General features: G+C 53.0%; 59 protein-coding genes (1 of these 59 running past the window's edge). 49 read left to right on the top strand and 10 right to left on the bottom strand.

Going from position 1 to position 57,671, the window contains the following annotated elements:
• The 13 genes from LBJ36_09710 to LBJ36_09650 form a co-directional block, all read left to right on the top strand.
• Window positions 1–281 carry the 3' end of a prepilin-type N-terminal cleavage/methylation domain-containing protein gene (locus LBJ36_09710; protein ID MDR1379308.1) on the top strand. It extends 313 nt beyond the left edge of the window, so 281 of the gene's 594 nt are visible here — the last part of the coding sequence; the start codon falls outside the window, past its left edge; its stop codon occupies window positions 279–281.
• Window positions 259–1,197: a general secretion pathway protein GspK gene (locus LBJ36_09705; GenBank protein ID MDR1379307.1), complete on the top strand. Its 939-nt coding sequence runs from the start codon at window positions 259–261 to the stop codon at window positions 1,195–1,197. Before LBJ36_09710 ends, LBJ36_09705 begins: the two co-directional genes overlap by 23 nt.
• Window positions 1,198–1,314: 117 nt before the next feature.
• The gene (locus LBJ36_09700; protein MDR1379306.1) at window positions 1,315–2,472 is read left to right on the top strand and encodes a hypothetical protein; all 1,158 of its coding nucleotides are present in this window, start codon (window positions 1,315–1,317) and stop codon (window positions 2,470–2,472) included.
• A gap of 13 nt (window positions 2,473–2,485) precedes the next feature.
• On the top strand, window positions 2,486–2,989 hold the full coding sequence (locus LBJ36_09695) for a type II secretion system protein M (protein MDR1379305.1): 504 nt from the start codon (window positions 2,486–2,488) through the stop codon (window positions 2,987–2,989).
• 31 nt (window positions 2,990–3,020) lie between these two features.
• Window positions 3,021–3,635 carry a hypothetical protein gene (locus tag LBJ36_09690; GenBank protein MDR1379304.1) on the top strand — a complete coding sequence of 205 codons (615 nt, stop codon included), beginning with the start codon at window positions 3,021–3,023 and terminating at the stop codon, window positions 3,633–3,635.
• A 72-nt stretch (window positions 3,636–3,707) separates the two neighbouring features.
• Window positions 3,708–4,703 carry a hypothetical protein gene (locus LBJ36_09685; protein MDR1379303.1) on the top strand — a complete coding sequence of 332 codons (996 nt, stop codon included), beginning with the start codon at window positions 3,708–3,710 and terminating at the stop codon, window positions 4,701–4,703.
• Window positions 4,690–5,037, top strand: a complete 348-nt coding sequence (locus tag LBJ36_09680) for a prepilin-type N-terminal cleavage/methylation domain-containing protein (protein MDR1379302.1) — start codon at window positions 4,690–4,692, stop codon at window positions 5,035–5,037. The genes LBJ36_09685 and LBJ36_09680 overlap by 14 nt, the downstream gene beginning before the upstream one ends.
• Before the next feature lie 97 nt (window positions 5,038–5,134).
• Window positions 5,135–7,153 (top strand): type II secretion system secretin GspD, encoded by a 2,019-nt coding sequence (gene gspD / locus LBJ36_09675; GenBank protein ID MDR1379301.1) that lies wholly within the window; start codon window positions 5,135–5,137, stop codon window positions 7,151–7,153.
• A gap of 2 nt (window positions 7,154–7,155) precedes the next feature.
• Window positions 7,156–8,772 carry a GspE/PulE family protein gene (locus LBJ36_09670; protein MDR1379300.1) on the top strand — a complete coding sequence of 539 codons (1,617 nt, stop codon included), beginning with the start codon at window positions 7,156–7,158 and terminating at the stop codon, window positions 8,770–8,772.
• Window positions 8,773–8,813: 41 nt separating this feature from the next.
• Entirely contained in the window at window positions 8,814–9,965 is a 1,152-nt protein-coding gene (locus LBJ36_09665; GenBank protein MDR1379299.1) for a type II secretion system F family protein, read from the top strand.
• Window positions 9,966–10,236: 271 nt separating this feature from the next.
• Window positions 10,237–10,707 (top strand): type II secretion system major pseudopilin GspG, encoded by a 471-nt coding sequence (gene gspG, locus LBJ36_09660; GenBank protein ID MDR1379298.1) that lies wholly within the window; start codon window positions 10,237–10,239, stop codon window positions 10,705–10,707.
• Window positions 10,676–11,197, top strand: a complete 522-nt coding sequence (locus tag LBJ36_09655) for a prepilin-type N-terminal cleavage/methylation domain-containing protein (protein MDR1379297.1) — start codon at window positions 10,676–10,678, stop codon at window positions 11,195–11,197. Before gspG ends, LBJ36_09655 begins: the two co-directional genes overlap by 32 nt.
• Before the next feature lie 244 nt (window positions 11,198–11,441).
• Window positions 11,442–11,633, top strand: coding sequence for a hypothetical protein (locus tag LBJ36_09650; protein ID MDR1379296.1), 192 nt, complete (start codon window positions 11,442–11,444; stop codon window positions 11,631–11,633).
• A gap of 1 nt (window position 11,634) precedes the next feature.
• On the opposite strand, the gene LBJ36_09645 is transcribed toward LBJ36_09650, so the two are convergent.
• Window positions 11,635–12,993: a radical SAM protein gene (locus LBJ36_09645; GenBank protein MDR1379295.1), complete on the bottom strand. Its 1,359-nt coding sequence runs from the start codon at window positions 12,991–12,993 to the stop codon at window positions 11,635–11,637.
• Window positions 12,994–13,064: 71 nt separating this feature from the next.
• On the opposite strand from LBJ36_09645, the gene LBJ36_09640 reads away from it, so the two are divergent.
• From LBJ36_09640 to lptB, 3 genes are all read left to right on the top strand, one after another.
• Window positions 13,065–14,159 (top strand): flippase-like domain-containing protein, encoded by a 1,095-nt coding sequence (locus LBJ36_09640; protein ID MDR1379294.1) that lies wholly within the window; start codon window positions 13,065–13,067, stop codon window positions 14,157–14,159.
• Between the two features lie 29 nt (window positions 14,160–14,188).
• Window positions 14,189–15,124 carry a hypothetical protein gene (locus LBJ36_09635; GenBank protein ID MDR1379293.1) on the top strand — a complete coding sequence of 312 codons (936 nt, stop codon included), beginning with the start codon at window positions 14,189–14,191 and terminating at the stop codon, window positions 15,122–15,124.
• Between the two features lie 340 nt (window positions 15,125–15,464).
• On the top strand, window positions 15,465–16,187 hold the full coding sequence (lptB, locus tag LBJ36_09630) for an LPS export ABC transporter ATP-binding protein (protein ID MDR1379292.1): 723 nt from the start codon (window positions 15,465–15,467) through the stop codon (window positions 16,185–16,187).
• Between the two features lie 32 nt (window positions 16,188–16,219).
• On the opposite strand, the gene tenA is transcribed toward lptB, so the two are convergent.
• The 8 genes from tenA to LBJ36_09590 form a co-directional block, all read right to left on the bottom strand.
• A complete protein-coding gene (gene tenA, locus LBJ36_09625) occupies window positions 16,220–16,888 on the bottom strand; it encodes a thiaminase II (GenBank protein ID MDR1379291.1) in 669 nt (222 codons plus the stop codon).
• 152 nt (window positions 16,889–17,040) lie between these two features.
• Window positions 17,041–18,444: an HD domain-containing protein gene (locus tag LBJ36_09620; GenBank protein MDR1379290.1), complete on the bottom strand. Its 1,404-nt coding sequence runs from the start codon at window positions 18,442–18,444 to the stop codon at window positions 17,041–17,043.
• A gap of 348 nt (window positions 18,445–18,792) precedes the next feature.
• Window positions 18,793–19,383, bottom strand: a complete 591-nt coding sequence (locus LBJ36_09615; protein MDR1379289.1) for a hypothetical protein — start codon at window positions 19,381–19,383, stop codon at window positions 18,793–18,795.
• A 238-nt stretch (window positions 19,384–19,621) separates the two neighbouring features.
• Window positions 19,622–20,314 carry a transglycosylase SLT domain-containing protein gene (locus tag LBJ36_09610; GenBank protein MDR1379288.1) on the bottom strand — a complete coding sequence of 231 codons (693 nt, stop codon included), beginning with the start codon at window positions 20,312–20,314 and terminating at the stop codon, window positions 19,622–19,624.
• 237 nt (window positions 20,315–20,551) lie between these two features.
• Window positions 20,552–21,904 (bottom strand): TolC family protein, encoded by a 1,353-nt coding sequence (locus tag LBJ36_09605; protein ID MDR1379287.1) that lies wholly within the window; start codon window positions 21,902–21,904, stop codon window positions 20,552–20,554.
• A 475-nt stretch (window positions 21,905–22,379) separates the two neighbouring features.
• Window positions 22,380–22,574, bottom strand: a complete 195-nt coding sequence (gene rpmF / locus LBJ36_09600; GenBank protein ID MDR1379286.1) for a 50S ribosomal protein L32 — start codon at window positions 22,572–22,574, stop codon at window positions 22,380–22,382.
• 64 nt (window positions 22,575–22,638) lie between these two features.
• Window positions 22,639–23,226: a DUF177 domain-containing protein gene (locus LBJ36_09595; GenBank protein ID MDR1379285.1), complete on the bottom strand. Its 588-nt coding sequence runs from the start codon at window positions 23,224–23,226 to the stop codon at window positions 22,639–22,641.
• Between the two features lie 81 nt (window positions 23,227–23,307).
• Window positions 23,308–24,504, bottom strand: coding sequence for an acetate kinase (locus LBJ36_09590; protein MDR1379284.1), 1,197 nt, complete (start codon window positions 24,502–24,504; stop codon window positions 23,308–23,310).
• An 89-nt stretch (window positions 24,505–24,593) separates the two neighbouring features.
• Here LBJ36_09590 and LBJ36_09585 point away from each other — a divergent pair, with 89 nt between their 5' ends.
• Window positions 24,594–25,916 (top strand): nucleotidyltransferase family protein, encoded by a 1,323-nt coding sequence (locus tag LBJ36_09585; GenBank protein MDR1379283.1) that lies wholly within the window; start codon window positions 24,594–24,596, stop codon window positions 25,914–25,916.
• Window positions 25,917–26,130: 214 nt separating this feature from the next.
• On the top strand, window positions 26,131–26,595 hold the full coding sequence (locus tag LBJ36_09580; protein ID MDR1379282.1) for a hypothetical protein: 465 nt from the start codon (window positions 26,131–26,133) through the stop codon (window positions 26,593–26,595).
• A gap of 449 nt (window positions 26,596–27,044) precedes the next feature.
• On the opposite strand, the gene LBJ36_09575 is transcribed toward LBJ36_09580, so the two are convergent.
• Window positions 27,045–27,197 carry a hypothetical protein gene (locus LBJ36_09575; GenBank protein ID MDR1379281.1) on the bottom strand — a complete coding sequence of 51 codons (153 nt, stop codon included), beginning with the start codon at window positions 27,195–27,197 and terminating at the stop codon, window positions 27,045–27,047.
• Window positions 27,198–27,658: 461 nt separating this feature from the next.
• Between LBJ36_09575 and LBJ36_09570 the strand changes: the two genes are divergently transcribed.
• The 31 genes from LBJ36_09570 to LBJ36_09420 form a co-directional block, all read left to right on the top strand.
• Window positions 27,659–28,600: a sugar ABC transporter substrate-binding protein gene (locus LBJ36_09570; GenBank protein MDR1379280.1), complete on the top strand. Its 942-nt coding sequence runs from the start codon at window positions 27,659–27,661 to the stop codon at window positions 28,598–28,600.
• 153 nt (window positions 28,601–28,753) lie between these two features.
• Window positions 28,754–30,277, top strand: coding sequence for a sugar ABC transporter ATP-binding protein (locus LBJ36_09565; GenBank protein MDR1379279.1), 1,524 nt, complete (start codon window positions 28,754–28,756; stop codon window positions 30,275–30,277).
• On the top strand, window positions 30,274–31,245 hold the full coding sequence (locus tag LBJ36_09560) for an ABC transporter permease (protein ID MDR1379278.1): 972 nt from the start codon (window positions 30,274–30,276) through the stop codon (window positions 31,243–31,245). The genes LBJ36_09565 and LBJ36_09560 overlap by 4 nt, the downstream gene beginning before the upstream one ends.
• Window positions 31,246–31,296: 51 nt before the next feature.
• Window positions 31,297–32,670 (top strand): nucleoside hydrolase, encoded by a 1,374-nt coding sequence (locus LBJ36_09555; GenBank protein ID MDR1379277.1) that lies wholly within the window; start codon window positions 31,297–31,299, stop codon window positions 32,668–32,670.
• Window positions 32,671–32,699: 29 nt separating this feature from the next.
• On the top strand, window positions 32,700–34,097 hold the full coding sequence (locus tag LBJ36_09550; GenBank protein MDR1379276.1) for a nucleoside hydrolase: 1,398 nt from the start codon (window positions 32,700–32,702) through the stop codon (window positions 34,095–34,097).
• 103 nt (window positions 34,098–34,200) lie between these two features.
• Window positions 34,201–35,118, top strand: coding sequence for a ribokinase (locus LBJ36_09545; protein MDR1379275.1), 918 nt, complete (start codon window positions 34,201–34,203; stop codon window positions 35,116–35,118).
• Window positions 35,119–35,540: 422 nt separating this feature from the next.
• On the top strand, window positions 35,541–36,707 hold the full coding sequence (locus LBJ36_09540) for a hypothetical protein (GenBank protein MDR1379274.1): 1,167 nt from the start codon (window positions 35,541–35,543) through the stop codon (window positions 36,705–36,707).
• A gap of 43 nt (window positions 36,708–36,750) precedes the next feature.
• Window positions 36,751–37,602, top strand: coding sequence for an electron transfer flavoprotein subunit beta/FixA family protein (locus LBJ36_09535; GenBank protein MDR1379273.1), 852 nt, complete (start codon window positions 36,751–36,753; stop codon window positions 37,600–37,602).
• Entirely contained in the window at window positions 37,599–38,609 is a 1,011-nt protein-coding gene (locus tag LBJ36_09530; GenBank protein ID MDR1379272.1) for an electron transfer flavoprotein subunit alpha/FixB family protein, read from the top strand. Before LBJ36_09535 ends, LBJ36_09530 begins: the two co-directional genes overlap by 4 nt.
• Complete coding sequence (locus LBJ36_09525; protein MDR1379271.1) at window positions 38,606–40,033, top strand: FAD-binding oxidoreductase; 1,428 nt, start codon at window positions 38,606–38,608, stop codon at window positions 40,031–40,033. The genes LBJ36_09530 and LBJ36_09525 overlap by 4 nt, the downstream gene beginning before the upstream one ends.
• 309 nt (window positions 40,034–40,342) lie before the next feature.
• On the top strand, window positions 40,343–41,584 hold the full coding sequence (locus LBJ36_09520; GenBank protein MDR1379270.1) for a GGDEF domain-containing protein: 1,242 nt from the start codon (window positions 40,343–40,345) through the stop codon (window positions 41,582–41,584).
• A 210-nt stretch (window positions 41,585–41,794) separates the two neighbouring features.
• Complete coding sequence (locus LBJ36_09515) at window positions 41,795–42,274, top strand: Na+/H+ antiporter subunit E (protein ID MDR1379269.1); 480 nt, start codon at window positions 41,795–41,797, stop codon at window positions 42,272–42,274.
• The gene (locus LBJ36_09510) at window positions 42,271–42,537 is read left to right on the top strand and encodes a cation:proton antiporter (GenBank protein MDR1379268.1); all 267 of its coding nucleotides are present in this window, start codon (window positions 42,271–42,273) and stop codon (window positions 42,535–42,537) included. Before LBJ36_09515 ends, LBJ36_09510 begins: the two co-directional genes overlap by 4 nt.
• Window positions 42,538–42,924 (top strand): monovalent cation/H(+) antiporter subunit G, encoded by a 387-nt coding sequence (gene mnhG / locus LBJ36_09505; protein MDR1379267.1) that lies wholly within the window; start codon window positions 42,538–42,540, stop codon window positions 42,922–42,924.
• A complete protein-coding gene (locus LBJ36_09500) occupies window positions 42,921–43,190 on the top strand; it encodes a DUF4040 domain-containing protein (protein MDR1379266.1) in 270 nt (89 codons plus the stop codon). The genes mnhG and LBJ36_09500 overlap by 4 nt, the downstream gene beginning before the upstream one ends.
• Window positions 43,187–43,459 (top strand): hypothetical protein, encoded by a 273-nt coding sequence (locus LBJ36_09495; protein MDR1379265.1) that lies wholly within the window; start codon window positions 43,187–43,189, stop codon window positions 43,457–43,459. The genes LBJ36_09500 and LBJ36_09495 overlap by 4 nt, the downstream gene beginning before the upstream one ends.
• Complete coding sequence (locus LBJ36_09490; GenBank protein MDR1379264.1) at window positions 43,456–43,944, top strand: sodium:proton antiporter; 489 nt, start codon at window positions 43,456–43,458, stop codon at window positions 43,942–43,944. The genes LBJ36_09495 and LBJ36_09490 overlap by 4 nt, the downstream gene beginning before the upstream one ends.
• Entirely contained in the window at window positions 43,925–44,302 is a 378-nt protein-coding gene (locus LBJ36_09485; protein ID MDR1379263.1) for a cation:proton antiporter subunit C, read from the top strand. The genes LBJ36_09490 and LBJ36_09485 overlap by 20 nt, the downstream gene beginning before the upstream one ends.
• Complete coding sequence (locus LBJ36_09480) at window positions 44,299–45,861, top strand: NADH:ubiquinone oxidoreductase (protein MDR1379262.1); 1,563 nt, start codon at window positions 44,299–44,301, stop codon at window positions 45,859–45,861. Before LBJ36_09485 ends, LBJ36_09480 begins: the two co-directional genes overlap by 4 nt.
• Before the next feature lie 2 nt (window positions 45,862–45,863).
• Window positions 45,864–46,202 carry a hydrogenase gene (locus tag LBJ36_09475; GenBank protein MDR1379261.1) on the top strand — a complete coding sequence of 113 codons (339 nt, stop codon included), beginning with the start codon at window positions 45,864–45,866 and terminating at the stop codon, window positions 46,200–46,202.
• Window positions 46,203–46,227: 25 nt separating this feature from the next.
• Window positions 46,228–46,719, top strand: a complete 492-nt coding sequence (locus tag LBJ36_09470; protein MDR1379260.1) for an NADH-quinone oxidoreductase subunit B family protein — start codon at window positions 46,228–46,230, stop codon at window positions 46,717–46,719.
• Window positions 46,716–47,267, top strand: a complete 552-nt coding sequence (locus tag LBJ36_09465) for an NADH-quinone oxidoreductase subunit C (protein ID MDR1379259.1) — start codon at window positions 46,716–46,718, stop codon at window positions 47,265–47,267. The genes LBJ36_09470 and LBJ36_09465 overlap by 4 nt, the downstream gene beginning before the upstream one ends.
• Window positions 47,268–47,285: 18 nt before the next feature.
• Entirely contained in the window at window positions 47,286–48,545 is a 1,260-nt protein-coding gene (locus LBJ36_09460; GenBank protein ID MDR1379258.1) for a nickel-dependent hydrogenase large subunit, read from the top strand.
• The gene (locus tag LBJ36_09455; protein ID MDR1379257.1) at window positions 48,542–49,546 is read left to right on the top strand and encodes an NADH-quinone oxidoreductase subunit H; all 1,005 of its coding nucleotides are present in this window, start codon (window positions 48,542–48,544) and stop codon (window positions 49,544–49,546) included. The genes LBJ36_09460 and LBJ36_09455 overlap by 4 nt, the downstream gene beginning before the upstream one ends.
• Window positions 49,547–49,556: 10 nt before the next feature.
• Window positions 49,557–49,970: a 4Fe-4S binding protein gene (locus tag LBJ36_09450; GenBank protein ID MDR1379256.1), complete on the top strand. Its 414-nt coding sequence runs from the start codon at window positions 49,557–49,559 to the stop codon at window positions 49,968–49,970.
• Between the two features lie 483 nt (window positions 49,971–50,453).
• A complete protein-coding gene (locus LBJ36_09445) occupies window positions 50,454–51,110 on the top strand; it encodes a DUF3793 family protein (GenBank protein ID MDR1379255.1) in 657 nt (218 codons plus the stop codon).
• Between the two features lie 67 nt (window positions 51,111–51,177).
• Complete coding sequence (locus tag LBJ36_09440) at window positions 51,178–51,606, top strand: flavodoxin (GenBank protein ID MDR1379254.1); 429 nt, start codon at window positions 51,178–51,180, stop codon at window positions 51,604–51,606.
• A gap of 323 nt (window positions 51,607–51,929) precedes the next feature.
• Window positions 51,930–53,306 carry a sodium-dependent transporter gene (locus LBJ36_09435; GenBank protein MDR1379253.1) on the top strand — a complete coding sequence of 459 codons (1,377 nt, stop codon included), beginning with the start codon at window positions 51,930–51,932 and terminating at the stop codon, window positions 53,304–53,306.
• Between the two features lie 497 nt (window positions 53,307–53,803).
• Window positions 53,804–53,956 carry a hypothetical protein gene (locus LBJ36_09430; protein MDR1379252.1) on the top strand — a complete coding sequence of 51 codons (153 nt, stop codon included), beginning with the start codon at window positions 53,804–53,806 and terminating at the stop codon, window positions 53,954–53,956.
• Window positions 53,957–54,055: 99 nt separating this feature from the next.
• Window positions 54,056–55,495: a 3' terminal RNA ribose 2'-O-methyltransferase Hen1 gene (locus tag LBJ36_09425; protein MDR1379251.1), complete on the top strand. Its 1,440-nt coding sequence runs from the start codon at window positions 54,056–54,058 to the stop codon at window positions 55,493–55,495.
• On the top strand, window positions 55,486–57,671 hold a 2,186-nt coding region (locus LBJ36_09420; protein MDR1379250.1), incomplete at its 3' end, for a polynucleotide kinase-phosphatase. The genes LBJ36_09425 and LBJ36_09420, both read left to right, overlap by 10 nt.

The following is a 57,671-nucleotide window of genomic DNA, read 5'->3' as shown; positions in this document are numbered from 1 at the left end:
TGGTCTATCGACTGATCCAACGATCCGTCATGAACGAGGACCGCGTTTCCGGCCTTTATCGCTGGCTTCTACCAGGAACCCTGCCCGAGAACGTGGAATACGAGAAACTGAAGGAAGAGGATGGACAGTTGATCGCTCCCTATATCACGGAGTTGAACCTGTCCGTACTGGAGCCGCCGGAATGGAGCGACAGCTATGAGGGCGGGCTGCCCCGAGGTATGAAGTTTTCGCTTACGCGAGGGGAGGAGCAAGTCGAATATGTGTTCGGTTTTCCCCAATAAAAAGCCTTCTTTTTTCAAGACAAGACAACGGCGCGGCTTTGTTCTGGTGTCCGTATTGCTGTTGGGGGTTCTTTTCATATCCTGCGCTACTTCTTTCGCGTGGTTTACCCGTTTACAGGTGAAGAACGCCTTGCGTGAAAAAGTCTCCTTGGCGAACCGGAGTATGGCTCAGGTCCTGACCCTCTCCATCGTGGCGGGGATCAAGGCCAATACTCTGGTCAACTACGATTCTTTACGGCTCGACTGGTTCAAACCCTTTTTCTTGCCCGCCGGAGACCAGGGAACCTGGGTGGTTCAGGTGCTTCCTTTGGACGACAAGATCCCCATCAGGCATCTTTTCCTACCCGATGGCAATACGCTTCGCAACGAGCTGCGCCAAACCTGGGAAGATCTATGGACGAAGCTGGAGCACCGAGAGCTGACTGACCGGGTTCTGGACTTCCTTGACAAAAACGCCAGGCCCCGCATGGGCGGGGCGGAGCAGGAAACCTATCTCAATCGTTCCCTTCTGGATCTATCGGAGCTTCTGGGCCTGAAGGAAATCACCCCTGAGATCCTGTACGGGGGATCTGAGAAGCAGGGGTTGGCGGATTACTGCACCCTCTGGGGAGACGGAAAAATCAACTTGAACGTGGCTCCCGTGCACGTCATGGAGATTCTCCCCGGACTGGATAGGTCGTTGGCCGAAAAAATCGCGGATTACCGCGAACAGGAGGCATTGAAGGGGACGGCCGACCTTCGCCGGATTCCAGGCTTTCCCGCCAAGGCCGTGACGACCCTCATGAACTTGACGGCTTTCAAAAGTCGATATTTCATGATCAAGATCGAAATCCTGGAGGAAACTGGAGGAGGAACGAGTTTCAACGTTATCTTCGACAAAACGGCCGGTAAGGTCGTCCGTTGGGAAGAGTCTTAATTCCGTTGGGAAGAGTTTTAATAGGAAGAATCCTAAATAGAGCCATGAGCTTGGAATATTTACGTGAAATTTGGAATATTTACACGTGAAATATTGTAAAATGTAGGAGGAGTTCGAGTGCTGTTTTATGAAAATGCCGATTTTTTTCGCGTAACCGCGGAGACGGCTAATAGGATTCCGTCGTTCTCCACGCCGAAACGCGTCAAGTATACCGTGACATTGGCCCCGTTAAAATCGGTGGCGATTTTTCCTTTTGCCTTTCCTTTTAATAACGTCTTTCGCATTCGAGAGGCGCTGAAGTTGCAGGTTCTGCCTTATGCCTCGGTCGGGGAAATGGAGCTTTTCCCCTCGCTTCTGGACAAGACCTCGAGGAGCAGCAGCGGAGTAGCCTGGTTCGTTCCCTCTGCGGATTTGGAAAGCGTGAGAGCGCCGATCCAAGTGGAAAACCGGGTTTGGCCCGCGCCTCTGCCCTTGGTCTCCCAAGTGGAGGGAGAAGGGGCGACGTTTTGGCTGGACGAGGAAAATATCTGCTCCATGCTTTGGCGGGGCGGGGTTCCCGTTCTCTACCGCTGGAAGTCGCGGAAGCGGGCCAGCGAGGAATCGGAACTTGCCTGGTACGAGGCCTACTGCAAGTCCAAAGAGGAAGAGATAGGGAATACATTCACCTTGGACGCGACCCGACCCGAAATAGCCAGTCTGTCGGAGATCGTCAAAAAAAGCCTTGACCTGTACCCCTGGATTGGCGAGGTGAACCTCTCCCGAAGCGCCCTGGACAGCGCGCTCGTACTGGAGCGAACCGTGAGTGCCCTTTCTCGCGTGGCGTCCTGGCTTTTGCTCATGGGACTCTTTGTCTTGGGGGGGAACGTTTTGCGTTATTACGAAACCCGGAGAAGCGTGGTGGAATTGCGCGACCGTTCTTCAGAACTTTATCGTTCGACTTTTGACCCATTGAGGACAGGGCGGATTCCCGACCCGTTGAACCTGGCCATTGTCAAGGTGGCGGAGCTTCGAGGCGGCTCCTCCGAAGGGCGTCTGCTCAACGAGGTATTCACCGATTTGGGCGCGATCTTCGAACAAGACCCCAGTATGGACGTGACTTTAGACTTCGCGCGCTATAATTTAGAAGGGGTCGACTACACGGGTTCCGCACCGAGCATGGAAGCGGCCCAAGATTTTTGGCGGGCATGGACCGCGCGGGCAAGCGTCGCCCAATTGGCCAATCTACAGACCGCACCGGGCGTGGGGTATCGATTCGATTTGAGCGTAAGGTGGTGAAGCGGGCGTGGCGATGAATTTCGATCTGAATTTCAACAAAATACGCTCCATCATCCGGGGAGAGGTAAACGGTTCTGCGCGTTTTCTTGTGGTGACCTTTTGCGCTGCCGCAAGCTGGATTGCCGCAAGCTGGTTTTCCGATATGTCTAAAAACGCGTCTTTATCCCTGACCCAACAAGAAACCCGTTATCAAACCCTTTCGCAATTGGCCGCGGAGTATAAGAGTCTCGCCTCCGATCCCTCCGACGTGAACACGAACGCGGTGGACGTGATGACGACCTTCACACGGGTTTCCGCTCAGGTCGAACTGGGTAGCCGTGTCACCAGAATCGCCCCCGCCCCCGACGGCAGAAGATGTACCGTGGAGATCAACCGCCTTTACGCGGAGGAAATGACGGAGATCGTGCGCGCTCTTGCTGCCCGAGGCATTCGGGTCATCTCCGCGGAAATCCGCGCCCTCCCAGCGGGGGAAGAACGTCTTTTCTCCTTGTACGCCGTCATTGGGACGGAGGCATGAAGGGTATTTTTCGTCGAGAGGTTTTGACAGAATGAAAACGATAAAATTTCTTTTGAAGGGACTTCTGCTAATTGCTGGAGCCGGTATGGCCATGTGGTTTTTTATGCCCTGGAAACAAGTGGGAGAGAGCCTTTTGTTGGCGACGATCCGGAGGTTGCAGCTTTCCGTCACCTACTCCTTCGTGGGGGACGCGCCGGGGGGATTTGTGGTGGAGGATCTGAGCGTCCGCAATTTTATGGGAGTGATGGATGGCTCCATTAGAACCTTGATGATCGTTCCGGACTTGGCGGCGTCTTTGTTGAACATGGCCCCCACCTGCCGGATTTCCTTTACCGGCGGCGTCTTGGGAGACGTGGCCGTGACTCCACTCAGAAAGATCCCTGGTGTCACGATTGGCAATGGCCGCGTGATGGTTTCTATCAGCGCCCAGGGGGTCCTTCTGGAAGGGTTGCGCAGCAACGGGGAACTTTCGATGAACGGAACTCTGCTCATCGCTTCCTCCGCCTATCCTCCTATTCGTTGGGCAGATGTGACAATCGACGTCAAGTCGGAGTCCTTTGAACAAGAAATGCCCGCTTTGGGGAATTTACTGCCTCTACGGCAAGAGTCTCCGGGACGCTGGCTTCTTCGTAGGGCAGTCAATTAAGCAGAAAAAAATAATCAAGAGAATAATAAAGAGAACAATGGAATAATAAAGTATAGAAAGGAAAAGAAGACCATGAAAATAAAAAACGCGGCGCGATTTCTCGTTGCGGGGTTCAGAAAAATGGCGAAGCCGATGCCGAGCAAAAGTGGCGAAAAGCCATTGCCTGCCGTAGTTCGCTCCGAAGGAGGGGTTTATTACCGGCTTTGGACGTGGGCACTGCCGGCTTTGATAGGGCTCGTGCTAGGATGGTTCGGTATGGTTTGTCTGGGGGTCTGGCTAGATGGCGCTAATCGGAGCAACCGTCCCCTTTCCGCTTCTTCCGCCGCCTTCGCGGCGGCACAGGACTCCGATATGTCAAATATGACCGCTTTTTTGAATAGCAATCCCTTCAAAGTCACGCCCATGGTTTTGCCGGACCTAGAGGCGATGGAAGAAGAGAAAGAGGAGAACGCGCCTCCTCCGATCACGGGTTCTCTGGCGACGGCCGTGGTGCGGTGGACCATGCCTGGCACCGGCGTTTTGTTGGAAGACCAGGGGAAACAACATATGATTTTGCTCCGCGAGAGCTTCGATGTTTACAGATTGGAAGAAGTGACCTACCGCCAGGCGATTTTCTTAAAAGGCGAGGAACGCGTGGTCAAGGATTTGAGCTATAGCAAGGAAGGGCTGGCGGCCTTGCCGGCTCCCTCTCTAACCACAGTGCGATCAGCGAAGGGGAACCTAGGACAGCAGGTGCTTGCCGCCGATCCGACGAAAGGGGTCAACGGCGAAATCAACCGGGATATGGTCAATCGGCTGATGGAGAACCCCTTTGAAGAGCTGAGGAACGTTCGTATTCGTCCTGCGGAGGGAGAGCAGGGGTTACAGGTTCAGTGGATCAACAGAGACAGTATCCTGGCCCAGTTGGGGGTACAGAGAGGAGACGTGATCCGCTCCATCAACGGCATCCGCTTCCAGAACATGATGGACATCACTAACTCCATGTCTTCGCTGATGAACAACGACCGATTCGACGTTGAGATTCTACGCAACGGCACAAATACCTCTCTGCGATATGCCGTTCGGTAACGGATGCCGCGACGGCTTCACGCTGATCGAGGTGATGGTAGCAGTGGCGATCATTGGGCTTGTGACCGCGGCCGGATTCAAGCTGCTTACCTTGTCCTTCCGCACGTTGGCCGAGGTCAAGATGGAACAAGAACTGATGAACGAGGCCCAGAAAGTGCGCCTCGATTTTTTGACGAAAGAAGACATGTCCGACAGCGGAGAAAAAGACGGTGTAAAATGGAGTGTGGATACCGACTCCGTTCCTGTTGTCGATGGACTGGAGTTGACATTCCGAAGGCTCACCGTGGAGTATCAGGACCGAAAGATGGTTCTTTACCTGCCGGGAACGCAATAGGCGCAATAGGATGAAGGGAAACGGGTACACTGAGGTCCCTATACCCTATAAAGAGTTTGCGTGATCCTACGATTTCGATTCGAGAAGGTGAATGATTTTGAGGAAATTTTGCGGAGCGCTCCTCTGCATGTTTACGACTTTAATCATCTTTGTTTTAAGTATCTTTGTGTCAACCATTCTTTTGCCCGTACCGCGTTTTTCCATAGCGTGGGCCGCGGACGGAATCTCTACTCCTGGTGCGCGGTTGGAGCAGGACGAGCAGGCCCTGATCGCGGCGGCTCAAGCTATGCGCCGGGCCGGCATGGTCCAGTTTAATTTTACAGACATTGAGCTCGTGAGGTTTGTGCGTTTCATGTCAGAACTCATGCAGAGGAATGTCGTTGTCCCGCCAACCATCTCCGGGAAAATCTCCGTTATCTCTCCCACTCCCTCCAGCCTTCGCGACGCGCGCCAAATTTTCTTGTCCATCTTGCAGACCCAGGGCTGGGCTTTACAGAACATGGGCAGCTACGACAAACTGGTACAGGGAGGCGTCAGTACCTCTTCCCATGTGGGAAGAGGTAAAGGCAGTCCCGGCCAAGGCGAGGAAAGCGTCACCCACATCGTTCCTCTAGACTATATTGTGGCGGATTTTGTGATCCAGGCACTGCAACAGGCTTTCGGGCAGTCTGTCATCGTGCTCCCCGTGGGCAACGGCCGGGATATTGTACTGCAAGGGCGAGCCACAGACGTCAGCAAGGCCGTGGAACTCATCCGCAGGTTAGATATTCCCTCCAGCGCCAAGACCAGTCGAGTTTTTTTCCTGAGCTTTGGTGACCCAGCGGTTATCGCCAACCAGCTCAACGCCATCGCCCAGGCGGGAGGGCTCCTCCGAGGCCTCGCCGCCGTTCCCGACCAGAACAGTCGGCAGATCATCGTCGTGGCGGAACCCAACGTCATCGCGGAGGCTGCCAAGATCATCAAAGAGTTGGACGTGGACCGCCAACAGGGGGATTTTCACATTTACAAGCTCCAAAATATCGACGCCACGGCGGCAGCTGAGCAAATCAGCAAGGTGCTGGCGGCGTCCGCCATGTTGCAGCCCAATCAAGACGGCAACTTTCCAGCCATCGTGGTGCCCGACGTGACCACCAACAGCCTGATTTTCGCGTCCACCCAGCGTCAGTACGACGCTCTCGAAAAAATTCTGAACGAGATCGACATTCAGCCTAAGCAAGTCTTGATCCGCGGCTTCTTGGCGGAGGTCAACGTGACCAATCTGGATAGAGCGGGTATCGACTGGTCCATTATGGGCGGACAGATCTGGGACAACTTCATGATGGGCGGCATGGGACAATTGGGCGAGGCCGCCATCCCCAGCCAATTTATGGAGTGGTTTAACGAACTCTCCCGTAGCGAGCAGCTTCTTGACCGCAACGGATCCACTTACACTGTGACCAACTACGAGCCCTTGGCCCTAGTCTACGCGACCATCGAAATGCTGAAAAAATACGACGCCGTCAATGTGTTGTCGGTGCCGCGTCTGATGTGCACCGACAACAAAGAAAGCTCATTCCAGGTAGGGCAGGTTATCCCCGTTTTGAAGGGCTCGACCTCGGACCTCTCGAACCCCAGCGCCATGCAACAGAACTACGATTACAAAGACACGGGGTTGACTTTGACCGTTACACCCCATATCCGCAGCGGCAACGTGGTGGCACTGGACATCGAGCAGACGACGGAGGATGTACTCACCGCTGCCGGTTCTGTGACACCCGTGACGGCCAAACGCCAGGTAAAAACCTCGGTGGTTGTAGAGGACGGGGAGACCATCATCTTAGGGGGCATCGTAAAAGAGACGGAGAAAGCCCTGAGGCGACGGGTGCCGGGACTTTCCTACATCCCGCTGGTGGGGAGCCTGTTCCAGAAGGTGTCAAAAGAGCGAGAGAAGATCGATTTCATCATCTTTCTGACGCCCCAGATCATACGCGATACCAAACAAATGCGTAAGGTGACAAACCAAGCCGCCAACCTCGAATCGGATTTCGGCCAGACTCGGCCGGAAATGAGCCCCGTGGAGACGGAAGTGGACAGGCGTTTCAGAGAACTGTACGAGAAAAGTCGTAAAGCGCAGTAAAGATGACTTCAAACCAGGAAGCAATAGCGCGGCTGCCCGAAACCCCAGAACTTTCGTTGGAGAAAGAAGAAGCAAAGGGCGGAGAAACGGAAGGGAAAACTGAAGGGAAAACTGAAAGAAAAACTGAAGAGAAACAAATCGTTTCGGCGTTACCCGAAGCCAAGTCCGTCGTCGAGTTACTTCCTGAGTCTATGGGACTCGACATTCTCCGTTCCGCGAAAATCGTGCCCCTCCGGGTAGAAGATGGGGTATTGATCGTTGGGGCAGTATCTCTGGACGCCTACACGAAAGCTCAAATGCTGGGCGTGGCCATGGGATTGCCTATTGATCTCGAATTGCACCCGGACAAGGACATCTCGGACCTATTGCACACCCTTTACGACATCCGCAGCGTGGCCACTGACGAGGCCGCCAAAAATATGGAGGGCATCGAGGACATCGACGACCTCAGTCGGGAAGATGTCTTGAGCGACTCGGTGGACGTGCCGGTCATACGCTTGGTGAACGGGCTTTTTGTGGACGCCTTGAAGCAGCGGGCCACCGATATTCACGTAGAGCCCTACGAGGACGAAGTATTGATCCGCTTCCGGGTGGACGGGGTGCTCCAGGACCGGCTCCGCCTGCCGCGAACCCACCAGGCCCCTCTCACCAGCCGCATTAAAGTTATGGCGAAGATGGACATCGCCGAGCACATGGCTCCCCAGGACGGACGCATCGGGATCACGTTGGGGGACCGGGCTGTGGATATTCGCGTGGGGCTCATTCCCACTCAGCACGGCGAGCGCTTGGCGATGCGTATGCTGGACAAGGGGTATGGGCTTCTCACCCTGGAAGACCTGGGTATGGAAAAAAACGAGCGTGAGGTGATGGAGAGCCTGATTTATCGACCCCACGGCATGATCCTCTTCACCGGACCCACGGGATCGGGAAAGACCACAAGCCTTTACGCCATCCTTCAGGCCCTCGCCAAGCCCCAGGTGAACATCATCACGGTGGAAGATCCCATAGAGTACTCTCTTCCCGGCGTGGCTCAGATTCAAGTAAACGAAAAGGCAGGGGTAACCTTTGCTTCGGCCTTGCGCTCCATTCTGCGTCAAGACCCGGACATCGTCATGATCGGAGAGATGCGGGATTTTGAGACGGCCCATATTGGAGTTCAAGCCTCTCTGACGGGTCACTTGGTGCTCTCGACGCTGCACACCAACGACTCCATCGGAGCGGTGATCCGCTTGGTGGACATGGGTGTAGAACCTTACCTGGCCGCCAGCTGCATCATTGGAACGGTGGCTCAACGGCTGGCGCGGCGTCTTTGCCCCCATTGCCGCCGGCCGGTCAACCCTCCGGTGATGATGGCTCGTCAAGGCGTGACGATGGCCTACGAACCCGCGGGCTGTCCTCAGTGCAATAACACGGGATACCGAGGTCGTTTGGGCCTCTACGAACAGTTCGTGCTCAATGAAGAAATCCAAGAGGCGGTTTCCGCGGGAGTTCCAGCCTCCAAGTTGCGAGATATAGCCCGGGGACGAAATTTCAAAACCCTTTGGGAGATCGGCCTTGACGCGGTGAGCAGCGGAAAGACTTCCCCAGAGGAGCTGACACGAGTGGCAGGAGAAGAATAAAAAAGAATAAAAAATAATAAAAATAAAAGGGGTTTGAGGGGATGCCGCATTTCAATTACTCAGGTTATGACGGCAAGGGAAAACAGACGAAGGGTATCCTGGAGGCTTCCTCCTCTATTCAAGCTGTGGAGCGCCTAACGGAGCGGGGTGTTGTGGTTGTCGACATCTCTCAAGCTGAGGAGAAGGTCGCTCGACAAAAAGCCAAGTTGATGCCTCTAGAATCTCATATTTTGTTTTGCCGTTCCTTGGCGTCGTACCTGAGGTCTGGCCTGCCCTTAGCCGATTCTTTGAAAATCCTGGGCAAGCAGAGCCGTGACAAACGGGTCAGCGCGGCCTTTGGCGCGTTGCTCAGCGCTGTGGAGGGCGGGAAAAAGTTCCACGTCGCCTTGGCCGAGAGTGGAGCTTTCCGGGAGACCCTATGGCGCGTGGTGGAGTCGGGTGAGCAGAGCGGCTCCCTGATCGCGGTCCTGGAGCAGACCGCCGAACAGTTTCGGATGGAGGAGACCTTACAGCGCAAAATCAAAAGCGCCATGACCTATCCCATCGTCATGATTGTAGTGGGCGTCGGGGTTGTCAGCTTTCTTTTGAGCTATGTGGTTCCGAAGATCTCGGTACTGTTCTCGGATATGGGCAAAGCCCTGCCGTTACCCACGCGGATCCTACTCACGCTGGCGGACTTCGTCAATACCTTCGGGTTGCCTATCTTGATCGCCCTCTTTGTCTTTTGGCTGATCATGAAGCGCCGCGGCAAGAAGTTCCACGTTCCTTTCATGAGTGGTCTCCGCGAGCGGTTGATGATTTCTCTGATCATGACGCACCTCGCCACGCTCTTGAAATCGGGGATTCCCCTAGTACAGGGTTTACGGATGGCTTCATCCATGGATGCCAAACCACAGCGATGGCTGGACATCGCTGACTTGGTCAAAGCGGGGCATCGTTTTGATAAGGCGCTGGAAAAAACGGGTTTTCCCGAGGAGGTCGTGTATGTGATTCGCGTGGGGGAAATGGGAGGCGACCTGGTTGAGGCCTTGAGTAACGTGGGGCAGAACAACTGGGAAATCGCTCAGAGTCAAATGGAGCGCATCGCGACGCTGATGGAACCGGCGATGGTGTTAACGCTGGGTATATCAGTGGGTTTTATAGTGGTAGCGATTTTGCTGCCCATCTTCGACCTCTCCAGCATGGTCAAATAATGGTCGAGTATCTTGAATTTGTCGTCTCGGAGGTTTGGAATGACGGATAATAAAGCAACAGGAAATACAAAAAATACAAAGACAGTACTCTGGACAACGTGCTGTTTCTGGCTCGTCGGAATGACGTCGAGCGTTGGTTCGTTGATTCGTTGATTCATTGATAACAACACCAATATCGGATAAACTTTAAAACTTCGGATTGAAAAATAAAATAAGCGAAATAAGCGAAATAAGCGAAATAAGCGAAATAAGCGAAAGGAGATTGCATTCTATGGTCGTATCGAAAAAGGAAAAACAAGAAGAAAAAAATTGGAAGCTCGAAAAACGCAAAGGTTTCACGTTGATTGAAATCATGGTGGTGGTGGTTATCATGGGGCTGTTGGCGGCGGTCGTCACCCCTAACGTCTTGGCCCGCATGGAAGAGGCCCGGCGCACAACCACGAAAACCCAGATCGAAAGCATCGTCTCGTCTCTGGAGATGTACCGTCTGCATAATGGCGTTTATCCGACAACCCAGCAGGGCCTCGACTCCTTGATCAGGAAGCCCACCATCGCCCCCGTCCCCAAAAGATATCCACCCGAACCCTATATGAAGAGTATTCCCGATGACCCCTGGGGGAATCCCTTCATTTATCGCTGTCCGGGCGAACGGGGCGCCTACGATGTCCTCTCGACGGCTCGCGACAGCGAGGAGGGCGGGGAAGGCTGGGATGCGGATATCACCAACCACGACCCGGCATAGAGGTCTGTATAAAAGCCTGTCCGTTCGGTCAGGCTTTACTTTGATTGAGGTCATGCTCGTGGTGGGGATCATAGCGATGATGGCCGCTATGGCGCTCCCTAAACGTTTTTTTTTCTATGACCCTCCTCTTCGTGTCCTGCAACAAACCATCATGGAGATCACTGACTTAGTCCTGGACGGGCACAGAGTGAGGCTGCGGATGGAGGTTGCCGAAAGGACGGACAGAGGGCATATTCTTGTGGAGACCCTCTCCCGAGTAGAAGACCAGTTCGATCCCACCAAATACACTCTGGAGTGGAAACCGCTGGAGATCCGTCACCCTCTGGAGGGGGACGAATGGCGTCTGGAGCCAGAGATCGTTTACTTTTACTCCGATGGTACCTGCACCCCAGCGCGTATTCTGTGGGCGGACAAGGATACGCGCATCACGGAGGGCGACGCGGCCCTCCTAACCGTAACAGGATTTTTGTTTGAGGCAAACGGTAGCTAGAGAGTCAATCTAGAGAGTAGATCAAGCACTAGGGAAAATAGGGTAACCAACTATGCTGAATATCGGGAGCGTAGACGCTCGTCTTGGGCTAACAATTCCCGCCGTTAAGCCTGTATAGATTTTTACTTCCAAGCTATCACTGCTATCACTTATACTGGACGAGGTTATAGATATCTTTACAGGTGGTCCGGTTGCTGTAAAATACAGATCAAGACAGTTATCCAGTGCCAAGGAGGTGGGCAAAATGAGGATTGTCACGAACAACACGATCATCCACACGGAGGGTTATACGCGCCACAAAGAACAAGGAGCCGTGATAAGACGGACCAACGTAAATTACGAACATGTGCGGGAACCGGTCACTGTGTCGCGTCCCAAAATCGAGGATTTCAACTCGTTGGTGGTCGTTCATGACAAGATGGAGTACTACAGTTAGGTTATTCGTGAGCCGCACCTCGCGCCAGGTCTTTCAAGTTTTGCAGCTCGCGAGGAGGCAAGGTTCTCGCCACGTAGGGGGCATAGATAGTGTTATTGTGTAACAGGGGTTCGTCCGCGATTTGGGGCGTCAACTCGAGGGATTTTTCGTAAAGAGGTGTTCCGGGAATGGGGGAAAACTCCGCCAGTTTGGGACGCCCTCCCAATTTTTTGACCGTCTCGATAGAGGCGCGAACATGCGTGAGGTCTTGTCCGGGTAGCCCCACGAGAATATAAGTTTCGATCACGTCACGCTCATACCCTGCCCGACTCAAAGACTCCACAGCGCGGGCGTATTCCGATGTCGTCGTTTTGCCGGAGCTAGCTTTACCGGTGTAGTCGTCTGTCCCCTCCAAGCTCAGGCGCAGGGTGCGAAACCCCGTATGAAAAAGCGTTCGGCAACATTCGTCGTCCAGCTGCGCCACATGGAGTCCATTGGGTGTGTGAAAGCGCAAGTTGGGGTAATGCTGGCGAAGGTGTCGGCAGAGGGGATAGAAATGATGTTCTTTGTTCAGCAGCAGGGCGTCGTCGTAAAACGCCATGTCCGTCACGGTCTGGAGGGACACCTGGGAAGCCAGATCGGCGAAAATGTCTTCAAGGCCGCGCTGTTTAAACCCTTGCCACAGTTTTCGCGCCGCGCAGTACTCGCACTCCATAGGACATCCCCAGGAGGTGATGAGAACGCCGTAGGAAGGCGCGTCATAAAGATCCAGTGCGGGAGAGGTTTTCTGTGGGCACCAGGACCAAGAAAAGGGTTCAGTTTGAATGAAGTCCGCGCCGCTTTGGACCGCGTGGGCGGGGCAGAGACGCGCGTAAGGGCCGCCTAGCACCACTAGCGCGTGGGGAAAGGCAGCCTTAGCTTTTTTCACGACCTCGAAAACGCCCTGATACCAGTAAGTCATTCCTGATGTAACAAAAATCGCGTCCGGTCTAGGGCAAGAGGCAAGGCGTTTTTCGAGAGCCGCGCTGTTCAGCCCAAAACGGTAGTAGTTGCGGGGAATTTTCGCGTCCGCGTAGGGTTCGGGCTTTTCGACGGGTGTCCGCTCCACTCTCCAGCGCCCGAAGTCCAGGGGCTTCGTCCGTCCCTCGTAAAGACAATCGATGAGATCCACTTGACAGCCCATCCGCCTCAGAGCATGAAGCAAGGTCAGCAGCCCCACAGGTTTCGACCAGAGGTCAAACCAGGCGAAGTCGTAAACGGGCGGATTAATTCCCAATATCCGAGCGCCTTGTAGGTCTCGAAGAAAGGGAGAGACGTCTCCTGTGAGATGCTCCGGTATTTTTTTAGGTTTTTCAGAGTCGCGTTTGTTCGTTTGCTCCAAAATTTCGATTCTCCCTTTTTTCAGTTTGCTTTTTCACAGTTCGTTTTCTCACGACAAGTATACCGAATTTTATGTCCTTTCCATCGTGTCACGGTGTCGTCATAGGATACAATAGATTGGCCGCGGCAAGGGGCGTTGTTTCTAGTTCGCGTTATTATTGTCATTGTTCGACGCGTCGCCTGCGGGTCATTTTGCGATCAATGGGGTTGGTAGCGTTTATGAAATTTCCAAATGGAGCCGGGAATTGGAAACGCGTTTTGTGGATGGCCGCGAAATACGGGTTGTCTTTGTTGTGCTTGATCTACGCTTTTCGAGGCGTCTCCTTTACGGACCTGTTGTCTGTGTTGAAGCGCTATCCGATTTCGCCGATGTTGGGTGTACTGGCCGTCTCCTTCATGGCCTACGCCGTCATGGGGTTGCGACTGTCGTACATGACCGTTCCCCCTTTGCCCTTTCGATCGACCTTCCGCGCGACCCTGGCAGGACTGGCCATCAACAACGTTCTGCCCGCCAAAGCCGGAGAGGTGGCGAAAGCCGTCTGGCTGGGGCGCGACAACGGAATCTCTCCTCAAAAAACTTTGGGTATCGTGTTCATGGAACGTTTTTTCGATGTGAACGTGCTGGCGCTTTTAAGCCTCTGGTTTCTCTGGAACATGGGCGAGCGGAAAGCCGTGGTGTTTTTTGTGGTGTGTCTGACGGTGGGTTGGGGGATTTTGACCCTCTTCCATCTGCGCCCGTCTTGGGCGGAGGGATTTGCGGGGCTTTTCGGCCGCGGAAGGATTCATCGTTTCGTTTCTCAAGCCCTGATGGGAGTCCTGGAAAACATGTCGCTGGGACGTCTTGCCTGGCTCTCCGTCACCTCTCTGGCGGTATGGTTTTTTTACAGCCTCCAGATGACCCTGGGTATCAACGCGGTGGCCAAGTTGGGGTTGCCCTGGAGTACCACCCTCTCCATCTTCGCCATTAGCGCATTGGGTATGTTGCTGCCCTCTTCTCCGGGAGCTTTTGGCGTCTATGAGATCGTCGCCCTGACGGCTCTAAAGCGCAGCGGAATCGGTCCTGACGAGGCCCTGGCCTTGGCTCTTTTCACTCATATGGCCCAGTTCGTCCCAGTAACGTTGGCAGGCGTGGCCGTTTGCGCGGCGTTCCCAGCGAAACGATCTTAATCCGCGGAAAAGATTGCGAGGTGAGCAAAATGAAGCGCAAAATCCGATTTGTAAACATTCAAGCTCAGGGGGGCGGAGTCCGTTTGGTTAAAAGTGGCTTCACTGCCCCCCCTGAAACCCCCTACGAAAACCCTTGCCAGGTGAGAATCGAGCAGAAAGGCTTTGAGCGCTTGCTTCGATTTTTTCTAACCCTAGGGATTTTCTTTCTGTTCGCCTCAGCGGCAACGGCGGCCATGCCTGACAAAGCCCAGCTTTCAGCCGACAGAATGCGCTTCGATTCCATGAGCGGCGATTTTCTGGCCATCGGCAATGTTCAGATTCAGGCTGGTGGCTTGATGGTTCGTGCGCAACGGGGTACGGGCAACGTGAAAAACAAGGAAATCCATTTTTCAGAGGGCATCGCGGCCTCTGGAGATTGGCAAGGTCAATGGATCGACCTCGTGGCGGGGTCTATTTCGCTTTTTTTCGCTCAAACGCCCACCTATATTGCGGAAAAAAGGGTCAAGGGCGACCTGGGAAAAATCTCGATCGACGCGGACAAATTCTATATGAAGGGACCGGACTTTTCAGCCCTTGCCGTTCGTCGCTTGGAGGATCACGAGGCGAACATCTCCTTTACAGCTGAGAGCCTACAGGGGACTCTCTGGAAAGGCGTTGTAACAACATTGACCGCCGGCGGCGGCGTTCATCTGAAGGGTCGCCCTAACACCGCCGGAGAGATGATGGATATCCACGGAGACAGCGCCGTCTACTCCGTAGAGCGCGGTAGCGCCGTCTTGAACGGAAACGTGAAGGCTGTCCAGAAGAGTCGTGTTCTCACCGCCCAGTCCCTCGTCTACTTTCTGGACGACAACAGGATCGAGGCGATAGGAGGCTTTCCCCCACAAGGTACCTCGGAAAATCCGTCTCCCGTGAGGATCACCATCGATTTGAACGAGGAAAGGCTCGGAAACGTCAATGAATAGGATGTGAACAGTACGATAGAAATATAATTAAATCTATGTTAATATAGTAACTATGAATAGATTGTTAAGCATAGGTGAAGCATCTGAAACATTAAGGGTTTCAATCACAATGCTACGGCAAGGATGTACTAGAGATTATCACCGTGTTTTCGTCGCAACCCTATGGTTCACCATATGGCAAGAAACCAAATACAAAACAAACGCCGCCGTTGGCGGCGTTGCGATTCTCATCCAAGGGCTGAAGCCGTTGGCTTTCTCATCGCTTTATGGTAAACAAAACGGTGGCTGAAGGGCGGGCGAGATGGCGGGCGAGATGGAAGAAATACAGACAATAAGAGAAATGAATCGAATAGCGGCGCTCAAGCTCACGGCGTCGGGCCTCCGCAAAAGTTACAAAAATCGACTTGTGGTGAGCGATGTGAACATCGATGTGGAGGAGGGCGAGATCGTAGGTCTTTTGGGTCCTAACGGTGCGGGGAAAACCACGTCTTTTTATATGATTGTGGGCTTGGTGCGGCCGGACGCCGGAAAAGTTGCCATCGGTGATCGGGACCTTACGGACATGTCCGTATACCGACGCGCCAGGGGCGGTATCGGCTATTTGCCCCAGGAGTCCTCGGTTTTTCGCAATCTGACAGTGCGGGAAAACCTAGAGCTGGCTTGCGAGGAAATAGGGGTAGACGACGTGGTGGATGATCTCCTAGCACAGTTCGGCGTCACCCACGTGGCTGAGACAAAAGGCTACGCGCTCTCAGGCGGAGAGCGCCGCAGAGTGGAGATTGCCCGCGCCATGCCTCTGCGTCCCCGTTTCATTCTCCTGGACGAACCCTTTAGCGGTATCGACCCTATCGCCGTGAGCGATATACAGGCCATGATTCAGGAACTGAAAGGGCAGGGCTTCGGTGTTCTACTCACTGACCACAACGTGCGAGAAACCCTCTCTATCACGGATCGAACCTATTTGATCCACGACGGACAGATCATCTTGAACGGCACCCCCAAAGAGATGATGGAAAACCCCCTTGCCCGAAAGTTCTATTTGGGTGCCCATTTTGAATGGTAAAGGCCGAGTTTCTCGCGCCGCGCCCACGGCGGTCAAATGTCGCTGGCGCAATCCATTATTTTCATGCGATAGGCCTCATCCCAGAAATAGTACTCGAAATGTGATGCGGTGATGAAGCGATCTTCCATGAGCAACCGTTCCTGCTCCGCGGCTTCGCCGGCTACAATATCCACTAGATCGATAAAACGATCCACCCCGTCGGAAAATTCCTTGTCGGAGTACATTTGTATCCATTTGTCGTAGGGGTTCGGAGACGCAGCAATATGGAGGATATGGTTGCCCACCTCGCGGTAAATCCAGAAACAGGGCAAGAGTACAGCAAGCGCTTCTCCCAACGACCCTAATGAAACCGTCGACAAAATGAGCGACGTATAACCCAAACAAGCCCTATTTTCCTTTGCGCTCCGTGTAACCCCGAACTCCGCGAAATAGTATTCGTGCAAGGCGCGTTCAGCCAGGAGCGCGCCTTGTGCCGCCGTTAAAAGCGCGCTAATCCTTCGCTCCTGAAGGGACCTACTGCCCGCGAAGGCCAGAGCGCGGGCGAAGTGGAGAAGGTAAAGGCTATCCTGCTGCATGTAAAAACAAAAACGATCCCTCGAAAGTGTTCCCTTGGCCAGCTCCATATTAAATGGATGCTCATAAATCCGCTTCATGATCGGTTGAATTTTTTCGAAAACCTTGGCGGAAAAAATATCATTCATGATATTGCCAATCCTTTCAGCGTACTAATCCTACTCATAACGAGTAGATACGTTTCGCATAGTATTTCTTCGACTATAAAGCCAAAGAAAAAGCTGAATCTCGCAAAACTCGTAGAAATATTTTGAAACATTCCGAAATATTCCACTTCCCCTCACAAGCGAGTTTCCGTCCCTGACAAACGTTCCAAACCTTCCCAACGTCCGCTTTTGGTTTCTCGGCCGAACTTCCGTCTCAACCACTCGATGGCTTCTTCCCTGCTATGAAGCTCTCCTGCCCCAACAGCGACGTCCAACTCCTCCAGAACTCGGCCGACTTCGCGGCTGGGCTGAATTTTCAGGATATCCATGACGTCGTTGCCGTCAAGCCACCGTCTGAAAGAGGCGTCTTGTGCCCGATAAAGGTTATCGTGAACTTGGGCAAAAAGCTCCCGAGCGACCAGGATATTGTCTCCCGTGCCCAGCGTGCCTCTAGCGTCGCAGAGCGCCAGGGTAAACAATTGTTCCGCGGTCTCCGCCCCTATTTTGCGGATCAATTTCACACAGGTGCGCTCCGTGAAATTCCCCCCTGGAATCATGTGATGCCGAACAAGAGCGGTAACCTGAGCCGTAATTTTTCCCGGAATGCTCCATTTGCTTAAAATATCCCAAACCATTAGCTCTCCCGTTTTCTCATGGCCGAAAAAGCAAGCGCGGTCGTATTTAGGATGAGGTCGCGCGGAACGCGGCTTACCAACGTCGTGCAATAAAGCAGCGAGAGCAAGTACGACGTCACGTTTTTCGGGATGTTTTCGGATCTCCTTTTGGGCTTCGCCCACCACGCGAATGGTGTGCGCCAACACGTCGCCCTCAGGGTGGAAAATGGCGGGTTGTTCTACCCCACGCATGGCTTCTACCTCTGGCAAGACCACCGGCAATAATTCGTAGTCCTCGAGGGACAACAAAAAATCCAGGGGGCGCGACGCGAAACCCTTCAAAAATTCTTTCCCATATCGCTCTTGGGGAACGTTTGCCAATACGCCTCGGTGTTCTCGGATGAAATTTTTCGTCAAAAGCTCCGTCATGGAGTCGACGCTAAAATCCAGTGCGCAGGCAAAGCGCAACAGCCGCACGACGCGAATGGGGTCGGCTTCGTAGGGCAACGTCAAAGCGGGCACAAGACGGAGAACACGGCGACGGATATCCGCGGCCCCATCGAAGGGATCAATCATTTTTCCATTGATGTCCATCGCGATGGCGTTGATCGTAAAATCACGGCGTTCCAGGTCCTTCTGAATGGAGCCCCCTGTCAAAAGGGTAATCTCGATGTTCCATTTGTGGGAAAAACCTTTCTCGTCGAGAATAGGCAAAACCGTACTCACGGTGCAAAAAGGAGGCTTTCCCGTCACAGCACCTCCGAGTTTATCGATGATCGTTTTCGCCTGGGACTCCTCGCAGACAACATCAATATCTGCCGGGCTCTTGTTCAGAAGGAAGTCGCGAACAACTCCTCCCACCAGCCAGGCTTTCGCGATCCCTCTGCGTCGCAACTCACGCAAAAGACGAACGTGACGTTCCATCCGAGAAATACAATTCCGAGGATTTTATCGGCTTGCTAATCTCCATATTACAACAACCGATCCTTTTAGCGTACTAATACCTACTTATAAGTAGTAGATACAGTTCGCATAGTATTTCCTTGACTATGCAGTCAAAGAAAAAGCTGAATCTCGCAAAGCTCGTAGAAATATTCCACGAGCGCCGTTGTAGTCCCGATCTACAACAATTTTCCCATCTTTAATAATTTTCGCGTTTCCAACATCCTTGATTACTCCGTTCCATGAACAGGTTTTAGAAGTGCAAACCTCGTTAGGGAGACAGCCGAAAGTCCGCTCCCCTACATTTCTTATTTTCTTCTTATTTTTTTCTTATTTTTCAATCGCGCCGAACAGCATCCGCAGTCCAGACACATGGTGCACCAAACGATAGCCCACCTTGCCGCTGTTCATGATGCGCTGCTGAACGGGGTAGTCTCGCAAAGAGGCGCTTTCGTGCCGTTTCATCCGAATAGAGGGACTATGCTTCAAGTCTTTGCGCAAAAGGTAACGCATATGTCCTCCATAGCGCTCTTTGAGCTGAAACGCGTAAAAGCCGCAGTTCATGACGTTGCGAAGACTGAAGACGTTTCGCGGCGAGACGGTGGTATAGAGGTAGTCATAATCCTCCCACAAGGAGTTCTCCAGGTAGAAGTAGGTCAGAAACTGGAGATTGTTACCTCGATAGTCCCGGTGAACGATACAGTAGTCGATAAAGGCCATCCGTTTCAACTGATGCGGCAAAAGATTCACATCCTCGTTCGGGTTTTCGTCACCGCGAGGCTGGAAAAGCATGGTCCGCATACAGATGATGCGCCCGCTTTTCTCTTGAACTCCTATCACCACGCCGCCTCCTTCGAGGATGTACAAAAAATCCCCGTCCGTACCAGGCACAAACAATTCAGGTTCTGCCTTCGATGCCATTGCGCGATGAAGAACTAGAGCTCTGTCTTTGTCCTTTGCTGTGAGGCGACGTAACACGCAGGGTGTTTTCGTAAAAAAATCCGACTTCTTCCGCTTTTTCAAACACAGGTGGTACTTCCCGAAATCTATCATAGCGTCCTCCCTTCCACCTTAGTGCAAGCGAACCTCACACAAACTACCTTTATGCGGCTCAACTATATTTCAAATCAACTATATTTCAAATCAAATCTTTTTCAAATCAAATCTTTTTCAAATGGGCCAAATAGGATTTTTCGAGTTGGGAGAGAACGGCAAAGACTTTATCGGTCAAACGTTTATTCCCGGCGCTGTAGTACATCATGGCGCTTCTCACGTCTTGGTTGGCCGTCGCGTGATAGCTGGAAAAAATCTCCGTTCCCACCAAGACGTTGTTTTCAGGAATGAGCATATCTTCTGCCTCTTCGATATGGGGATACTTCTTTTTAATCGTCTTCTGATGAACGCGCCAGCGCACCTGCATCAAACCGTAATCTCCCCCACGAGAAACGACATCGTGTCTCGCCGAGGATTCGTTGACCACCACCGCCGCGATGATGAAAGGATCCTGACCAAATTTCTCGCTGTTTTGTATAATGATCTCAGCGTAATCGTGAGCCTTGTTAGCGTCTAGTTTTTTGTTGTACTGCCGCAACAAGGCGGCAATACTTTTTTGTTTAGCCTCGTTGCGCTTGGCTTTGTTTTGTCGCGCATTGGCGGCCAAAGCCGACATAGAGGCTTGGGTAGGAGAGGTAAGCAGAAATTCAAGAGATTTATCTTTTCGATTGAAGTTCGGGAAATCGTATCGTTCCGGCTCCGCCCAAGCAATGCAAGGCGCCGCAACACATACACACAGAAAATAAACGAACGCTTTTATTGTAAAACGAACTGTAAAACAACGCATAATACACCACATTATAGACAACACCTCCAGGCAACGCCATTAAATATCCGCAAATATCCGCTGTTTTGTTAGTCATGCCTGAATAAAAAAGCCTTCTTCCCTACAGAGAAGTGGGACACGAAAAACCCCGGTCAAACCACTCAAAATCGTCACCGAGGTTCTCGACCCAACAGACATGGTCTACTTCATAGCCCCTTTCGTCATTGGTTTCAAATCGCGAATTGTGTACCTTATTGTACTTTAACTTCTTTATTGTACTTTAACTTCTTTACCCTTCCCGTATTTAATGACAGCTTGCTTCCATGTTCCGTCCTCGTTGGGGGAATAGTCGCCCACAACCCTTCGCAGTTCCACCAGGGCCGAGTACATGCCCTTGATCGCATTCAGGTAATCCGTGCGCACCCTCTGGTTTTCCGTTTGGGCGTTGATCAGATCAATCTGAGCCCCCATTCCTTCATTGTACATCAGCTCCGTGATGCGCAGTTCCTCGTCGGAGCGTCCTACCTGGCGCTGTTTGTCCTTTTCCAAAGCCTCGGCCAGCTCCCAGTTATTGAAGGCGACGGAAAGGTCCGTGTTTGTCGTGTGTTCCAAGGACCGCAGAGAAGCCTCCGCGGCCTGTACCGATTTGTCCGCGTTCAAAACGCCATACTTGGTGGCGTTGCCATCGATGATAGGAATGTTCAACGTCAAAGACGCGCCCAACTCCCTATCTTGGGGTGTAGAAGAATTCCAGGGATCCGACCAGGGCGTCCAGCGAATGAGCCCGGTCAGAGTGGGGGACATGCCCTTCGCCGTCAGTTGTTTGAGGACTTTGCTTCGTTCCAGGGCCAAACGGGAGGCTCGGACGTCGGGACGGAAAAGAAGCGCTTTTTCCAGGCTGACGGAAACGTCGAAAGTGGGAACGGAGAGCGGTTCTTCCAGGGGCGCCACCGCGACGCCTCCCGTCAAAGCCGTCATCGCGGCCAGAAGGTTGCGGTACTGAGCCTCCGCTTCCGTTACAAGACTCTCGGCCGCCACCACTTGGGCTTCTGAGCGGATCAAGTCCAGTCTGGGAACCAATTGTTGTTTGTATTTCTCCTCGGTCACTCGATGGTTTTCTTGGCGCTGACGTAGAACGTCTTTTTGAAGCGCGATGTTCTCCCGCGCCAAAACAGCGGACCAGTAATTCTGTTCGGCCGACGCCACCAGGTTGTTCACGTTGCTGTCGAAATTCGCCCTCTGGCCTTCGTAGGAGAGGATTTGCTGTCGCTCGTCCAGAGTGTACGCCCCGGAGATGTCGATACGATGACTCAAGGACAAGGAGGTATTGTAGACCATAGCGTTTCTATTGTGCTGGTCGCCGTTTACCTGGTCGGTGGTGTAGGAAGCCGATCCCGAAAGAGCGACATTGGGCCGCTGAGGCGCCACAGAAGCCAAGACCCCATAGTACGCGGCCTCCACGGCTCGGATGCCCGCTTGAAGAGCGTGGTTCCCCTCCCGCACCATTGTCAAGTATCTATCCAGAGCGACGATCTCCGCGGCGAAACTCTTTGGAGCAAACAAGAACACACAACACAATACAAACGCTACGCTAAAAGACAGAACTCGTTTCAAATCGTTCACCTCAATCAAGAAAGTAATCCCAGACTCCACTTAAATAACGAATACGTTAGTCATTATAGCGCGATTGGAGCAAAACAAATATAAAACAACATAAAGCCCCGTAAACACCACGCGGCGGTCGCGCTCAAGCGAGGTTATCGTTCCTCAAAGTTCGTACTTGTAGCGGACAAAACACAAAACATTATAACCGACCCTGAGCGGCAGTTTTTCCTTACAGTTTTTCCTTGCAGTTTTTCATTGCCGTTTTTCCTCGCAGTTTTTCCTCGATGGAGGTGAGATGAAGGTGAGATGGAGGTGAGATGGTCGGTTTGAGTTCCCTCACGCCCAGCGTTTTTTTGCTCCTGGCAACAAGTGCGAATACCTAAGCTCAGGGAGGAGCCACTGAGGACCATTCAACGGTCACACAGACTCCCCTCCCTGAACTTGAACTTTTACCCGGTATAGAGACTTTAAACGGTTACGGGACGTTTTTACCTCAAATAAGTTTTTCCTTGACCGTTACAACTTTGCGACCCTTGTAGTAACCGCAGGCCGGGCAGGCTTGATAACTGAGAATTGGATCGCCACAGTGCCCACAGACAGCGACACTGGGCGCGTTCAACGAACCCAACCATTGAGCTTTGCGCTGCGCTGTCCGAGCATGTGAAGTTTTTCTTTTAGGCGTTGCCATTTTTATCCCTCCTTACGTCTTGATTCTTGATTCTTGTTGATTCTTGTCTTATTAGTTTTTCCCCTCAATTTCTTTTATCGATTTTTTCATCGATCAGCGCGCCACGCAAAACCTCCAGTCGCGGATCAATTTCTTCTAGAGCGCAAGAACAAGCCCCTTCGTTTAGGTCGGCTCCACAATACGGACAAAGCCCCGCGCAATCCTCCTGACACAAAAGTTTTACTGGAAGCAACATCAGCAAGCTCTCCCATACCTGATCCGAAAGGTTCAAAGTTCGTCCCCAGTAGTCGATCTCCACAGGCATGAATCCGTCGTCGCTCTGAAGCTCGGTATCTTTGCCCAGCTCTAGGCCACGCGAATAATAAAGATACATCAAATCATCCGATATTGCAAGCACAGCGTCCGTCAGACAGCGGGCGCACTGTCCCTTTAGAGATGCCGCTAAAGACAGCCGGACGGACAATAAAGATTCCTCCAGCCATTGAACTGTCGCTTCTATGGAAAGGCCACCGGGAAAGAAAAAACGCTGTCCCTCAAAGGACACGCCCTCTCCGATGTCGATTTTCCACGCTTTTTCGATGACGGTCTCACTGTCGCGCCGAGGGGGAAGTTCGACAAAAAAATTCCATCCTGTGGGCATACCCGACGCCACCGTCAAACAACTCGCCTCCGTCTCAAATCCACCCTCAAATTAACCCTCAAATAATCAACCTCAAAGGTTCCGTTCCGTCCCTTATTCCCTGACGAGGCGTTTGGTGTCTCGGGCAATAACCAATTCCTCGTCGGTAGGAATGACCAGAACTTTGACTTTGGAGGTCTCCGTGCTAATGATCGCCTCTTGGGCATGGACTCCGTTTTTGGCGTTGTCCAGCTCGATGCCCAGAAATTCCAAGCCTTCGCAGGACATAGCCCGGACCGTGGAACTGTTTTCACCCACGCCAGCCGTGAAGACCAGGGCATCCAACCCGCCCATAGCTGCGGCGTAAGCGCCGATATATTTCTTGATGCCGTAGCTCAAAACCTGCAACGCGAGCTGGGAACGCGGTTCATTGCGCTCGGCGGCCGCCTCCACGTCGCGCAGATCGCTGCTGATCCCCGACAGGCCCAAGACACCGCTTTTTTTGTTGAGCAGGGAGTCCATTTCGGCGGAGGAGAGTTTTTCAGCTTCCGAGATGAACGTCACCAACGCCGGGTCGATGTCTCCGCAGCGCGTTCCCATAAGCACGCCCGACAAGGGGGTGAAACCCATAGACGTGTCCACGGATATGCCTCCTTTCACGGCGGTAATGGAGCTGCCGTTGCCCAGGTGGCAAGTGACGATTTTCAGTTTTTCAACAGGCTTGCCCAAAATCTCGGCCGCCCGGTGAGAGACGTAATAATGGCTGGTGCCGTGAAAACCGTAGCGGCGTACTCCGTATTTCTCGTAATAACCGTAGGGCACCCCGTAGATGAAAGCGGCCTTCGGCATCGTTTGGTGGAATGCCGTGTCGAAAACTCCCACCTGAGGGACTTTCGGCAAGGCGTCGCTGACGGCCTCGATGCCCATGATATTGGCGGGGTTATGAAGGGGTGCGAGGGGGACGCATTCCTTTAGCGCGGCCATGACCTTCGGTTCGAGCTTGACTGAGGTCGCGAACTTCTCACCGGCGTGGACCACGCGATGGCCCACCGCGCTCAGCTCGTCGAGGGAGGAAAGAGAACCGTGTTTTTTGTCCAGTAACGCGTCCACGACGAGCTTGATCCCCACTTTGTGATCGGGAATCTCCGTCTCGACGACGATGGGATCCATCCCGATCTTCGTGTGCTTAATTCTGGAGCCTTTGATGCCGATGCGCTCCACCAACCCCTTGGCTAGCACCTTTTCCCCTTCCATGTCGAAAAGCTGATACTTTAAGGACGAACTGCCACAGTTGATAACCAAGATCTTCATGCTGAAAAAACCACCCTTCGAGTGAACTTCAAATTGAGCGCGGCCTTTGAGTGCCCGACTCCTCTATTTTTAGTTTATACTTGACGATCATGAAGACAATAGACTTTCAAAATCCGGTCATCGGAATCGTTGCCGAATATGATCCTTTTCACAACGGACACACCCTGCATATTGCCCGCGCTCGAAAGAGTCTCGATAACGGACGCGGGAATGACGCGGCTGTAGTGATTGTGTTGTCGTCCAGTTTCACGCAACGGGGCCTTCCCGCCATGCTCGATAAATGGACACGCGCTCGAATGGTCCTCGCAAATGGAGCGGACCTGGTCCTGGAGTTGCCTTTTGTCTACGCCTGCAACGCGGGACCGGAGTTTGCCCGTGGCGCCATCGATACCTTAGCCGCAACAGGGTTCGTAACCCACCTTTCTTTCGGAATGGAAACGTTTTATCTGAAAACAACAACGCTTCTCGCCGATTTTTCTCCCGAAAATCCCGTTGCCGTCCTTGACACAATTATTGACATTCTAATCCAGGAGCCCCTCTCTTTCAAGTCGAATCTTAGGAAAGCCCTAGCGTCAGGGATGTCGTATCCGAAGGCCCTCGCCCAGGCTCTCGATCAAGAGCTGCCCGGTGGCGGAGCGTTTGCCTCGATGCCCAACAACGCATTGGCTCTTTCCTACCTCCTGTGCGTCCGCCGGGGAAACTATGGTTTGATCCCTCTCCCCGTGCGGCGAGAAGGTGCTGGTTATCACGACAGAGCCTCAGGCCCCTTGGCCAGCGCCACGGCGATCCGGTCGGCCGTCGCGGCTTGGGTTCCGAAGGAGTTAGGCCATACTCACGATTACGAAAAATCCTGGATAAAGGAGGCCATGCCGCCCGTCGCCTTAGAGCTTTTGAAGGAACAAGGAGGACGAGGGCGGCTTTGTCTGGGTACGGAGGAGCTGTGGATTTTACTGCGGGGGTTGTTGCTCCGCTTCTCACCGGAGGAGCTGCGAAAGTACGCGGGGATGGACGAAGGGCTAGAAAACCTTTTTCTGAAACACTATGCCAAGGCGAACTCCTACGATGATTTCGTTGGGCGTTGCGTGTGCGCCCGATACACCCGGAACCGCATCCGGCGTCAAACCATAAGGTGTTTAGTCGGCTTGGACCGTTGGACGGCTTGGAATCTATCGCGCCTGGGCCCTTCTTACGTTCGCGTACTCGGGTACAACGAAAGAGGGCGGAGCCTTTTGCGCGCGCGGGCCTCCAAAGAGTCCAAAAATGGAAACCGGACAATTCCGGTCGTCACTCGCTTGGCCGCGGCGCCGGGTGCGATGGCGGATCTGGAGTTTCGCGCCTCACGTTTGCGTGAGCTTCTTCTACCTTGCCCTGATTTGAGATACGAAGAAAGGCATATTCCTGAACATCCGTGATTTGTCTCCCGAAATTTTTCCACAAAACCTCGACCGGTTTGGATATTATAATCTGGATATTTGGATATTATAATCTGGATATAATGAAAAGATATAATGAAAAAGAGATATGGAGGTTTTTGCCATAAACATAAAGACGAAAAGATCGGAAAGCAGGACAACAGACAGGATAAAAAAGGAGGCAAAAAAAAATCGCGTACCGCGAAACTCGCTTATGGAAATACTGCTGATGGGACTAGTCATTTTAGGGGTCGGTCGGGTTGCGGAGGCCGTGCCTTTGCCCGACGTGTTAGATGAATGGCATAGCTCCCAGGCGCAGACTACGCATTTGACCACGTCAGAGGAACTGGGACGCTGGACAAACCGCGTTTATACCCGCACGACGCCTATCGCCGGTGTGGAGGTCAACCTAATGGAGGGATCTGGGCCAGGGACCCTTTACGTTCCAGAGGGAGAGGTCACCGGGAACGAGGGCCTACTGGGTTTCTCCTCGACCTACAAAACCTTGACCGTCGCGGGAAAACGCGCGGTGTTGGAGTGTGGCGACGTCACGGGACAGGCGCTGGCTGTCTCTCTAGATAAAGAAAGAACTTTGACGCTGGAGACAAAAAGTCTTTCCGAAAAAGAACTACTCGACTTTGCCGTAAAACTAATCGCGGCACTAGAGGTCAGCATATAGTATTGAGCTAAATATTAATTTCTACAGATAGACACTTAGCAAAGTATCTATTTATTTATCTATCTACCTCTATCTATATCTATATCTATATCTATATATATGCTATGGTGGACCAATAAAGACAAAATTTACGATAAAGCGATGAGAAAGCCAACGGCTGAAGCCATTAGATGAGAATCGCAACGCCGCTAATGGTAGCGTTTGTTTTGTATTTGATTTCTTGTCATATGTCTACTTTTATATTAAACTTTTTTTATGGCTTATCAACGCGAGATGCGGGGCGGAACACGACCGGGATATTAATGCAGTTGTAAATATTCTCAGAGTGGGGGCATCCACCTTTACATCCACCCTTAAAGGAGAAGACGTAAGACCAGTTTCAATCGGCTGTCTTTGTTAATCTTAGAATCCCATGACTTTAGTCATGGGAGTATGTCAAAAAAAATATTTTAAGAAAAACTTTCATTAAACATCATGCGTTCTTTACGATAAAGCGAAATAAAGCGAGATAAAGCGATGAAAAAGCCAACAGCCTCAGCCGTTGGATGAAAATTGCAACGCCACCAACGGTGACGTTTGTTTTGTATTTGGTTTCTTGCCATACGTCTACTTTTATGTTAAACTCCTTTTATGACTTATCAACACGAGATGCGGGGCAGAACACGACTGGGATATTAATGTGGCTGTAAATATTCTCAGAGTGAGGGCATCCACTCTTATAAGGAGAAGACGTAAGACCGGTTTCAGTCGGCTGTCTTTGTCGATCTTAGAATCCTACAACTTTAGTCGTGGGAGTATGTCAATATATAATAAGCGAGTGTCCATAACTTTAAGAGAAAAAATAATCGTTTAAGCCTCGTGTTATAAGCTGTTGAAGAGGAGGTGATTTATGCCGCGAAAGGGTATTCGAGCTGATAGTCGGGACTACAACGGCGTTTGTGGAGTATTTCCGCGAGCTTTGTGAGATTTAGTTTTTTCTTTGGCTTCATAGTCAAAGAAATACTATGTGAAACGTATCTACTCGTTATCAGTAGGTATTAGTACGCTGAAAGGATCGGTTTCGATGATGAGAAAAATGATTGCTATGGTTTTATTGGTGATGTTTGTGATGTGTTTGGGCGGAGTAGCTTTTGCAGCCGAGAAGAAACCGGTCGTGGGACTGGTCATGAAATCATTGGCGAACGAGTTCTTCAAAACAATGGAGGAAGGCGCTCGCAAATTCGCGCAAGAGGATGGCACATTCGAACTTATTCCCGTAGGCATGAACTCAGAAACGGATATCGACACGCAGATCAACGCCATGGAGAATTTCATATCCCAGAAGGTGGACATGATTATCCTGGCACCAGCCGACTCTGTGGGCCTCGTTCCGTCGGTGAAGAAGGCCGTGGATGCCGGTATCCTGGTCGTCAACTTCGATGTCACTCTGGACAAGCAGGCCCTTAAGGACAATGGCTTGCCTGAAAACTTCCTTTTTGTTGGCCCCGATAACGAAGAAGGTTCCTACTTGGTGGGCAACTTCCTTGGGGAAAAGTTGGGCAAGAGCGCGAAAGTCATCATCATTGAAGGCAATCCTGGTGCGGACAACGCGAAACAACGTAAGGCCGGTTTCATGAAGAGCGTTGCGGACTACGAATTCCAGATCCTGGAGTCCACGACGGCCCACTGGGAGACAGAAGAAGCGAACACGGTCATGACAAACCTCCTGACGCGGTTCCCCGATGTCCAGGGCGTCATGTGCGCCAATGACTCCATGGCTCTGGGCGTGGTCCGCGCGATAGAGGCCGCTGGCAAGACCGAGCAAGTTCAAGTCGTCGGTTTCGACAATATTGGCGCCTGTCAAGAACTGATCAAAGAGGGTAAAATGCTTGCCACGGTGGATCAGTTTGGGCCTGAGATGGCGGCCAACGCGATCAAGGTTGGGTTCCGTATTCTGGGCGGGGAAAAAATCTCCGATTGGTCAAAAACAGAAGTAAAAGTTGTCTCTGCCACAGACCTAAAATAAAACGCCGCCATAAAATATGCCCCCCAAACTCCGTTTTTACAGACTTGCATTTTTATAGACTTGCATTTTTACAGACTTGATAGATAGATATTGGAGTCGGGGGGCTCTTCCTGAGTTAACCTTCTTTTAAGCTCGAACAAGGTAGGCATAAACATGGAAACGGACATTCTCTCCATACGGAACGTATCGAAATATTTTCCCGGAGTGCGCGCCCTCTCGGACGTCATTTTGTCTATCCGAAAGGGGGAGGTTCACGTTCTGGTAGGAGAAAACGGGGCCGGCAAGTCGACGTTGATCAAAATCATCTGTGGTATTTATCCTCCAGACGGCGGCAAGATGCTCCTAGACGGCGAGCCCTATTTCCCATGTACCCCCCGAGAAGCGATGGATCGAGGCATTCGCGTGGTCTATCAGGAGTTCAACCTTCTTTCTTACCTATCGGTCGCCGAAAATATCTTCTTCGACCAGCTTCCGCGCAAGGGAATATGGGTTGACAGGAAAAAACTTTTTCGAGACGCGACAGAAACTATGCGACGGGTGGGGTTAGACGTGGACCCGTGGATGCCGGTGGAGCTTTTGGGCGTGGCCCAGATGCAGCTTGTGGAGATCGCTAAAGCCGTGTCCTCCAAGTGCCGGGTGCTGATCCTGGACGAACCCACGGCCACCCTATCGCCCGACGAAATCGCCCGTCTTTTCGAGATCATCAGGACCGAAAAACAACAAGGATTGACAGTCATTTATATCTCGCATCACCTCAAAGAGATCTACGAGATCGGTGACCGCATAACGGTCCTGCGCAACGGAGAACTCGTTGACACAAAGAAAACCGAGGAGATCGACATTCCCCAGATCGTCTCCATGATGGTGGGGCGACAGATGGACGCCGAATATCCCTTTATGGACTCCCCAAAACCCCTCGACGAACCGCTGCTGGAGGTAAAGGGCCTCCGTATCGCCAGCAGCCCCCATGAGATATCGTTCCATCTGAGAAAAGGCGAAATTCTAGGGATATCGGGACTCGTTGGTTCCCGGAGAACCGAAACGGTAAGGGCCATCTTCGGCGCGGACAAAAAACTCGGCGGATCGGTGTCCCTAGAGGGCAGGCTACTGAATATAGCGTCGCCGAAAGACGCGGTCAAGGAGGGGGTATGTCTTCTCACCGAAGACCGGAAATCTCAGGGACTCGTTCTGGATATGTCGGTCGAGGTCAATATGTCTCTGGCCGCCCTGGACAAATTTTCGCGCTTCGGGTCGCTCGGTTTGATCGACAGAAAAGCGGAACGCGGCGCTTCTGAGCGCATGGCGGGCGAGCTGGCGATTAAGACGCCGTCAATACTCCAACTGACGAGGAACCTGTCGGGAGGGAACCAGCAGAAGGTTGTTCTGGCAAAGTGGATTCTTCGTGACGCGAAGGTGTTGCTCTTCGACGAACCCACACGAGGCATAGACGTAGGAGCAAAATATGAAATATATCTGCTTCTTTGGCGGCTTCTCGCGGAGGGCAAGGGGATCATGATCGTTTCCTCGGATTTGAACGAACTCATTGGGATCTGTCACAGGATCGTCGTCTTCTCCAACGGCGCCGTGTCGGGTGAGGTTTTGCGCCGCGATTTCGAGCAGGAGAGGATCTTGAAATACGCGTATCGGGTATCCCATGAAGGAGGCACTGCGGAATGAACACCAAACGAATCGTTTATCTGATGCTCAACGAAGCCGGAATTGGGGTGGTTCTTGTTCTGCTCTGCGTTCTGTTCTCCTATTTTGTGCCGGCCTTCGCATCCATCAACAACATCTCGAATATCTTCACTCAGATAAGCATCAACACGGTGATAGCGGTGGGGATGACCTTCGTCATTCTGCTGGGAGGGATAGATTTATCCGTGGGCTCGGTGCTCGCTTTGTGCACGATACTCGCTGGCCTGGTCATCACGAACAAATCTCTCGACGCGGGAAGCGCCATCGTTCTGGCCGTTCTCGCGTCGATGGTGGCGGGTATGGTCTGTGGGCTCTTCAATGGGTGGGTCTGCGAGCGATGGAAAATACACTCCTTCGTCGTTACGCTGGGGATGCTCAATATGGCACGGGGTGCGGCGCTTCAAGTAAGCGGTTCTCGGACGATCTTCTCCTTTCCGAAGGCATTCAATTCTTTCGGAACCCTCTCTTATTTCGGAATCCCCGTCATCTTCATCATGGCTATACTCTTGGTCGCCGTGGGGCATTTTATTCTCAAAAAAACCGTCTTCGGGCGAATGATCTACGCGATTGGGAATAATGAAGAAGCAGTCCGGCTTTCCGGCCACAACACGAAAATATACAAAGTAGCCGCTTTTGTGATATGCGGGGCGACAGTGGGTATGGCGGCAATTTTATATATGCTGCGCCTCAATATCGCTTCTCCTATACTCGGCAACGGATTTGAACTATCCGCCATAGCCGCGGTAGTCATCGGGGGAACCAGCATGAGCGGCGGAAAGGGTAGCCTTATCGGAACACTCTTCGGGGCGGCCATCATCGGCGTCTTGAACAACGGCCTTCTGCTTCTGGGGATGAGTGATTTCGCGCGACAGATCGTGACGGGGGCGATCATTGTGGGAGCGGTGATCTTGGACACTTACAGGGCGAAGCTGTCAGTAATGTTGTCGTGATTGCCACAAACAAGCGTTGCATTGGTTCATCAATTTGGGGAGGTGCAAAAAGTGAGATGTAAAACCTTGAAAAGTAAAACCTTAAAAACGAGTCTTCTGTTGGCGTTTATTGTTCTGATCGGACTGATCGGAGCAAACGCAGCGCTTTCGTCGGAAAAAGTTATTCTGGACTCGGACATGGTGGAGCTTTTCGACGACGGCGTGGCAATGCTCATGCTTGCCAATCACCCGAATATCGATCTTTTGGGCGTGACGGTCGTCGCGGGCAATCAGTGGCTTCAGGACGGGCTTTCCGCTGGCGTTCGACAGTTGGAACTCACCGGCTTGGAAGACATCCCCATTATAGCGGGAGCGCGCTGGCCCATGAGGACTGGTCGTTACCAGGCTGTTGCGCCCCTTGAAATCACGGGATTGGAGTGGTCTGGTTATGAGAGGACCCTCTTTGGAATGGGGGTATCTACGTATGCTGGAGCTTTTTCCTCGTGGGGACATAAGGAACCGGTCGACCCCTCCCCGGAACTGGGGTGGAAAACCGTTTACAAGACGAATTACGCTGAGGACCCTCAATATGATCTCAAAAAAGACGCACGAAAGGGTTTCAGCGGCAAGTATCAGCACGCCTCCGATTTCATCGTCGAGATGGTAAACAAATATCCTGGGGAAGTCATCATTGTCGCTATAGGTCCATGCACTAACCTTCAAATGGCGGTTATGCAAGATCCCACAATCGTGCCCAAGGTGAAAAAAGTCATCTATATGGGCGGGGCGGTCAACGTGGCTGGAAACACCACCCCGGCGGCGGAATTTAACTGGTGGTTCGACCCAGAGGCTGCTAGATTCGCTGTCCGCACTCCATGGGGAAAGACGGATTCTAAAGAAGATAAAATCACCCAATATGTTGTGCCTCTCGACGTGTGCGAAAAACTGCACTTTACCCCCAAAGAATATGAGAAGATCGTCAACCTGCCTGGCATAAACCCCGGCATCAAAGCTATGTTCGAGAAAAACTATGCCTCTTTCGCCGCCCCCAATTCTACGGAGGACTCTTACGTATGGGACGCCATCACCGCGGGCGTTCTAATCGGCGAGATCAATAACGATGACATCGTCTTGCCTTATGACGACGACCTGAGCAAAACTGGGTATTTTGATTGGTGGATCGATGTCAATGTCGATTATAACATCGACTACGGCAGGAGTCCCGGCTACAAGAACCTCGGTCCAGTGGGGACCCAGAAAGTTCGCGTCATCAACACCGTCAACGCGGAAAAGTTTTGGAATCTGGTCTATTCCGGACTTGATCCGACCTATGACGCAAATTCCGAAAAAACGCAAAGGTCCGCTGGGGGTGGCTGTTCCGCTGTTTCACTGGGAATATTGGGAGCGGCGCTTTGTCTGATGCCGATTTTCTTTAGAAAACGATAAGTTAGAAAATGCGAAGGAGGGCAATTAAAATGAAGAAAAGCTCTTCGTTATGTTTTTTGTCGGTCATTGTATTAATGTCAATGGCGACGGGAGTTTTTGCCGCTCCCAAGAAAGTCATCTTAGACTCGGACATGAGACCCGGATTTGACGACGGTGCCGCGATGGTCCTGTTGGCTGGCTACATGAAAGGAAACGAAGGCAAGATTGACTTATTGGGGGTCACTGTAGAGGCGGGCAACGAATCTCAGCCGAGGGGCTTCGCCCACGGAGTCCGTCAGCTGGAGATCATCAGGGCGAAAGATCTCACCCATACCGACGGCACCACAAAGGGAGTTCCCATTTACATGGGGACGCGTTATGGACTCAGGGCCGACCGTATGGATAAGGAAGTCATGAAAGCGGAGATGCAAATCACCGGACAGGTGACCTATCCCGGCTATTTTGGCTGGGTCACGAATTCACTCTACGAAGTGAACCCCAACAGAGACCCCATGCAACCTTGGCAGGAATTTTATAAAGGAACGGTCTCTAACGACACCAATTACGGCAAGTACGGCGTCGGCGACCCCACTTATCCCTATGCTTACTACCCTACCCAGAGGGACGGTTCTTCGCACGCGGACCCCGATGATATCGACAACGCCGTGGATTTTATCATCAAGGCAATCAATGACAACCCAAACAATGAAGTGACGATCTTAGCGATAGGACCACTCACGAATATTGCGCTGGCGCTCCGCAAAGACCCCTCCATAGCCGGGAAGGTGAAGGAGATCGTGTACATGGGAGGCTCCTTCTACATGAAGGGAAACTCTTCCGCCGTCGCGGAATTTAACTGGTGGGCGGATCCAGAAGCCGCTAAAATATGCGTGCGCACGCCGTGGGGAAATCAGGAGTCCGAGACGTTCAAGCAGTATGGAAACCAGATCATCGATGGTTTGGAGGCGGCAGTGTATCTGCAAGCGTTACCGACCTCGATAGACGCTAGCCCATCCGAAGATAATGCCAATTACAGCGAGGCGGAAATGACCTGGTTTGGACAGTCGCAGTACTTCTACGATGATCTTGTCCAACAGTGCCGTTTTTACCGAAGCCTTCCTACAGCTAGTGGCGCGTATGACGTTATAGCAGCCGCCTGGCTCATCGACCCGACTGTGGTAACCACATGGTATTCGTCCGTCAGCGAAAATCCTGTAACCACTCACCAGGATATAACAGGGTTGAAAGTCGATGTGGATTCCAATTACACTGTAAACTACGGGAGATCCATTCCTTACGCCATTCCAAGACAAGAAGGTCCGCTGGGGACACAGAAGGCCGCCATTATGGCGAACACGGACCCGGTGAAGTTCTGGAACGAAATCGTAGCGCCGGCTTTTAAGGACCCAACAAAAACGAAGGCGACTCCGTGGGTTCCAGAATCATAGATTTTTAAGACAAAATTCACGCCGAGAGGGGAAGACCCTCTCGGCTGTGGAAAAAAACATGGGCGTCGAAACGCACCAGTGACACAGCGAAGGGAACAAACGTATGCGCAGAATATTGAACATCGGTTCTATCAATATAGACTATGTTTACGACGTCCGGCATTTTGTGCAGCCCGGAGAGACCCTTTCGGCCACGGACCTGAATATTTTTCCTGGAGGCAAGGGCCTGAATCAATCTATCGCCCTCGCCCGCGCGGGAGCGTCGGTTTTTCACGCGGGCAAAACCGGCAGCGACGGGCGGGAGATGATCGAATTGATGAAACAAGCGGGGGTGAACGTGGACAGAGTGGACTCCTCCGGTAAAAACACGGGACACGCTATCATTCAGGTCGACAGTGAAGGCGAGAACTGCATCATCCTCTTTGGCGGCGCCAATAGCGAGATGGATCGTCCCTATATCGACAGCGCGTTTTCCGGCTTTGGAAAAAACGATTTCCTTGTGCTGCAGAACGAGGTGAACGAAATTGAGTACATGATAGAGTCGGCTGTTGCCGAAGGGCTTTACGTGGTCTTCAACCCCGCTCCCTTTGGCCCCGAGGTGACACGCTATCCTTTGGATCTCGTCGACTGCTTCGTGCTCAATGAAATAGAGGGGAACGGACTCTCTGGAAAGGAAAAACCGGAGGAAATCCTGGATGAAATGCGATCTCGCTTCCCAAAGGCCTCCATCGTTCTTACTTTGGGCAGCGACGGAGCCCTGTACAAAGACGCAAACACGACCCTACGCCATGGCGTATACGACGTGGAGGTCGTGGACACCACAGCCGCCGGAGATACTTTTTTAGGGTATTTCATCGCCTCTTTAGCTGCGGATAAAACCATTGACGAGGCGTTGCGCTTGGCGTCGATAGCGTCTTCCCTGGCTGTCTCCCGCAAAGGCGCGTCATCCTCCATTCCTATTCTGGACGAGGTTTTATCCGCTGGACTCAAGCCTGTCGCGTTGATAACACGGGAATATTGATTAGCCTAACCGACTAGCCTGATCGACTAGCCTGATCGACTGAAAAGAGTCGGTTCGACTAAAGCGCTTTTGGGGTGACTTGACAAGTGCGTGATAGCAGTCTAGAATCTTCCCACGTTAAGATAAAATACTTTAAGATAAAATAAAAATAGCGAAGGAGTGGCTTGCGATGGGTAAAAATCTATTCATTTTCTTCAAGTTTAGCCTCCTTCTCGTTATTATTATTTCGCTTATTCGCGGGTCCTCTGGTGGGGTTATCGGCGTTTGAGCGTCGTTGTTTAAAAAACTCCAAACCGGGACTCTGAAAAGGGTCCCGGTTTTTTTTGAGACAAGAGGCTGAAAGGAGGATAAAGAGGATCAAGAGGATAAAAGCGCCTTAAAAATCAAAAAATCCCCAAAATCGAAAACAGGAGGAATTTACAGTGTACAATAACGCAAAGTGGGGCGCGTGGGCGGTGGCTTTTGTGTGGTTTACCACACATTTTGGCGGCGGGTTCGCCAGTGGTCGGCAATTGGTGGATTTTTACGTTCAGTTCGGGTGGTACGCGATTTTTACGCCGATCATCTCCGCGGGGATCATTACGGCGGTTCTCTATTGCGCCTGGACCTTTTCCGTGAAAAACAAGGTCTACGACTACCGGAGCTGGAGCGTTGCCTACTATGAGCCGTTGGGACGGCTGAAACCCTTTTTCTCGTTCTGTATTGAAGTCATGTACCTGATCATCCTGCTTATGGCTACGGGCGTGGCCTTTTCTACAGGCGGTGAAACCCTGAAGCAGCTCGTTCCGAACCTGCCTTACAACGTGACGACGGTGGGCATCGCTCTGTTTATCTTTGCGCTGACGATTTGGGGAGCGGAGACGGTCCGCAAGGCCGCCACGTTTATGGCTATTCTGATCATTTCGGGTATGCTCGTCATCTATGTTTCTAACCTGGCCATGAATTTTTCGTCGCTCGTAGCGGTTGTCGAGACCATGCCCTCAGCCAACGGGGGGTTCTGGCCCGCGATGTGGCAGAGCGTCAAGTACGCCGGGCTGCAATGCTCCCTGATCGGGGCCTATACCGCCGTGGCCGACTCCCTGAGTACTCAGAAGGATGTGAAGAAGGCGACCCTCATCGGCTTCGTCGTCAACGCGGGTGTGCTGGTTCTGGCCTCCACGGGCGCGTTGAGCCATTACCCCACTATTCTGAACAAAGCGGAGATCCCCCTCCCTATCACGTACATCACTCAACACGGTGGGGGCGGCAGCGTCGGGATGGCTCTTTTCTCCATGGTTATGCTGCTGGCCGTCGTCTCGACGGGAGTCGGTTTGATCTACGGTGGAGCCCGGCGTATCTCGACCTGGTGGATGAAACGCGCTGGGGTGACGAGTTCGCGTAAAGTGGACGTCATCTCCTCAGCGGTGTACGTCGCGATTTCCTGGTACGTCGCGAGCTTCGGCCTGATTCCCCTGATCGCGCAGGGTTATGCCTGGGTGGGAGTCCTCTCGACGCCGCTCGTGGTCATCCCGATTCTTTTGACGGCAATGATCCGCAAAAGGCGCTCCACCGTGGAGGCCCTCGCGACGAGCCCTGCCCCGGAAGTGTAGCGTTACATTTTTTGAACATCAATACCAATTGGAGGTGTCATTTTTGGAGTTGGGAAAAACCTTGAAAATTGCTGTGTTGATCAAGCAGGTCCCCGCGACGGAACACGTCAAAATCAACCCGGAGACGGGGGTTATGGCGCGCGAGGGACTGGAGGTGGAGGTCAACCCCTTGGATCTGCACGCCATTGAAGAGGCCGTGCGAATCAAAGAAAAGCTCTCCGCGCGCGTGACCGTGGTCACTATGGGGCCCCCCGCCGCCGTGAAGGCCGCGCGCTACGCCATCGCCATGGGTTGCGACGAGGGCGTCGTAGTGACAGATCGGGCCTTTGCCGGCTCCGACACGTTGGCAACCGCTGGCATTCTGACCGAGACTTTGCGTAAACTGGGTGGCTTCGACCTGATTTTGGCGGGCGAGCGCGCTACGGACGGGGAAACGGGGCAGGTTGGCCCGGCCGTGGGGTCGCTTCTTGGAATCTCGGTTTTGACCTACGTCAGCAAGCTGGAGTTTCAGGATGATGGCGTTCTTGTCCAGCGCGCGGTGGAGGGCGGACACGAGCGCCTTTCGGCTCCCCTTCCCGCTCTTGCCGTTGTGGTCAAGGAAATCAACGTGCCGCGGCTGTGTACTTTGGGAGGGAAGCTGAGGGGTAAGAGGGCAACGATCCGAACGCTCTCCTTCGAAGATCTAGGGCTGTCCCGAGAGCACGTGGGACTCGCGGGGTCGCCGACGAAGGTCGTCAAGGTCGGTTATCCCCAAGTGACGCGCAAAGGACGCAAAGTGTCCGTAGCCAGTGACTTTGATGGTGCTATAGGGGAGTTTACACGATTTTTGGCGGATATGGGAGCGATCGGGACACCGGGGCTCTCCCCAAGCGGAGCGAAGGAGGCGCGTCGATGATGGCGGACGGCAAGGGCGAAGTTTGGACATTGGCGGAACTTCGGGATGGCAAGATTCACCCCGTCTCTTACGAGCTGCTCGCGTGGGGACGGAGCGTCGCGGACGCTCTGGGCGTTCCTCTCGCCAGCGTGGTTCTGGGCGAAAATCTGCCAGACGTTTCGCCCCTCTTCCAGCACGGAGCGGATAAAGTCTACCTAGCGGACGAACCGGGGCTGAAACACGGTCTTGTCGACGCTTGCGCGAGCACACTGGCGGACATGATCCAGGATTTTGGACCCCATGTGTTCATCGCGTCGGCGACCACCCGCGGCAGAAGCACCATGTCCTTGCTCTACGCAAGGCTGGGGTGTGGACTAACGGCCGACTGCACAGGGCTCTCCATCAAAGATGGCCTTTTGCTTCAAACGCGCCCTGCCATCGGAGGCAACGTTATGGCGGACATCATGACACCCGAACGCCGTCCCCAGATGTGCACGGTGCGCCCGAAGTCAAAAAAACCGTTAGCTCCTGACCCTTCGCGTAAAGGCGAGGTTATCCGGTATACCCCGAAGAAATCCGCGCTGGCGTCGGCCCTGACCTTTCTCGGATTCGACCCTGAGTCCCGGGTGGGACTGCCCATCCAGGACGCCGAAGTCATCATCGCTGGTGGGAAGGGGATGAAAGGAGCTAAAAATTTCGCGCTTCTGGACGAGCTGGCGCGGTTATTGGGCGGTTCCGTTGGGGCATCGCGAACCGCGGTGGATCTGGGGTGGGCGCCTCATTCCTCTCAGGTCGGACTCAGCGGGAAGTCAGTCACGCCCCGGCTGTACATCGCGTGTGGCATATCGGGTGCCGTACAGCATCTGGCGGGTATGAGCGGCTCGGAAAACGTCATCGCCATCAACACCGACTCGGAGGCCCCCATTTTCGGTGTCGCGGACTTCGGTCTAGTCGGCAGCGCGCTGGAGATTCTGCCGAGACTCATCGAGGACCTGAGGAAAATGCACCGAAAGGAGGTCCTGCAATGAACGCGTATGGTAAGGTTACGCCCGAAATCGTGGCCGAGCTGAGGGCGGCGATAGGAGAGAGAAATGTCGTTTTCGAGGACCGGGATGTCCTCGAAAACTACTCCTACGACACGGCGGGAAAGATCTTCGCCCACGACCCGGAGGCGGTCGTCCGGCCGGAGAGCGTTGAACACGTCAGCGCCGTCATGCGTATCGCCAGCCAATACAGCATCCCCGTCACCCCGCGTGCGGCGGGCAGTGGCATCGCAGGAGCGGCAATCCCCATTCACGGGGGAATCGTTCTCACTATCGAGAAGATGAACCGCATCCTCGAAATCGACCCCGTGAACCGGGTGGCGGTGGTGGAACCCGGTGTCGTCACTAACGATCTCTGCAAAGCCGTGGCGGAAAAAGGGTTTCTCTATGCCGGTTACCCCATGAGCACGGAGACCAGCTTCATCGGAGGCAACGTGGGCACCAACGCGGGTGGGGGAAAGGTTGTCCGTTATGGAAGCACGCGGCGTCACGTTCTGGGCCTGGAGGTGGTCCTTCCCTCTGGCACGGTGATCCAGTTGGGAGGAAAGTTCCGCAAAGACACCTGGGGTTATAGCTTACTGCAACTGATGGTTGGTTCGGAGGGAACGCTGGGGATCATCACGAAGGTCATCGTGAACCTGGAGCCTCTGCCGGGCAAAACCGTTAACCTGTTGGCAGCCTATCCCGACTTGGACTCCCTGGTTCTTACCGTCGCCGAAGTGGTGAAATCGGGAACGAAGATGATCTCCTGCGAGTTTTTCGACCGATTTTCGGCCAAGGTAACAACGGATTACGTGGGAACACCTCTGCCTTATCAAGACAGAACGGAGGGTTACCTGCTGATCCAGCTCGAAGGAAACAACGACGAAGAACTGGAAGCGGCTTACGAAAAAGTCGGAACCCTGTGCCTGGAGAAGGGAGCATTTGAGGTCTTCGTGGCGGAGAACCGCATTGATTCGTCCATGATTTGGAACGTGCGCCAAAATCTGGCGGAGGGGATGCGCGCTTACGATCCATACTGTTCTCTGTCCGGCGACCTTGTGGTGCCGCTTTCCTCGGTGCCGCAAATGATGAAAATAATCGAAGAAGTCTCGAAAAAGTGGAATGTCAAGGTGGGCAATCTGGGACATATCGCCGATGGGAACCTGCACCCCTTGGAGGTCAAACCCGACGGGATGCTGCCCGAAAAATGGGGAGTGTACGCGGAAGAGTACTTCCAAGAGTTGATCTCGGAATCGGTGAAACTTGGAGGGGTTGGAAGCGGGGAGCATGGGGTCGGATTTTTGAAGCTGCCGGCGCTTCTATCTACCAAAACCTCCGAGGAGGCCGCCATCCATCGCGCCATCAAGCTGGCCTTCGACCCGCAAGAAATCCTCAATCCCGGAAAGCTGGTCCGCCAAGAGAACTAACAAGAGAACTAATAAGAGAACTAACAAGAAAACTAACCAAAGGCTTGGAAAATTGAAATTCAGGCCAAAGAAGCGGCCGTTTATTATTTGGACGGCCGTCTTTTCACATCACTTTTTCACATCACTTTTTCGCATCACTATGAAGATTCGAGAGAGTCTAGACCGAACGGGCTCCGTCCCCCTGAGCTTGAACAATACCATATTTTAAGTTAGCGGTTATAACGCAATTCTCAACAACGCAATGCCGTCGCGCGTTGTATAATAGCCCAATGACTTTTAAAATGTTGAAATCGCATGGAGTGCTGAAAAGTGAGGAAAAAGGACACAGATACTAAAAGCGGGCATGATTGCGATCCGGTCCAGAGTTCTCAACGTCCAAGAACCTCCGTGCTTCTTCTTGTAGGCGTGTGTGCACTGCATCTGGCGATATGGTTATACTTGCTCCAAGAAATTTTCGAGGGAAAGAAATGGCCGACTTTTATTCTGTTCGCGTTAGCGGTAGCTTGCCTGGCGTGGTGCGTTTTGTTCGTCTGGAAAGAGAACAAGAAAGCGCGCTCAGAGCGCGCCAAAGAGAACGCCGCTCACGCTCAGCAACTTCAACAGCTTCGCGATATGTTTCATTCTTTGTCCTGCGCTCGAAACCGCGAGCAGCTTTTGGAAAGAATACTGGAGTATCTCAAAAACACGATACCTAACTCTGCCTGCGCTGTTTATTTTATCACCAACGACCAAAACAGAATTTTGAACTTGAATCGCTTGACTTGTTACGAACCGAAAAATCTTCCTGTTCCCGACAGAGTTGCGGTCATAGACGTGGTGAACCAAAAAATCCCCTTTACGACCTGTCTGGAAAACGGCCTGAGAACAAGGCTACTTTCTACGTTGTCCGGTCGGTTGCAGAGTGTCGGGGCGGTAGACCTTTACAAACCGGAAGGCTTCTCGCCCGATGAATTTGAGTTGTTCCAGTCCTTGATCGACTACGCGTCGACCTTGTGGGCCCTTTATGAATCTCTGGCCACGTGGGAAGAAGAAGCTTTCATCGACCCTCTGACCGGACTGGGGAACCGACGTTACATCATGCGTCGCCTGCAAGAGGAAAATGAGCGTATCAAACGCTACGGAGGAAACGCCTGCCTGGCCATGGGAGACATGGGAAATCTCAAACACGTCAACGACGACTACGGCCATACCAAAGGAGACGAGGTCCTGGCGCGAGCGGCCGCAACCATTCAAAAAAGTTTGCGCGTCACCGATGTCGTGGGGCGTTATGGAGGGGATGAGTTCGTGCTTCTGTTGCCGAATATCATCAAGTCCGACGCCAACATGGTGGTCGACCGCGTCAATGCCGCGCTAAAGAACCTACGGATCCAAAGCGACGACGCTGACCCCGAAAGTCCGCCGATAGAAGTCGTCATGGATTTCGGGATCGCGCTTTTCCCCGGCGACGCTCCCACCCTCATGGATATTATCAACCAGGCAGACGAGGTCATGTACGCCAACAAAACAGCGAGAAAAGAGGAAATGGAAGAGAAGTATTGCGCTCAACACTAGAGTAAATCAAGAGTAAATCAAGAGTAAATCAAGAGTAAAAGCCTTAAATCAAGAGAAAAAGCCTCAAATTGGTATAGCTTAAAACAAATAATTCGCTATGTTTAGTGCTGTCGTTTTTAAGTTGATTAACTCCATTGAACGCGAGATTTACAAAAACTGAGCAGGAGGGTAGTATATTTTAAAAAATCTAGCCAGACAGGAGGGAAAGAGATGTTCGTGTTTGTGGTCTCGTTCTTCACATATTTACTCCTCTCCTGGTCAGGGAGCATGAGCATACAAGAAGTGACGATCGCGTTTTTTCTGGCGGTCGCTGTTTCATTTATGGCAAGCTCGCCTCAGACCAGCTTTTGGAGTATGAGAGGACTCAATCCTCGAAAATGGTGGCTTTTTTTGCGGTACGTTTTCGGTCCCTTCGCTGTGGGATTGGCGATGGCGAACGTGGACGTGGCTAAACGAGTGATCACGGGGGAAATCAATCCGGGCATCGTCAAGTTCAATCCGAGGCTCAAAACAGAGATGGGACGCACGATGCTAGCGAACTCTATCACGCTGACGCCGGGAACCTTGACGGTGGATATCGACGAAGAGGGGATGTTTTATATCCATGCCATCAATCTCACGTCTCCGACCCCTACGGAACAGGATATCTGCGGAACGTTCGGACAATGGGTGAGGAGGATAGTGGAATGAACCTGAGCCAATACCTTTTTGTGGGAACAGCCTGGCTGATGGCCGTTTTAATCGTGGCCTTAGTCGGGCGGCTGATCGCCGGACCCACGACGCCGGACCGTCTGATCGCCTTGGACACGGTCAACACTCTGGTGTCGGGGATCATGCTGTTGCTGGGGGCGGTGTACGACTCTGTCGTGATGGTGGACGTGGCGATCGTGTATATGGCGCTTTCCTTCGTGAGCACTCTCTACTTCGCGCGCCATCTGGAAGGGGGGCTTTGAGTGCTGCTGGGTCTTTTGGTGGGGGTTTGTCTTTTGATCAGCCTTGTTTTTAACTGTCTGGGAGTCATCTCCCTCTATCGCTTCCCGGATGTCTATACGCGCCTTCATGGGGCCACCAAATGTTCCACCTTTGGGACGCTTTTCGCCGTCTTCGGTCTGTTGCTTTACTCTCTGATTCGTTTTCTGGCGGAAGAGGGGACGGAAGGAGACCGCTTTCTGGTCCTTTTTATCCACACCGTGATAGCGGTCGTTGTGCTTTTGATCTCCAACCCCACGGGAGCTCACGCCTTGGCGCGAGCCGCGCACCGGTCCGGCGTTCTGCCCCATCCGGCCGTGGTGGATAGCCTCGAAGAAACGGAAAAACGCAAAGGAGGAGTGGCGGCATGAATCCCAGTCTACACGCTCCTGTTCTGATCATGCTCTTTCTATCGGCTTTCCTGGCGCTCTGGTTCCGCAATTTGGTCCACTCCATTATCGCGCTGGGCGTTTTCAGCCTCGTGTTGGCGTTGGAGTTTTATATTTTGAGGGCACCTGATGTGGCCATCGCGGAGGCCGGCATCGGAGCGGGGCTCTCGACGACGATCTTCATCATCACGCTTCGGGCCTGTGGCGTGGGTGTGTCCAAGAAATACGGCAAGGGGGAAAAGCGATGAAGAAAATGATTTTTATTGTGGGAGCCATTGTTCTGGGAGGGTTGCTCTGTGGCATGTTTGAAGCGATCCATCCCTTCGGGGTACCCGAGCAGACGGAGATGGACGAGTATTTTCTGCTTCATGCCCTGTCCGACAGGTCCGCGCAGAACGTGGTCACATCAATGGTTTTCGATTTCAGGGGTTTTGATACTTTAGGGGAGGCCGCGGTGCTCTTTACGGCCCTAAGTTCCATCAGCGCCCTCTTCCGGGATGGAGGCAAGCACGAATGAAACCTTTATCCGTAATCGTTCTGTCGGTTTGCGATATTTTCGCGTGGTTTATGATCGTCTTCGGCGTTTACGTGATTAACAACGGGCACAACACTCCGGGAGGCGGCTTCCAAGGGGGAGCTATTGTTGCCACGTTCCTGAGCTTTATACTGGTAGCGCGTGGCGGAAAACGCTTCGTCTCCTGGGTTCGGAAGGGGATCTACACGTTTTTGGAGTTCGTGGGACTTGTGGCCTTTTTCATTTTCGGCTGCCTCGGGTTTCCCAATTCGTTCTTTTTCAACTCCGTGGCCATACCCTATGGAGCGAAACCCCTGTCCGAGTGGATTCCCCACTGTGGAACAATCTCGCTGATGAACGTCGCCGTGGGATTCGAGGTCGTGGGGGCTTTGTCATTGGTTATCGTTCACATGTACGGTAGCATCCGAATGATCGACACGGGTGCCGGGATGGGAGGGGAGCGCGGCCATGACCGATTCGATCGTTAATCCCCTGGACATTGTGGGGAACTCCGCCTACGTTCTCGTCGCTCTGCTGATCATCATGGCGCTTTACTCAGTTTTGACTCAGAAAAATCTAATTAAGATCTGCATCTCCATAGCGGTGCTGGGGTCCTCGGTAAACCTTTTCCTGGTGCTCCTGGGTTATCGTCAGGGAGGAAATATCCCTATCTACTACCTCAAGGGTCAGGGAGAAGCCATGGTCTTGCCCACGCCTCAGTGCCTGACCCTGACGGCCATTGTTATCGCCCTCGCGACAACGGCTTTGATGCTTTCCCTCGTGATTTTGATCCATAAGCATTACGGGACTATGGACGTCGATGAAATCAGGAGGTTGCGAGGATGAACCTGCGCGAACACTTTCCGGCGTTTCTCGTCATGGTTCCTCTGTTGGGGGCTTTTCTGACGCCCTTCGTGGTGTCTTTTGGAAAAACGGCGCGCAACGTGTTTTTCGTAGTTTTCATGGCCGTCATTTTGTTTTTGGGTTTTTCCCTGTGTTTGGAGACATTCGGCGGGCAGGTGCTCGTCTATGTCATGGGGGGAGAGCACTTTACCCTAACTTTGCCTTCTGGGATGAGCTACCCCGTCCGCATTATGTTCGAGATCGACGCCTTCGGCTCGCTTCTGATTCTCTGCATTTCCCTCGCCGCTTTCGCGGGCGCCGTCTTTTCGCTCAACTACATGGATCGCTTTTCCGGCTGGAAGCGCTTCATGTCCCTTTATTTCCTCATGACCACGGGAGCTTTGGGCATGTGCGCCACAGGGGACCTCTTCAACTTTTTCGTGTTCGTCGAGATTTCCTCCATCGCTTCTTTCGGTTTGATCGCCTTCTGGCGTGACAAACCGGAGACTATCGAGGCCAGTTTTAAGTACATGCTGGTCTCCCAGATCGCGGCGATGTTGCTTCTGATCGCCATCGGTGCCCTTTACGGGAAGTACAACGCTGTGAACATGGCGGCTCTGTCGAACATGATGCGCTTCGGCACATTGGAACGCGTCGTTCTGGCCCTGATCATCTCCGTCTTGGCCTTCAAGTGCGGCGCGTTTCCCATGCACGCCTGGATGCCCGATTCCTACGCCGAGGCCCCCAGCGGGGTGACCTGCCTCCTAGTGACGGTGAGTCAGGCCTCCTTCTACGCCCTGATCCGTATCTGCTATTCGATTTTTCCCGGCCTGGCGGGCGGTGGGACGGTGGGTTGGATCTTGATCGTTTTGGGTTGCATGTCCATGTTTTTCGGGGTCATGATGGCCGTAGTGCAACACGAGATCAAACGCCTGATGGGATATCACTCGATCTCCCAGGTGGGCTACATGCTTTTGGCTATGGGTGTCGGCCTTCTCGCCCTGGGTAGTTCGGAGGACATGGCGGCTTACGGTTTCACCGCCGTCAAGGGAGGAATATTCCACGTCATGAATTACTCCCTTTATAAAGGACTGCTCTTCTTGTGCGCAGGAGCGCTGTATTACGCTACGGGAACCCGGGACCTGAACAAGATGGGCGGCCTGGTGCGAAACATGCCTTATACCGCGGGAATGTTCGCCGTGGCGGCCGCGGCCATCTCCGGTCTTCCCCCTTTTAACGGCTTCGTCTCCAAGTGGATGATCTACGAATCCAGCTTCGCCATACATCCCCTATTGTCCGCCATCGCCATGATCACCTCCGTGCTGACCCTGGCGTCTTTCGCGAAGGTCTTCCAGTCGGCGTTCCTGGGGCCGGCCAAGGCCAAGTTCGTCGCCGTCCAGGAAGCCCCTTACGGTATGCTCACGGGAATGGCGCTTCTCACGGTGATGATCCTCCTGATCACCCTTTTCCCCGGCTGGTTCAACCACAACCTTTTTGAGAACGCGGCTAGAGCCTTACTGGATCAGCAGGGTTATGTCCGTGCCGTGATGGGAGGGATGTAGAGATGTGGAATCAGTTAGAGACGGGGTTCGGCTATTGGAACGTTTTCGTCTGGCTTTTCTTTTTTCTGATTGTCTCCGGTTTTGTGCTGTGGGTCCGCTCCTTGGGGCGGATGGACTACAAGCGCAATACGGACCAAGACGAGATCTACCTGTCCGGCAACGAGGTTCCTGAGGACGGAGCCGCTATTTCTGTGCCGGCTTCCTCGTCTTATTGGGGTTTTCGCGTCGCCATGGAGCCGCTGTACAGGCTTCTGGACCGATTTCATAGTGGGAACGCCTCCGACTACGCCGGGTATTTCGTCGTAACCACGGCTTTGATCGGGCTTTTGATTCTTTTGTAGAAGAGAAGGCAGGAGGCGAAGGATAATGAAATTTTTTGACATGCTCAAAGTACTGCCCAAGTCGCTGTGGGTGACCACATGCAACTCAGGGTCCTGCAACGGATGCGACATCGAGATTGTGGCTACCATCAGTCCCCGATACGACATTGAGCGTTTCGGCATGAAGCTGGTGGGGACACCGCGCCACGCGGATGTTTTGATCGTGACAGGCCCCGTGACGAAGTTTATGCACTCAAAACTCCTGCGTATCTACAACCAGATGCCGGACCCCAAAGTGGTGGTTGTGGTGGGGAACTGCGGTTGTTCCGGTGATGTTTTTTACAAGTCCTACAGCCTGGACGGCCCCGTGGACAATATCATTCCCGTCGACGTTTACGTGCATGGGTGCCCGCCTCGCCCAGAGGCTATTATCGAGGGCGTTGCCAAGGCCGTTTTGAAGCTGGAGGCATTGGACAAGGCAGGAGAGCCTCAGGGCGAAGACGTCGGAGATTCGGTTCTGGAAAGGGTGGCGCTATGACGTCCAAATTCGGAAAATCCGCGATAGCGTACAGCGTTTTGATTGACGCACTCAAGGCAAAGTTTGGAGACGACATCGTGCGACTGGAGGTTCACGAGCGCAAGGCTGGAGCTGCGAATGAAATCCAGGGTCACGACCTGTGGGTGGAAGTTGCCCGAACGGCGTTTCGCCCCTTCCTAGAGGAGCTGTTCACCTACGACTTTGTGAACTTTCACGTTATCTCCGGGGATGACATGGGGAGCGGTGCGAAGGACAACGTAGCGCTCAACTATCATTTTTCCCTTTTCCAAAGAACGAAAAAGGGCAGAATCGGGGTTTCCATCACAGTCCAGGTACCGAAGAGCGACCTTTCCATGCCCTCGATGCACGATCTTCTTCCAGGGTCGGAGTACAGTGAGCGCGAAATCCGAGAGATGTTCGGCGTGGACTTCGTGGGACTTCCCAACAAAGCCCTGGTCTTTCTCCCGGAGGACTGGAACGAGGAGATCAAGCCCTGGCGGCGTGACGCGACTGGCCCAGCTCCTGAAATCGTTCGGGAATTGAGCTAGGCAGGGAGGAGGTATACAATGTCGACTACTTACACAATACCCGTCGGTCCCGTGCACGTGGGCTTGAAAGAGCCGGTGACGGCCTGGTTGGAGCTGGATGGCGAGCGCATCATGGGCGCCAAAGTGCGCCCCGGTGCCATACACCGCGGAATCGAGTTCATGGCCCGCGAGCGTAGTCCCATTCAGGTGATCTATCTGTCGGAACGCATCTGCGGAATCTGCTCCTTCAGCCACGCCCTATGCTTCATTCGCGCGGTGGAGGACCTGGCAAACCTGAGCGTTCCAGCGCGGGGTCAGTACATCCGAACTTTGGTGCTGGAGTTGGAGCGACTTCATTCCCACCTTTTGTGGTCCGGGGTTGCCTGCTATACCATCGGCTTCGACTCCGCGTTCCACTTGGGGATGCAGCTTCGCGAGCGCGTCATGGATATTCTGGAGTTGCTCACGGGTAACCGCGTCAACTACGGCGTGGCGACCTTCGGAGGCGTTCGCTGGGACGTGACTCCCGAACTGGCGAAGGCCACGCGGGAGATGATTCGTTATTACCGCCGAGAGTTTACCCCCTTCCGGGAGATTGTTATGGAAGACCCTGTGGCTCATGCCCGGATGAGGAACGTGGGCGTGCTGAGTCGAGACGACGCCGTCCGGTACAGCGCCACCGGGCCCACGGCTCGGGCTAGCGGGCTGAGAGTGGACCTCCGCAAAAATTCTCCTTATGAGGCTTACGCGGATATTCCCGTGGAGCCTGTCGTTCCTCAGGACTATTTCGGGAAGACTCACGGAGATGTGCTGGATCGCTTTGCCGTCCGCGTGCTGGAGGTCTATCAGTCTCTGGACATTATGGAAAAAGTGCTGGACGGTCTGCCTGAGGGATCATTCGTCGCGGAACCCAACCTCAACAAGGTGCTGGCTTCGTTGAAAAAGGCCGAGGGAACGGGGTGGGGCATCATTGAGGCCCCGCGAGGGGACAACACCCACATCGTTCGCCTGAAGGGTGGAGACGATAATGTTTTCTGGTGGAAAGTGCGGGCTCCGACCTACGCCAACGCGGTTTCTTGGCCCCTGATGTTCTGTGGAAACGAGCTGGCCGACGCGCCTCTGATCATCAACAGCATCGACCCCTGCATATCCTGCATGGAACGTATGTTGGTCACGAACGGCAATGGAGACTCTGGGATCGTCACATCTGGGATCATCACAAAGGAAGAGCTGGTAGGACGTTGCCGCCAGAAGACCTTTGACATACAGGCCCGGGGATTGGGAGGGACGGAAAGATGACCGCTATTTTCACGTTGTTTTTGAAGATCTTCGCTGGGGTGGCGTTAATGGCGCTGGTTGTGGTTTTGGCCCTTCTCTTTGAGGGAGCGGACCGGATCGTTCACGCCAAGATGCAGCGGCGCGTAGGACCTCCTCTATTTCAGCCGATCTACGACATCCTGAAACTGATGGGTAAAGAGAATATCGTTCCTCGGCGAGCGGCGCGTTTCTTTTTTGGGCTGGCTCCTTGGCTGACCCTGGTCGTTAGCTTGATGGTTTTTCTCTACATCCCGACCGGCTCTTTTCCTGCCGTCTTGGGAACCGAGGGCGACATGATCTTGGTGATCTATCTTTTGGCTATGGGTGGGCTCACCTTGGCCCTGGGGGGATTTGCCAGTGGCAACCCTATTGCCAACATCGGAGCCGGGCGCGAGATCACTCTAATGATGAGTTATGAGTTCCCCCTGGCTATCGTGATTTCGACCCTGGCTTGGGTAGCCTATAGGTCGGGGATGCCCGGCTCTCCCTTCAGCCTGGAGACTTTCGCCGCCATGTCGATTTGGAAGGTCGTGGGCAAAATAGGGACTTTCGGCCTGTTCTGCCTGTTCCTCTCTCTGGTCTTTGTGGTGCCCGGTGAAACGGGCAAGGGCCCTATGGATATCCCGGAGGCCAAGACGGAGATTTTGGACGGCTTGATCATCGAGTACAGTGGTGTGAATTTGGCTTTGCTAAAGGTCTCCTTCGCCCTGCGCCCTTTCGCGATTGCGGCCTTCGTCACGGTACTTTTCGTTCCCGTCTCCTTCTCCAGCCTGTTGGGCGTGGGGGGGTTCATTATAGCGATCTTCGACTTCCTGTTTTTTTGGATCAAGGTGTTCGCCATTCAGATGGTTTTCGTGACGTGGATGCGCACGGCTTTCGGCCGCCTCAAGATTTGGCAGGCCTCGCAGTTTTACATCGTGAAAGTCGCTGGGCTCTCCATCGCGGGGATGCTCCTGCTTTCCATCGACGTGTTGGTACGGTAGCAGGTCCCAAATGATCACGCGCATATTATTCCAGCTCTGGAGTCAGTTGTGTTCAAAGCCCTTTACAAACCTCTTCCCCGCCGCGCATATGCCGCCCTCTTTGACCGCGGTCCTGTCCGATCCGGCGAATCCGCCGAAGTCGCCGATTCCCGTGGGCGCACGTTTCCGGGGCCAGCTCGACTACAATCGCGCCAAGTGCATCGGGTGCAGACTCTGCGTCAAGGTTTGCCCGGCCAACGCCACGGACTACCTGCCGGAGGAGAAGAAAATCATTATTCACAACGACCGCTGTTGTTTCTGCGCTCAATGCACGGAGATCTGCCCCGTAAAATGTCTTTCCATGTCGGGGACGTATATGATCTCCTCCTATAAGCGAAAACAGAACATCACCACGGACACCGGTCCGGCCACGGCAAAGGCCTAACGTCTATTCGGAAAAACACCACAAAGCCAGTCAAAAAGGTTAAAAAAATCACAAAACACGCAAAACACAAAGAATACAAAGAAGGAGAGAGTTTGGAGGGGGGACCTCGCAAACTCTCTCCTTCTTTTTTGGGGGTGTTAAAAACGCCTGAACAAGAGGGGGCGTTATCTTTAAGCGACTTATTTATCGCATATTTGTTTGTTGATAGAAACATTCTATCTCAAATTTTAAACCTGTCAAGGGGTTGAAACAAGATTAACGTCAAAAATCATCAAGGATTTCCAAGTGCCTTTTATAATTTTAAATGCGGATAAAATCTGGACTGTAATAAGATGGATATTTTCTATTGACATGATTCTTCTTAGCATTTATCATGTTCGTTAGATCAAACATGAAAAATTTTCTGTTTTTTTCTTTTGTTTCTTTGTTCGATGCTTTTAAAGTTAAGGGATGAATAATAGGTGAATAATAGGTGAGTGATAGGTGAGTGATAGGTGGATGAAGAAGGGTATGCACATGATGCGAGCGTTTATGAGCTTGATCAAAGAAAAGGACACCGGCGAGTACATTGAGTCTCTGCTGACCTATTTTGCCGCTCCTACCATCCAGGGTCTAAAACCGGGAAGCCTGATCAACCTCCGGCGTGGGGGAGATGACGGCATCGTAGCGGCATGGTGTTCCAGAAAAGAGGAATTGCTTCGCAAGTTTCGGGTGGAGGCCCTCGCCCTTTCCTCTCGGGTCATGCCCAACGACAGCGCGATGCTTCTCATGCTCTACAAAAAAGGCCATTTAGCCCGCGCGCTTTTTTCAGAAAAAGCCGTGAGTATTTTGAACCCTTTGGGTTATGAGAAGTGTATTCCTTGTGTGGATGCCTGCCTGGAGCGCCTAAAGGCGCGTTTTATGGAGACACGGGAAATGAGGGAGAGGTTTCTGTTTCCCCACGAGATAGGGCTTTTCCTGGGCTATCCTCCAGAGGATGTTGAGGGGTTTATCCGCGACAAAGGCAAAAGCCCGTTGGCCGTCGGGTATTGGAAAGTGTATGGTAACGTTCGGCGGGCGCGTAGGACGTTTCGGATTTTCAGGAGAGCAGAGCATCGAGCTGTACGGTCGATAATCCGTCGGGAGCAGTCCTTGCTATAGCTTAAACGCTTACAGTTTAATTATTATTTTGTTAAAACACCATAAATCACTTTAAGGAGGATCTCGCATGTCTAAAGTAATCGTCGTTTATTGGTCGGGTACGGGGAATACGGAGAAGGTGGCGGAGTTGATCGCGAAAGGAGCGCTGGACAAGGGCGCGTCAGTGGTAAAGAAAACCGTCGGCGAGGCTACTGTGGCCGAGTTGGCGGACTACGACATCATCGCGTTTGGATCACCGTCCATGGGTGTAGAGACCATCGAAGAGGCCGAAATGGAACCATTTTTCTCCAACGCAGTGCCAACGCTCAAGGGCAAAAAGGTAGCTATTTTTGGATCTTATGGCTGGGGTGACGGAGAGTGGCTTCGGGCATGGGCGACCCGTGTTCGAGACGCGGGAGCGCAATTGATAGGAGAGGGGCTTGCCGTCCATGAGACGCCCGACGACGCCAGCTCCAGCAAGTGCATCGCCTACGGGGAGGAAATCGCGGCTTCCTGAGAGAGTAACTTTAATCCGGGAATAGAAGTCGAGGGGCGCCACCAGGGGTCCCTTTAAATTTTGTGTGCCCAGGAGACGGAATGCGGCTACAGATATTTCATCACTATGGGGAGCAAATATCGAAATAAGGACAGCGTCAAATATCCACCAAAGGCGATGATCTGCAGGAAGGCCAGCGCCCGGCAGCTTATAATATACCTTACTATATTTAGGTTATATACTTTTTTTGTTACACTTTTAAGTTTTACGGATCACTAAAAGCCGCAAGTTTTCCCCTTCTGCTATACTGTGGGAATTAAAAAATTCAGAAGGAGTTGAGAAATATGCAAGAAAAAGGCAGAGAGTCGTTAGGGAGTCGCTTAGGTTTTATCTTTTTGTCTGCTGGTTGTGCTATAGGTCTAGGGAACGTCTGGCGTTTTCCCTATATTACCGGCCGCTTCGGAGGGGGGGCCTTTGTACTGATCTATCTTGCTTTCCTCTTATGCCTGGCCATGCCCGTCATGGTCATGGAGTTCGCGGTAGGGCGCGGCTCGAAGCAGAGTGTTATCGGCTCATTTAGAGCGTTGCAGCCGAAAGGAACATCTTGGTCTATTTTTGGCTATTTCGGGCTGGCCGGAAACTATATTCTGATGATGTTTTACACCACCGTCACGGGTTGGATGTTGGCGTACACGTGGTATAACCTGACAGGGAGCTTGGAGGGTCTGACGGCCGATCAGGTAGGTGTGTTTTTCGGTTCGATGCTCAAGGATCCTTGGGGGTTATCTTTCTGGCTCGTCCTCGCGGTGGGGTTGGGGTCACTGATCTGTGCCAGAGGGCTTCAAAAAGGGGTGGAGCGAGCCACGAAGGTAATGATGTGCGGTCTGTTGGTCATCGTGTTCCTCCTTGCCGTCCGCTCGGTCACTCTGCCCGGGGCGGAGAAGGGCCTCGACTTTTATTTGAAACCCGACCTCGGAAGACTTCTCGAAAACGGTGTCTGGAATACTGTTTACGCCGCGCTGGGGCAGGCGTTTTTTACCCTGAGCTTGGGAATTGGAAGCATGGCGATATTCGGAAGCTACATTGACCGCAATCGAACTCTGCTGGGTGAGTCCATTATCATCACATCACTCGACACCTTCGTGGCCCTTTTCGCGGGGCTCATCATCTTTCCCGCGTGCTTCGCCTACGGCATCGAGCCTGGCGCTGGGCCGGGGCTGATCTTCGTCACCTTGCCGACCATGTTTAACAACATGCCTCAGGGACGCCTGTGGAGCGTCCTCTTCTTCCTGTTCATGAGTTTTGCGGCCATGACTACGGTGGTGGCGGTCTTCGAGCTTCTCATCGCCAGTTCTATGGACGCTTGGGGCTGGAACCGCAAGAAAGCCAGCGTGTTCAACTTCTTCGCCATTTTCATTCTCTCGTTGCCTTGCGTGTTCGGTTTCAATATTTGGTCGAGCTTCATGCCTATGGGCGAGGGCTCCATGGTGCTGGACCTGGAGGACTTCATCGTCAGCAACAACCTCCTGCCTCTGGGCGCCATCGTCTATCTGCTGTTTTGCTGTTCCCGCTACGGCTGGGGCTGGGATAACTTCGTGACCGAGGCCAACGCGGGAAAGGGTGCGAAGATTCCTCAGGCGTTGCGCGCCTATGTAACCTATGTTATTCCCTGCGCGGTCGCCATTATTTTCATTTTCGGCTACATTGAGAAATTCTTCTAGTAAAGAACCTACAGAAGACAGGAAAAACCATTGGGGGGCGGCAATCCCCCCAATGGAGAGAAGTGTGGAAACTGTATTCAGGAGGGGTTTGCATTTTAGTTTTGACAAATTTAATATTGAATGTTAAATATGTTAATACAAGGCGACCCATTCGATATGCCTTTTATTCCCACAGAAAGTTATCGCGCGGCACGTAAGAACACCGCCTCGAAAATGATGACAGGGGAGAAAATATGGGATGCCATTATACAAGGCTCGATATCTCTGAAGCCCTTAAAGCTGCTACAATAAAGGTGAACTGCGGCCTCCATTTTATTTTTACAGGGACTGGCAGGGAAATGAAATTGACTTGCTCATTCTGGAAAACGGCGCGTTCTATCCTGTCGAAATTAAAAAAACCGCAACCCCGCGCAAAGAAGACATCGCGTCCTTTGTTCAGTTTGATCAGTGCGCCAGCATAAAGCGCGAGCCAGGTGCTTTGGTGTGTACGTTTTAGTGTGTACGTATGGAGAATTGCTTCCGCTGGACGGAGCGAACTGGATATTTCCCATCGGCTGCCTCTGAATCTTTGGAGTTTGCGTAGCGCTCTGGTGGCCGAAGCTCTGGCAGCGATTCGAGCGGCACCTTATACGAGACAGATGATACAATGATGGCCATGAATACTGAGACGTGCTGCGGGCGTGTGGGAGAATATCGAGCTTTTCTAATGATTTGACATGAGAAGCTCCTGCCGACAAAGGATGGAAAACATGCTATTAACAATAACGTACCAGGGCAAAAACGCGACAGACCTGGGATATCTGCTTCACAAGAACCCCAATCGTCCGCAGAAATTCGAACTCAGTTACGGGCTCGCTTATGTTTTTTACCCTGAAGCGTCCGATGAGCGATGTACCGCCGCCCTCCTGCTCGACATCGACCCCATCGACCTGGCGAAGGGCAAGGAAGGGACGAGGGGCGGAGGCTTGTTCGATTACGTCAACGACCGTCCTTATGTCAGTTCGTCTTTTATGAGCACGACAATAGCGCGTGTTTTTGGCACGGCGCTCACCGGACGGTGCGACAAAAAAACGGAACTCGCCTCTTCCCAGCACGATCTGGAGGCGACACTATCGGCGTTGCCCTGCCGCGGCGACGTCGAAATGATCGACCGCATTTTCGCGCCCCTCGGTTATGAAGTCCATTATTCAAAAGAACCGCTCGACGAAAAATTCCCGGAGTGGGGAGAGGGGTGTTACGTGAATCTCTCGCTTTCCGGCCGGTGTCTCTTGAAGGATCTCCTCGCTCATCTCTATGTTCTTATACCGGTGTTCGACCGCAGAAAACACTATTGGGTCGGCGTGGACGAGATAGACAAATTGTTGGAAAAAGGAACAGGTTGGCTGGAAAATCATCCTAAACGGGATTTCATCGTTCAGCGTTATTTGGCGAGCCGAAAACACCTAACGCGGATGGCGATGGAACGCCTCGACAACGACGAGTCGGGCGCGACAGAAGAAGTGGACGAAGTAGACGAAAAAATAGACGAAGTAGACAAAAAAGTAGATAAAGTAGACAAAAAAGCGGACCTGAAACCGGAGGTCAAGAAAAATTTGAATACCAGACGCCTCGAAACGGTGGTTGCGACGTTGCTGTCAAATGGCGCGTCCACCGTCCTCGATCTGGGGTGCGGAGAGGGGAACTTACTGCGTCTGCTTCTGCGCGAAAAATCCTTTGCCCGCGTCGCCGGCACGGACGCGTCGATTTTTGCGCTCGAAAAGGCGAAACGGCGTCTCCATGTCGAAAAAATGCCCGAAAAAACCGCTTCGAGATTCGCGCTCTTCCAGGGATCGCTGACTTACCGGGACGAACGTTTTGCGGGATATGACGCCGCGACCTGCATCGAGGTTATCGAGCACATCGACAAAAATCGCTTCGGCGCCTTCGAGGATGTATTGTTTGTGCACGCGCGCCCGCGGATCGTCGTCATCACGACACCGAACATCGAGTACAACGAAAAATTCGAATTTTTTATTACACCTTTACGCCACCGCGACCACCGGTTCGAGTGGACGCGCGAGGAGTTTCACACGTGGGGCAGCGAAACCGCGAGGCGGAACGGTTACGAAGTCACGTTCAGCGATATCGGGGACGTCGATGAAGAACTCGGAACCCAGACACAGATGGGAGTTTTCGTAAAATGCGAATAGACATACCGAACCTGTCGGTGGTGGCGCTGGTGGGGGCGTCTGGGAGCGGGAAATCGACTTTTGCCTCTCGTTTTTTTAAACAGACGGAAATTTTGAGTTCCGACTTTTTCCGCGCTATGGTTTCCGACGACGAAGCCAATCAAAAAGCGACGAAAGACGCGTTCGACGTGCTCTATTATGTAGCTGGCAAGCGGCTAAACGCGGGGAAAATTGTCGTCATCGACGCGACGAACGTGCAAAAAGAGGCGCGGAAAGCCCTGCTCGAACTTGCGCGGGAACAGGACGTCCATGCCGTCGCCATCGTGCTCGATTTCCCGGAGTCACTTTGCCAGGAGCGAAACAAAGCGAACCCGGCGCGTAATTATCCGCCCCACGTCATCCGCAGCCACATGCGTTCACTCCGTCAGTCGCTGAAACACCTGCGTAAAGAGGGGTTTCGTCACGTCCATGTCCTAAAATCCCCCGAAGAACTCGAAAACCTCGAAATCGTGCGCGTTCCATTGTGGACCGACAAGCGCGACCAGCGAGGGCCATTCGATATCATCGGCGACATTCACGGCTGTTTCGACGAGTTGTGTGAACTCCTGACCAAATTGGGCTACACCGTGGACGCGCGAAATTATTCCGCTTCCTGGGAGGGAGACCCCATCCGCACGGCGCCTGCACGCAGGGTCATTTTCCTCGGCGACCTCTGCGATCGGGGTCCGAAAAACGTCGAGACGCTGCGGTTGGTCATGAACATGACCCGCGCGGGGTCGGCAATTTGCGTTCCCGGAAACCACGACGTCAAGTTATTGAAATACCTCAACGATTCCAGCGTAGCGGCTACCCACGGCCTCGACGTCACCATTGCGGCGTTCGAAAACGAAACACCGGCGTTTCGCGAGGCTGTGAAAGAATTTTTGAACGGCCTCGTCAGCCACTACGTACTCGACGGCGGGAAACTTGTCGTCGCGCACGCCGGTGTGCGCGAGAAATTCCAGGGCCGGGCGTCTGGACGTGTTCGGGCATTCTGTCTCTACGGCGAAACAACGGGCGAACGGGACGAATTTGGTCTGCCGGAGCGTATCGACTGGGCAGAGGATTACCGCGGTCAGGCTGCCGTGGTCTACGGACACATCGCTTTGGAAGAAGTTCGGGCGTTGAACAACACGTTTTGCATCGATACAGGCTGCGTTTTTGGAGGGCGTTTGACGGCCATGCGCTGGCCGGAGAAAGAATTTGTCGGCGTCGAGGCGGCGCGCGAATATTATACGCCCCTCCGACCGCTTTCACCGGTTTTCGAAGATCGCGGTTATTCCCTCGACGCGAAAGACGTTATGGGGAAACGCCGTATCGAAACGAGTTTGCATGGCCGTATTCTCGTTATGGAAGAAAATTCTCTCGCAGCGTTTGAAATCATGAGCCGCTTCGCGGCGGATCCGAGATGGCTCATTTATCTTCCGCCCACAATGTCTCCTTGCGCGACAAGCCCGTTGGACGATTATCTGGAGCAACCAACCGAGGCGTTCGCGTACTTTCAGGCGAACGGTGTGGAAACCGTCATATGCGAGGAAAAACACATGGGCAGCCGCGCCGTGATCGTTCTTTGCCGCGACGAGAAAACGGCTCGTTCTCGATTCGGAGTGGACGACGGTTCGCGAGGTATCGTCTACTCCCGCACCGGCAGGCATTTTTTCGACGCGTCAAACGAAGATCGTGAGGGCAAATTACTCGCGCGTTTAGGCGACATTTTAAACGTCACTCGTTTCTGGGAGGATTTTTCGACGGATTGGGTCTGCCTTGACACCGAGCTGATGCCGTGGTCCGCAAAGGCGCAGAAATTGCTCTCCGAGCAATACGCCGCGACTGGAGAAGCCGGGCGTCTCGGATTGTCCACAGCCGTCAAAGCCCTCGAAGAGGCGAACACAAGAGGGGCCGAGCCCTTCGAAGTCAAAGAAAACACGTCAGGGTTGAACGTCGACCTCGGTGGACTCTTAAAAAAATATAAAGAGCGCGACGAGGCCCTAGGGCGCTACACCGAAGCGTATCGGCGCTATTGCTGGCCGTCGCCCTCGCTGGATGACCTTCGCGTCGCGCCGTTTCACATTTTAGCGACGGAAGGCCACGTGTGGAAAGACGCGAGTCACGCTGAACATATACACGCCGTTGAAAAATATATCGCCGGGCGCGACCC

This window comes from Synergistaceae bacterium (assembly GCA_031267575.1).
Taxonomy (GTDB): domain Bacteria; phylum Synergistota; class Synergistia; order Synergistales; family Aminobacteriaceae; genus JAIRYN01.
Note: the sequence above shows the minus strand (reverse complement) of the source record. Positions and strands in the feature narration are given on the sequence as shown.

Coding starts and splice junctions, on each gene's coding strand:
- LBJ36_09705 (MDR1379307.1), top strand. CDS start 259: ATGTGTTCGGTTTTCCCCAATAAAAAGCCTTCTTTTTTCAAGACAAGA.
- LBJ36_09695 (MDR1379305.1), top strand. CDS start 2,486: ATGAATTTCGATCTGAATTTCAACAAAATACGCTCCATCATCCGGGGA.
- LBJ36_09690 (MDR1379304.1), top strand. CDS start 3,021: ATGAAAACGATAAAATTTCTTTTGAAGGGACTTCTGCTAATTGCTGGA.
- LBJ36_09685 (MDR1379303.1), top strand. CDS start 3,708: ATGAAAATAAAAAACGCGGCGCGATTTCTCGTTGCGGGGTTCAGAAAA.
- LBJ36_09680 (MDR1379302.1), top strand. CDS start 4,690: ATGCCGTTCGGTAACGGATGCCGCGACGGCTTCACGCTGATCGAGGTG.
- LBJ36_09670 (MDR1379300.1), top strand. CDS start 7,156: ATGACTTCAAACCAGGAAGCAATAGCGCGGCTGCCCGAAACCCCAGAA.
- LBJ36_09665 (MDR1379299.1), top strand. CDS start 8,814: ATGCCGCATTTCAATTACTCAGGTTATGACGGCAAGGGAAAACAGACG.
- gspG (MDR1379298.1), top strand. CDS start 10,237: ATGGTCGTATCGAAAAAGGAAAAACAAGAAGAAAAAAATTGGAAGCTC.
- LBJ36_09655 (MDR1379297.1), top strand. CDS start 10,676: ATGCGGATATCACCAACCACGACCCGGCATAGAGGTCTGTATAAAAGC.
- LBJ36_09650 (MDR1379296.1), top strand. CDS start 11,442: ATGAGGATTGTCACGAACAACACGATCATCCACACGGAGGGTTATACG.
- LBJ36_09640 (MDR1379294.1), top strand. CDS start 13,065: ATGTCCTTTCCATCGTGTCACGGTGTCGTCATAGGATACAATAGATTG.
- LBJ36_09635 (MDR1379293.1), top strand. CDS start 14,189: ATGAAGCGCAAAATCCGATTTGTAAACATTCAAGCTCAGGGGGGCGGA.
- lptB (MDR1379292.1), top strand. CDS start 15,465: ATGAATCGAATAGCGGCGCTCAAGCTCACGGCGTCGGGCCTCCGCAAA.
- tenA (MDR1379291.1), bottom strand. CDS start 16,888: ATGAATGATATTTTTTCCGCCAAGGTTTTCGAAAAAATTCAACCGATC.
- LBJ36_09620 (MDR1379290.1), bottom strand. CDS start 18,444: ATGGAACGTCACGTTCGTCTTTTGCGTGAGTTGCGACGCAGAGGGATC.
- LBJ36_09615 (MDR1379289.1), bottom strand. CDS start 19,383: ATGGCATCGAAGGCAGAACCTGAATTGTTTGTGCCTGGTACGGACGGG.
- LBJ36_09610 (MDR1379288.1), bottom strand. CDS start 20,314: ATGTGGTGTATTATGCGTTGTTTTACAGTTCGTTTTACAATAAAAGCG.
- rpmF (MDR1379286.1), bottom strand. CDS start 22,574: ATGGCAACGCCTAAAAGAAAAACTTCACATGCTCGGACAGCGCAGCGC.
- LBJ36_09590 (MDR1379284.1), bottom strand. CDS start 24,504: ATGAAGATCTTGGTTATCAACTGTGGCAGTTCGTCCTTAAAGTATCAG.
- LBJ36_09585 (MDR1379283.1), top strand. CDS start 24,594: ATGAAGACAATAGACTTTCAAAATCCGGTCATCGGAATCGTTGCCGAA.
- LBJ36_09580 (MDR1379282.1), top strand. CDS start 26,131: ATGGAAATACTGCTGATGGGACTAGTCATTTTAGGGGTCGGTCGGGTT.
- LBJ36_09575 (MDR1379281.1), bottom strand. CDS start 27,197: ATGGCAAGAAACCAAATACAAAACAAACGTCACCGTTGGTGGCGTTGC.
- LBJ36_09570 (MDR1379280.1), top strand. CDS start 27,659: ATGATGAGAAAAATGATTGCTATGGTTTTATTGGTGATGTTTGTGATG.
- LBJ36_09565 (MDR1379279.1), top strand. CDS start 28,754: ATGGAAACGGACATTCTCTCCATACGGAACGTATCGAAATATTTTCCC.
- LBJ36_09560 (MDR1379278.1), top strand. CDS start 30,274: ATGAACACCAAACGAATCGTTTATCTGATGCTCAACGAAGCCGGAATT.
- LBJ36_09550 (MDR1379276.1), top strand. CDS start 32,700: ATGAAGAAAAGCTCTTCGTTATGTTTTTTGTCGGTCATTGTATTAATG.
- LBJ36_09545 (MDR1379275.1), top strand. CDS start 34,201: ATGCGCAGAATATTGAACATCGGTTCTATCAATATAGACTATGTTTAC.
- LBJ36_09530 (MDR1379272.1), top strand. CDS start 37,599: ATGATGGCGGACGGCAAGGGCGAAGTTTGGACATTGGCGGAACTTCGG.
- LBJ36_09525 (MDR1379271.1), top strand. CDS start 38,606: ATGAACGCGTATGGTAAGGTTACGCCCGAAATCGTGGCCGAGCTGAGG.
- LBJ36_09515 (MDR1379269.1), top strand. CDS start 41,795: ATGTTCGTGTTTGTGGTCTCGTTCTTCACATATTTACTCCTCTCCTGG.
- LBJ36_09510 (MDR1379268.1), top strand. CDS start 42,271: ATGAACCTGAGCCAATACCTTTTTGTGGGAACAGCCTGGCTGATGGCC.
- LBJ36_09500 (MDR1379266.1), top strand. CDS start 42,921: ATGAATCCCAGTCTACACGCTCCTGTTCTGATCATGCTCTTTCTATCG.
- LBJ36_09495 (MDR1379265.1), top strand. CDS start 43,187: ATGAAGAAAATGATTTTTATTGTGGGAGCCATTGTTCTGGGAGGGTTG.
- LBJ36_09490 (MDR1379264.1), top strand. CDS start 43,456: ATGAAACCTTTATCCGTAATCGTTCTGTCGGTTTGCGATATTTTCGCG.
- LBJ36_09485 (MDR1379263.1), top strand. CDS start 43,925: ATGACCGATTCGATCGTTAATCCCCTGGACATTGTGGGGAACTCCGCC.
- LBJ36_09480 (MDR1379262.1), top strand. CDS start 44,299: ATGAACCTGCGCGAACACTTTCCGGCGTTTCTCGTCATGGTTCCTCTG.
- LBJ36_09475 (MDR1379261.1), top strand. CDS start 45,864: ATGTGGAATCAGTTAGAGACGGGGTTCGGCTATTGGAACGTTTTCGTC.
- LBJ36_09470 (MDR1379260.1), top strand. CDS start 46,228: ATGAAATTTTTTGACATGCTCAAAGTACTGCCCAAGTCGCTGTGGGTG.
- LBJ36_09465 (MDR1379259.1), top strand. CDS start 46,716: ATGACGTCCAAATTCGGAAAATCCGCGATAGCGTACAGCGTTTTGATT.
- LBJ36_09460 (MDR1379258.1), top strand. CDS start 47,286: ATGTCGACTACTTACACAATACCCGTCGGTCCCGTGCACGTGGGCTTG.
- LBJ36_09455 (MDR1379257.1), top strand. CDS start 48,542: ATGACCGCTATTTTCACGTTGTTTTTGAAGATCTTCGCTGGGGTGGCG.
- LBJ36_09450 (MDR1379256.1), top strand. CDS start 49,557: ATGATCACGCGCATATTATTCCAGCTCTGGAGTCAGTTGTGTTCAAAG.
- LBJ36_09440 (MDR1379254.1), top strand. CDS start 51,178: ATGTCTAAAGTAATCGTCGTTTATTGGTCGGGTACGGGGAATACGGAG.
- LBJ36_09435 (MDR1379253.1), top strand. CDS start 51,930: ATGCAAGAAAAAGGCAGAGAGTCGTTAGGGAGTCGCTTAGGTTTTATC.
- LBJ36_09425 (MDR1379251.1), top strand. CDS start 54,056: ATGCTATTAACAATAACGTACCAGGGCAAAAACGCGACAGACCTGGGA.